The 57,671-nt window shown below is 50.9% G+C and carries 51 protein-coding genes (1 of these 51 running past the window's edge); 18 read left to right on the top strand and 33 right to left on the bottom strand.

Features of this window, described 5'->3' with window-relative positions:
• The 7 genes from BZG73_RS09850 to pspA all read right to left on the bottom strand — a co-directional run.
• A protein-coding gene (locus BZG73_RS09850) for a GNAT family N-acetyltransferase (RefSeq protein ID WP_235606050.1) crosses the window boundary here: on the bottom strand, positions 1-456 show its 5' portion. The gene continues 168 nt to the left of window position 1, outside the view; the window shows 456 of its 624 coding nt (coding positions 1-456); it begins with the start codon at positions 454-456; its stop codon lies off the left edge, out of view.
• Positions 437-1,978, bottom strand: a complete 1,542-nt coding sequence (tyrR, locus tag BZG73_RS09845) for a transcriptional regulator TyrR (RefSeq protein ID WP_077668198.1) — start codon at positions 1,976-1,978, stop codon at positions 437-439. The genes BZG73_RS09850 and tyrR overlap by 20 nt, the downstream gene beginning before the upstream one ends.
• A gap of 318 nt (positions 1,979-2,296) precedes the next feature.
• Complete coding sequence (locus BZG73_RS09840) at positions 2,297-3,319, bottom strand: YcjF family protein (RefSeq protein WP_077668197.1); 1,023 nt, start codon at positions 3,317-3,319, stop codon at positions 2,297-2,299.
• An 11-nt stretch (positions 3,320-3,330) separates the two neighbouring features.
• Positions 3,331-4,722 carry a YcjX family GTP-binding protein gene (locus tag BZG73_RS09835; protein WP_077668196.1) on the bottom strand — a complete coding sequence of 464 codons (1,392 nt, stop codon included), beginning with the start codon at positions 4,720-4,722 and terminating at the stop codon, positions 3,331-3,333.
• A 50-nt stretch (positions 4,723-4,772) separates the two neighbouring features.
• Positions 4,773-5,162 (bottom strand): envelope stress response membrane protein PspC, encoded by a 390-nt coding sequence (gene pspC / locus BZG73_RS09830; protein ID WP_077579243.1) that lies wholly within the window; start codon positions 5,160-5,162, stop codon positions 4,773-4,775.
• Positions 5,159-5,389, bottom strand: coding sequence for an envelope stress response membrane protein PspB (pspB, locus tag BZG73_RS09825; protein ID WP_046073483.1), 231 nt, complete (start codon positions 5,387-5,389; stop codon positions 5,159-5,161). Before pspB ends, pspC begins: the two co-directional genes overlap by 4 nt.
• A 20-nt stretch (positions 5,390-5,409) precedes the next feature.
• Positions 5,410-6,078, bottom strand: a complete 669-nt coding sequence (gene pspA, locus BZG73_RS09820) for a phage shock protein PspA (protein WP_077666150.1) — start codon at positions 6,076-6,078, stop codon at positions 5,410-5,412.
• A 209-nt stretch (positions 6,079-6,287) separates the two neighbouring features.
• Between pspA and pspF the strand changes: the two genes are divergently transcribed.
• From pspF to BZG73_RS09790, 6 genes are all read left to right on the top strand, one after another.
• Positions 6,288-7,283: a phage shock protein operon transcriptional activator gene (gene pspF, locus BZG73_RS09815; RefSeq protein WP_077668195.1), complete on the top strand. Its 996-nt coding sequence runs from the start codon at positions 6,288-6,290 to the stop codon at positions 7,281-7,283.
• A 130-nt stretch (positions 7,284-7,413) separates the two neighbouring features.
• A complete protein-coding gene (gene sapA, locus BZG73_RS09810) occupies positions 7,414-9,033 on the top strand; it encodes an ABC transporter substrate-binding protein SapA (protein WP_046073486.1) in 1,620 nt (539 codons plus the stop codon).
• Between the two features lie 3 nt (positions 9,034-9,036).
• The gene (locus BZG73_RS09805) at positions 9,037-9,999 is read left to right on the top strand and encodes an ABC transporter permease (protein ID WP_046073487.1); all 963 of its coding nucleotides are present in this window, start codon (positions 9,037-9,039) and stop codon (positions 9,997-9,999) included.
• Positions 9,986-10,873: a putrescine export ABC transporter permease SapC gene (gene sapC / locus BZG73_RS09800; protein ID WP_046073488.1), complete on the top strand. Its 888-nt coding sequence runs from the start codon at positions 9,986-9,988 to the stop codon at positions 10,871-10,873. Before BZG73_RS09805 ends, sapC begins: the two co-directional genes overlap by 14 nt.
• The gene (locus BZG73_RS09795; protein ID WP_046073489.1) at positions 10,873-11,880 is read left to right on the top strand and encodes a peptide ABC transporter ATP-binding protein; all 1,008 of its coding nucleotides are present in this window, start codon (positions 10,873-10,875) and stop codon (positions 11,878-11,880) included. The genes sapC and BZG73_RS09795 overlap by 1 nt, the downstream gene beginning before the upstream one ends.
• Positions 11,864-12,679, top strand: coding sequence for a peptide ABC transporter ATP-binding protein (locus BZG73_RS09790; protein ID WP_077668194.1), 816 nt, complete (start codon positions 11,864-11,866; stop codon positions 12,677-12,679). The genes BZG73_RS09795 and BZG73_RS09790 overlap by 17 nt, the downstream gene beginning before the upstream one ends.
• Positions 12,680-12,859: 180 nt before the next feature.
• Here BZG73_RS09790 and pyrF read toward each other — a convergent pair whose 3' ends face one another.
• The 9 genes from pyrF to gyrA form a co-directional block, all read right to left on the bottom strand.
• The gene (gene pyrF / locus BZG73_RS09785; RefSeq protein WP_077668193.1) at positions 12,860-13,570 is read right to left on the bottom strand and encodes an orotidine-5'-phosphate decarboxylase; all 711 of its coding nucleotides are present in this window, start codon (positions 13,568-13,570) and stop codon (positions 12,860-12,862) included.
• A gap of 87 nt (positions 13,571-13,657) precedes the next feature.
• On the bottom strand, positions 13,658-14,827 hold the full coding sequence (lapB, locus tag BZG73_RS09780) for a lipopolysaccharide assembly protein LapB (protein ID WP_046073492.1): 1,170 nt from the start codon (positions 14,825-14,827) through the stop codon (positions 13,658-13,660).
• A gap of 3 nt (positions 14,828-14,830) precedes the next feature.
• A complete protein-coding gene (locus tag BZG73_RS09775) occupies positions 14,831-15,118 on the bottom strand; it encodes a LapA family protein (protein WP_046073493.1) in 288 nt (95 codons plus the stop codon).
• Positions 15,119-15,406: 288 nt separating this feature from the next.
• Positions 15,407-15,691, bottom strand: coding sequence for an integration host factor subunit beta (gene ihfB / locus BZG73_RS09770; RefSeq protein ID WP_046073494.1), 285 nt, complete (start codon positions 15,689-15,691; stop codon positions 15,407-15,409).
• A 72-nt stretch (positions 15,692-15,763) separates the two neighbouring features.
• On the bottom strand, positions 15,764-17,434 hold the full coding sequence (gene rpsA / locus BZG73_RS09765) for a 30S ribosomal protein S1 (RefSeq protein WP_046073837.1): 1,671 nt from the start codon (positions 17,432-17,434) through the stop codon (positions 15,764-15,766).
• Positions 17,435-17,536: 102 nt separating this feature from the next.
• A complete protein-coding gene (gene cmk, locus BZG73_RS09760; RefSeq protein WP_077668192.1) occupies positions 17,537-18,220 on the bottom strand; it encodes a (d)CMP kinase in 684 nt (227 codons plus the stop codon).
• Between the two features lie 200 nt (positions 18,221-18,420).
• Positions 18,421-19,707 (bottom strand): 3-phosphoshikimate 1-carboxyvinyltransferase, encoded by a 1,287-nt coding sequence (aroA, locus tag BZG73_RS09755; RefSeq protein ID WP_077579239.1) that lies wholly within the window; start codon positions 19,705-19,707, stop codon positions 18,421-18,423.
• Between the two features lie 187 nt (positions 19,708-19,894).
• A complete protein-coding gene (serC, locus tag BZG73_RS09750; protein ID WP_046073497.1) occupies positions 19,895-20,977 on the bottom strand; it encodes a 3-phosphoserine/phosphohydroxythreonine transaminase in 1,083 nt (360 codons plus the stop codon).
• 214 nt (positions 20,978-21,191) lie between these two features.
• The gene (gene gyrA / locus BZG73_RS09745) at positions 21,192-23,867 is read right to left on the bottom strand and encodes a DNA topoisomerase (ATP-hydrolyzing) subunit A (protein WP_077668191.1); all 2,676 of its coding nucleotides are present in this window, start codon (positions 23,865-23,867) and stop codon (positions 21,192-21,194) included.
• Between the two features lie 630 nt (positions 23,868-24,497).
• On the opposite strand from gyrA, the gene ubiG reads away from it, so the two are divergent.
• The 5 genes from ubiG to yfaE all read left to right on the top strand — a co-directional run bounded on the left by ubiG (position 24,498) and on the right by yfaE (position 30,047).
• Positions 24,498-25,208 (top strand): bifunctional 2-polyprenyl-6-hydroxyphenol methylase/3-demethylubiquinol 3-O-methyltransferase UbiG, encoded by a 711-nt coding sequence (ubiG, locus tag BZG73_RS09740; RefSeq protein WP_077579236.1) that lies wholly within the window; start codon positions 24,498-24,500, stop codon positions 25,206-25,208.
• A 24-nt stretch (positions 25,209-25,232) separates the two neighbouring features.
• Positions 25,233-25,889 carry a phosphoglycolate phosphatase gene (gene gph, locus BZG73_RS09735; protein ID WP_077579235.1) on the top strand — a complete coding sequence of 219 codons (657 nt, stop codon included), beginning with the start codon at positions 25,233-25,235 and terminating at the stop codon, positions 25,887-25,889.
• A 396-nt stretch (positions 25,890-26,285) separates the two neighbouring features.
• A complete protein-coding gene (gene nrdA / locus BZG73_RS09730; protein ID WP_046073501.1) occupies positions 26,286-28,574 on the top strand; it encodes a class 1a ribonucleoside-diphosphate reductase subunit alpha in 2,289 nt (762 codons plus the stop codon).
• 52 nt (positions 28,575-28,626) lie between these two features.
• The gene (gene nrdB / locus BZG73_RS09725) at positions 28,627-29,760 is read left to right on the top strand and encodes a class Ia ribonucleoside-diphosphate reductase subunit beta (protein ID WP_077579233.1); all 1,134 of its coding nucleotides are present in this window, start codon (positions 28,627-28,629) and stop codon (positions 29,758-29,760) included.
• On the top strand, positions 29,757-30,047 hold the full coding sequence (gene yfaE / locus BZG73_RS09720) for a class I ribonucleotide reductase maintenance protein YfaE (RefSeq protein WP_046073503.1): 291 nt from the start codon (positions 29,757-29,759) through the stop codon (positions 30,045-30,047). The genes nrdB and yfaE overlap by 4 nt, the downstream gene beginning before the upstream one ends.
• Positions 30,048-30,083: 36 nt before the next feature.
• Here yfaE and BZG73_RS09715 read toward each other — a convergent pair whose 3' ends face one another.
• A complete protein-coding gene (locus BZG73_RS09715; RefSeq protein ID WP_235606049.1) occupies positions 30,084-31,337 on the bottom strand; it encodes a CinA family nicotinamide mononucleotide deamidase-related protein in 1,254 nt (417 codons plus the stop codon).
• A 226-nt stretch (positions 31,338-31,563) separates the two neighbouring features.
• Between BZG73_RS09715 and tyrP the strand changes: the two genes are divergently transcribed.
• Complete coding sequence (gene tyrP / locus BZG73_RS09710) at positions 31,564-32,736, top strand: tyrosine transporter TyrP (protein ID WP_046073504.1); 1,173 nt, start codon at positions 31,564-31,566, stop codon at positions 32,734-32,736.
• A gap of 73 nt (positions 32,737-32,809) precedes the next feature.
• Here the strand turns inward: tyrP and BZG73_RS09705 are convergent, their stop codons facing one another.
• The 3 genes from BZG73_RS09705 to cysB all read right to left on the bottom strand — a co-directional run bounded on the left by BZG73_RS09705 (position 32,810) and on the right by cysB (position 35,926).
• Positions 32,810-33,535 carry a sulfite exporter TauE/SafE family protein gene (locus BZG73_RS09705; RefSeq protein ID WP_077668190.1) on the bottom strand — a complete coding sequence of 242 codons (726 nt, stop codon included), beginning with the start codon at positions 33,533-33,535 and terminating at the stop codon, positions 32,810-32,812.
• A gap of 112 nt (positions 33,536-33,647) precedes the next feature.
• The gene (locus tag BZG73_RS09700; RefSeq protein ID WP_077668189.1) at positions 33,648-34,874 is read right to left on the bottom strand and encodes a methyltransferase; all 1,227 of its coding nucleotides are present in this window, start codon (positions 34,872-34,874) and stop codon (positions 33,648-33,650) included.
• Between the two features lie 74 nt (positions 34,875-34,948).
• Positions 34,949-35,926: an HTH-type transcriptional regulator CysB gene (cysB, locus tag BZG73_RS09695; protein ID WP_046073507.1), complete on the bottom strand. Its 978-nt coding sequence runs from the start codon at positions 35,924-35,926 to the stop codon at positions 34,949-34,951.
• A gap of 367 nt (positions 35,927-36,293) precedes the next feature.
• On the opposite strand from cysB, the gene BZG73_RS09690 reads away from it, so the two are divergent.
• Positions 36,294-37,052 (top strand): DNA repair protein, encoded by a 759-nt coding sequence (locus tag BZG73_RS09690; RefSeq protein ID WP_077579229.1) that lies wholly within the window; start codon positions 36,294-36,296, stop codon positions 37,050-37,052.
• Positions 37,053-37,149: 97 nt separating this feature from the next.
• Here BZG73_RS09690 and BZG73_RS09685 read toward each other — a convergent pair whose 3' ends face one another.
• From BZG73_RS09685 to BZG73_RS09675, 3 genes are all read right to left on the bottom strand, one after another.
• Positions 37,150-37,638 carry a low molecular weight protein-tyrosine-phosphatase gene (locus tag BZG73_RS09685; RefSeq protein ID WP_077668188.1) on the bottom strand — a complete coding sequence of 163 codons (489 nt, stop codon included), beginning with the start codon at positions 37,636-37,638 and terminating at the stop codon, positions 37,150-37,152.
• 104 nt (positions 37,639-37,742) lie between these two features.
• Positions 37,743-38,045 carry a Dabb family protein gene (locus tag BZG73_RS09680; RefSeq protein ID WP_077605942.1) on the bottom strand — a complete coding sequence of 101 codons (303 nt, stop codon included), beginning with the start codon at positions 38,043-38,045 and terminating at the stop codon, positions 37,743-37,745.
• A gap of 19 nt (positions 38,046-38,064) precedes the next feature.
• A complete protein-coding gene (locus BZG73_RS09675; RefSeq protein WP_077579227.1) occupies positions 38,065-38,811 on the bottom strand; it encodes a dienelactone hydrolase family protein in 747 nt (248 codons plus the stop codon).
• Positions 38,812-38,918: 107 nt separating this feature from the next.
• Between BZG73_RS09675 and cobO the strand changes: the two genes are divergently transcribed.
• A complete protein-coding gene (cobO, locus tag BZG73_RS09670) occupies positions 38,919-39,509 on the top strand; it encodes a cob(I)yrinic acid a,c-diamide adenosyltransferase (RefSeq protein ID WP_077668187.1) in 591 nt (196 codons plus the stop codon).
• A 39-nt stretch (positions 39,510-39,548) separates the two neighbouring features.
• On the opposite strand, the gene BZG73_RS09665 is transcribed toward cobO, so the two are convergent.
• From BZG73_RS09665 to apbC, 5 genes are all read right to left on the bottom strand, one after another.
• Positions 39,549-40,631, bottom strand: a complete 1,083-nt coding sequence (locus tag BZG73_RS09665; RefSeq protein ID WP_077579225.1) for a metal-dependent hydrolase — start codon at positions 40,629-40,631, stop codon at positions 39,549-39,551.
• 52 nt (positions 40,632-40,683) lie between these two features.
• Positions 40,684-42,822: an AsmA family protein gene (locus tag BZG73_RS09660; protein WP_077668186.1), complete on the bottom strand. Its 2,139-nt coding sequence runs from the start codon at positions 42,820-42,822 to the stop codon at positions 40,684-40,686.
• Between the two features lie 124 nt (positions 42,823-42,946).
• Positions 42,947-43,534, bottom strand: coding sequence for a dCTP deaminase (dcd, locus tag BZG73_RS09655; protein ID WP_046073840.1), 588 nt, complete (start codon positions 43,532-43,534; stop codon positions 42,947-42,949).
• A gap of 118 nt (positions 43,535-43,652) precedes the next feature.
• Positions 43,653-44,297 (bottom strand): uridine kinase, encoded by a 645-nt coding sequence (udk, locus tag BZG73_RS09650; RefSeq protein ID WP_077579223.1) that lies wholly within the window; start codon positions 44,295-44,297, stop codon positions 43,653-43,655.
• A 141-nt stretch (positions 44,298-44,438) separates the two neighbouring features.
• The gene (apbC, locus tag BZG73_RS09645; protein WP_077668185.1) at positions 44,439-45,557 is read right to left on the bottom strand and encodes an iron-sulfur cluster carrier protein ApbC; all 1,119 of its coding nucleotides are present in this window, start codon (positions 45,555-45,557) and stop codon (positions 44,439-44,441) included.
• A 157-nt stretch (positions 45,558-45,714) separates the two neighbouring features.
• On the opposite strand from apbC, the gene metG reads away from it, so the two are divergent.
• Both metG and BZG73_RS09635 read left to right on the top strand, forming a co-directional pair.
• Positions 45,715-47,751, top strand: a complete 2,037-nt coding sequence (gene metG / locus BZG73_RS09640) for a methionine--tRNA ligase (RefSeq protein ID WP_077668184.1) — start codon at positions 45,715-45,717, stop codon at positions 47,749-47,751.
• 245 nt (positions 47,752-47,996) lie between these two features.
• Positions 47,997-48,797 (top strand): hypothetical protein, encoded by an 801-nt coding sequence (locus BZG73_RS09635; protein WP_077668183.1) that lies wholly within the window; start codon positions 47,997-47,999, stop codon positions 48,795-48,797.
• A gap of 42 nt (positions 48,798-48,839) precedes the next feature.
• On the opposite strand, the gene serS is transcribed toward BZG73_RS09635, so the two are convergent.
• From serS to lrp, 5 genes are all read right to left on the bottom strand, one after another.
• Positions 48,840-50,126: a serine--tRNA ligase gene (serS, locus tag BZG73_RS09630; RefSeq protein ID WP_077668182.1), complete on the bottom strand. Its 1,287-nt coding sequence runs from the start codon at positions 50,124-50,126 to the stop codon at positions 48,840-48,842.
• Positions 50,127-50,199: 73 nt separating this feature from the next.
• A complete protein-coding gene (locus BZG73_RS09625) occupies positions 50,200-51,516 on the bottom strand; it encodes a replication-associated recombination protein A (protein WP_046073518.1) in 1,317 nt (438 codons plus the stop codon).
• A gap of 17 nt (positions 51,517-51,533) precedes the next feature.
• Positions 51,534-52,163, bottom strand: a complete 630-nt coding sequence (gene lolA, locus BZG73_RS09620; protein WP_371326843.1) for an outer membrane lipoprotein chaperone LolA — start codon at positions 52,161-52,163, stop codon at positions 51,534-51,536.
• A gap of 16 nt (positions 52,164-52,179) precedes the next feature.
• Positions 52,180-54,936: a DNA translocase FtsK gene (locus tag BZG73_RS09615; RefSeq protein ID WP_407690285.1), complete on the bottom strand. Its 2,757-nt coding sequence runs from the start codon at positions 54,934-54,936 to the stop codon at positions 52,180-52,182.
• Between the two features lie 231 nt (positions 54,937-55,167).
• Positions 55,168-55,662 carry a leucine-responsive transcriptional regulator Lrp gene (gene lrp, locus BZG73_RS09610; protein ID WP_046073519.1) on the bottom strand — a complete coding sequence of 165 codons (495 nt, stop codon included), beginning with the start codon at positions 55,660-55,662 and terminating at the stop codon, positions 55,168-55,170.
• A 166-nt stretch (positions 55,663-55,828) separates the two neighbouring features.
• Between lrp and ald the strand changes: the two genes are divergently transcribed.
• Both ald and BZG73_RS09600 read left to right on the top strand, forming a co-directional pair.
• The gene (ald, locus tag BZG73_RS09605; RefSeq protein WP_046073520.1) at positions 55,829-56,953 is read left to right on the top strand and encodes an alanine dehydrogenase; all 1,125 of its coding nucleotides are present in this window, start codon (positions 55,829-55,831) and stop codon (positions 56,951-56,953) included.
• 117 nt (positions 56,954-57,070) lie between these two features.
• Positions 57,071-57,671, top strand: a 601-nt coding sequence (locus BZG73_RS09600; RefSeq protein WP_158075294.1) for an FAD-dependent oxidoreductase, incomplete at its 3' end; no start/stop codon positions are given.

Raw genomic sequence — 57,671 nt, 5'->3', positions numbered from 1 at the left:
ACGATGGATATGGACGTTATCGAATAGCCACTGATTGGTCGCGGCGAGCGCTCGACGCATGATCCCTTGTCCTTGTGCCGCTTTATCTAACGAGTAGCCCACGGTGCACGAATAAGACGGGTATTGCATCACACTGGTATAAGAAATCACCCCTAACACGTGAGGCGAGTCTTGCTTGGCGATCAAAAAATAATAAGCCAGCTGATGCTTTTGTAACTCCATCAGCTGCAGCACGCGCCGCTTCCATCCCTGTTCAGTATAAAAGCCCGCCGTACGCTCAGGCTCCCAAGGGGCGAGAAAATCACGGTTGCGCTGAAAGTATTGCACCACCCGGGTCACGTCCTCGTGACTGATGGCATCTATGCGTAGCTCATCAACGGACAAACGCGGGAAGTGACTCACTGACGTCTGATACATACTGGCTTCCGGCATCAGCTTACTTTTTACCAATCCCATAGTCGCGCAGTTTATTGGCAATGGCAGTGTGCGAGACATCCAACCGTTTAGCCAGCTTGCGCGTTGAAGGGTAGCTTCGATACAGGTTATGCAAAATCCCCGACTCGTAACGCTTCATGATTTCATCTAACGAGCCATCCATCGATTCTTCACTCATAAACTGGGTGTTTTCAATTTCTGGCAGTTGGACGTCATCAATCGTCATCACTTCTGCGTCAATTTGGGTCATCGCATGAAGCAACACATTACGTAACTGGCGGATATTCCCGGGCCACGCATAGTGGGTAAGATAGTCCGCCAACGCCTCATCGATGCGCGGCTTGGATTGCCCTAAATCGGCAGCAAATTGTTTGACGAACAGTTCTGCAAGCGGCATCACGTCGGCCGTTCGCTCTCTAAGTGGTGGGACAGTGAGCGATAACACATTGAGACGATAGAAGAGATCTTCACGGAACTGATGGGCCGCCACCAGCTCAGGCAAGTTTTTCTGTGTTGAACAGATCACTCTTACATCCACCTGCATCTCGCGTTCTTCCCCCACGCGGCGGAAGGTACCATCTTGCATAAAGCGTAACAGCTTCACTTGCAGGTGGCGGCTCATTTCGCCCACTTCGTACAAGAATACCGTGCCGCCATCCGCTTGCTCTAAGATGCCTTTTTTGGCGCTACCGCCTTCTTCGGCGGCCGCCATACCAAACAATTCGGTTTCAGCGGCGTTATCCGGCATAGAGACGCAGTTAACGAGTAGGAAAGGTTTGTCTGCGCGCAAGGAGTGACGGTGGCAGGCACGCGCTATCATTTCTTTACCTGTGCCCGTTTCGCCTTGTACTAAGAGAGGTGCATCCAACATCGCCAGCTTTTTCGCTTGGCTAATAAGCTGCTTAAACTTGTTTGACTGACCCACAAGATGATCAAACCCATGATCGCTCGGGGTACGGAACACAGTTTGCGAAGTGTTATTCATCGCCACCTGCTTGAGCTGCACCACCGCACTCACCAATACAGGCTGCTCACTTTCGTCATTGATGTGCACTGGCATCACTTTCATGAGGAAGTCGAGCCCAGCCATTACCACCATACGACAGCTTTGGCTGGCTTCTTCTTTTTCCAGCCAATGGGCAAACTGAAAGTCAGGAAACACGCTGTTTGCATGTTCATCGATAAGCTGGTGTTCACTCGAGCCAATCAAGTCTTGCGCCGCCTTGTTGGCCATATCAATGTAGCCATCGAGGTTAATCGACACCACAGGATCGGTCAGGCTTTCAACTAACGCTCGCAACTCTTTATGTTCACGCTCAGCCGGTAAGAATTGTACTTTGCGTACGTCGGTGACCCCAGAAATGAGTCGAATTTCCGACATCAACTGGCTAAAGGCGTCGAATTCAATTTCCGGACAGTTGAGGTATATGATCCCGACCTGGTCAATTTCAATACCACGTAGGTCGATGTCGCGGCGCACCAGAATATCGAGGAGTTCGCGGGTAAGCCCGATCCTATCTTCACAACAGACTTTCAGTCTCATAATGGATTCCTGTAACTTGACAGTGATACCCAATACCGGCAGCAAGCCTTTTTGCGATGAGTACCCTAAAACTATGCCCGCTTCAACGGGTTACTGAAGCATTCATCGTCGCGGCTGCATGCGCTGCATTAGCTGTCAGGATAAGTTGACACTGAAGCGGAGTTTGAGCGGGTTGGGGGGAACAGTCAAGCCCTGATGCGATTTTTGCCTTACGCCGTCACGTTTGTAGCACAGAGAACACGCAATTAACTCACTGATTATTCAATGAATACCAATGTGGCTGGTAAGTCTACCTACCAGCCACCTTACCGGCGTGGACTATGACGCGTCTTGTTGACGCTTCCCCACCAGCCGCTTTACCAACTCACGGCGAAGTTGTGACAGGCTAGGCGCGGCTTGACCATGCCAAGGCAGTGGTCGCATGAGTGTCATGGTTTTAAGACCCAACCGCGCGGTGAGAAGGCCAATGCCGAGCCCCTGCGCCACCCGGCCTGATACTCGGCCAGCGATATTGACGGACAACACATCAAAGCCCACATCGGTCATCGCCTCACTGGCACCCGCCAGCGCCATGTTAGTGAGCACCATTTTCAGTAGGCGAAAACGTGCTTTAACGCCCAGTTGGATCCCGTAGATCTGCGCGATACGCGTCATCAAATGAAAATTACGCCAAGCAACCAACAACATGTCTGCCGCCGCCAACGGGCTCACCGCTACCATGAGTGCCGCCTCTTGCGCGTGCTTGGTTACCAGGTCACGCGCCGCTTTATCTTGCGCACTCAGTACTTGCTGCTCATAGAGGCTCAGAATTTCACTGTCGTTATGTGTGGCCGCCAGTTGCTGCTGCCAGTTGGCAAAGGCTACCGTTTGGGCCTGCCCGGTTTGCTCAGCCAATTGCTGACAAAACCGCTCTCCTTGCCCGACCGCATCACTGCTTAGCAGCTGTTCCGCTTGCTCCCGCACGGCTTCACGCTGAACCAAACGACGCATCGCCCGCCATTCTTTGCCCAGCATCACCAGTCCGGTTGTGGCAACCGCGACTAGCAGACCCTGCCAACCCAGACTCAACCAATCTCGTTCGAGCCAGCTTTGATAGACGCTGTCCGCCGATTGCCACACGGCGAGCAGCACAGTCACCAATAGCAAAAATGGCCACACGCGGCGACGTTTACGTGGCGAAGGCCTTAAGGTCGCATCAAGATCCGCATCCCACTCTTCACTCGAGACAGGGGTAAAATCGGTTTCCGATTCGAATTGGGTTCCTTGTTGTAATTGGCTTTCCGTGTCACGTTCTACGTCCACATTTTGTGCAAAGGTTTGTTTTGGCTTGTAGTGCGTCATAGCGCCCTCGCTTATCGAAATTTATCACCCAGCAAGTAATCCAGTGCCTTATCCATACGAATGTGCGGTAACGGCGCATCCAGTGGCGCTTGCTGAGGACGGAAAGAGGGAAAGTCAAATCCTTGCGCTTGCCAGAATGCTTCATCAGGTAGCTGCGCTGGCACATCGCCGGGATACAGGGTGACTGGCGAGTTGTCTGCAAGCACACCTTTTAGCGCGCTCTGGCTATCGCCTTTGACCGTGACATAGCCTGGTGTGGTGGCTTCAATCGCGGCCACACTTTGACAACGCATATCAATGCCCTCAAACGCGGCTTGCTGCCACGCCTGATGAACGATTTGTTGTAATAAGCTCACCATATTTGGGTGTTGATCGGGCGTCACATGATCGGCTTTAGTGGCCGCAAACAATACCTTGTCAATCCGTGGTGAAAACAGCCGTTTCATCAGCCCTGACTTGCCATATTTAAAACTTTGCATCAGCTGCTCAACGGCAAGACGCATATCGTGAAATGCCGCCGGCCCTGCATTCAGGGGCTGCAACGTATCCACCAGGATCACTTGCCGGTCTATTTTGGCAAAATGCTCGCGGTAGAACTTGGCGACCACGTGCTCGCAATAATAGTCGTAGCGCGCTTTTAGCACCCCGTAATTCGAGTCTTTCCCGGCTTTGGCTAGATCGTGTTCATTTTGGCTACCAACCCAAGGGAAGAATTGCACCACGGGCGCGCCCGCTAATTCACCTGGCAGCACAAATCGACCAGGCTGTACCCAGTGCAAGCCATCATGTGCTTTGCATTGGTGTAAAAACGCCGTGTAGTCTTCAGCAATTTCCGCCAGCCTTTTTTCATCAGCAGGGGCAAACGGGTCAAGAGTCGCTGCCTTAGTTGTCCAGGTGGAGGCCAGCTCGCCCCGACGGCCGGCGAGTAGCCCAGCTTGTTTGGCCGACCATTGCGAGTAGGTTTGGCTTAACAAGGGTAAATCGAGCAGCCACTCTCCGGGATAATCGACAATGTCCACGTATAGCGTGGCCATTTCGTTGATCGCTCTCAGGGCAGCCGACTGCGGTCGATAGCGCACCGCAAGGCGCACTTCACTGACATCACGTGTCGGCGACGGCCATACTGGCGGAGTTTGATGAAGCGCTTGCATAGCACTGTCGTAGTCAAAGGCTGGCAGGTGCATATGCGGGTGGGGTTCACGACGTGCGCCCAGCCCACGCCCCTGTTGCACCAGTGACATCAGCGGTAAGTTGGGCTCTGTGCCCAAATGCGTCAATTGATTGATAAGAGAGGTAATAAAGGCGGTTTTACCCGCACGAGAAAGACCGGTCACCGCGAGGCGAACATGACGGTCAGCCCCACGGCTCACCCACTGCTTCACGCGCCTTTTCACTGATGGCATAGGTTGATATGGCTCCTAGTTGGCCAAGCTGCCCAAACAGGGCAGCGAGGTTAGAGTTTTTTGAAGGCTTGGTCGACGTTAAAGGTCGATGAGGTTACATACGCCTCCATGTGCGTCACCTTGTCTTCCATGTGGCTAAACTCGCGGTCGAGATCCGCGATCAATTGGCTGGCAGACTTCCCTGATTGCCAAGGTTTTTGCTTCACTTGATGGTCTTGCTGCGCGGCACTCGGCTCTTGACTGACCTCTGACGGCTTTTTATCCAGGATCAGTACCGCCGCGATATAAGCGACCACCACAAAGAACCCAAAACCGAGTAAAAATGCCGAAACAGTCAGGATGCGCACTAACCAGGTTTCCATGCCAAAGTGATTGGCAAGCCCGGCGCACACCCCTGCGATGCGGCCATTTTCTGGATCTCTGTACAAGGTATTACTCATGCGCGTTGCCTCCAATGAGGGGCTTCTGCATCCAGTAGACGCTCTAGGTTATCCACCCGTGCCTGCAGCTTTTCGGCACGCTGAGCCAATTGTTGCAGTGTTTCGTAATCTTGCCCACTCAAGCCTTGCGCCACTTGTCGCTTACTGCGGTAATGCAGAAATAACCACAATGGGGCGACAAACAGCAAGAAAATCGCCAGTGGGAAACCAAGAAATAATGATGACATGTCCGCTCCTTGAGGTATCGTTACGATTGATTGTCTTTCATTTTAGCTTTCAAAGACGCCAGCTCTTTTTCAATCTCGTCTTGCGCTTGTAAGTCAGCGAACTCGTCTTCTAGGCCTTTTCCTTTGCCCATTTGATAACTGTCTGCTTCCGCTTCTAGTTCGTCAATACGGCGCTCATATTGTTCAAATTTCGCCATTGCCTCATCGGCACGCCCACTGCCGAGGTGACGGCGCACATCACGGCGATTGCCTGCTGTTTCACGACGAATCGTCAATGACTGCTGACGCGCGCGTGTCTCGCTTAACTTGTTTTCTAATGCCGCAATTTCGCCGGCAAGCTTCTCTACGCTTTCATTAATCAGCGTCAGCTCTTCGTCCAGCGCGACTTTAACATCATGCGCTTTTTGCTTCTCAATCAATGCGGCGCGAGCCAGGTCTTCACGATCTTTTTGCAATGCGAGTGAGGCTTTGTCCTGCCACTCTTGGATCTGACGCTCGATGTTTTCAATTTTGCGCGCCACTTCTTTTTTATCGGCTAGCGCTTTTGCCGACGAGGTACGCACCTCAACGAGGGTGTCCTCCATTTCTTGAATGATCAAACGGATCATTTTTTGTGGATCTTCTGCCTTGTCTAACAATGCGTTGACGTTAGCATTCACAATATCAGCAAAACGCGAAAAAATTCCCATCATAGACTCCTTAATACGCTTCCTCGTTGATGAGCCCTAGAGTTAAGGCCAGTGGCGCGTTAACCCGTGGTACTCGGCTCTGACACACTCAATAGAATTCAAATCCCATGCCAACTTTTAAGGTGTTTATTTTCAATAGGTTAAAACAGATTGCGTTAAATTGAGAAAAAGGCCATGATGAAGAAAACCACTATTTGGTAAAAATCGCCATGCGTGAACAAGACAATTTACTGGGTGAATCGGACCGTTTTCTCGCCGTGTTGGATCATGTCAGCCAACTGGCACCGCTTAACCGTCCTGTTCTGATTATGGGTGAGCGCGGCACGGGGAAAGAGTTGATTGCACAGCGTCTTCATTATCTCTCCGCCCGTTGGTCACAACCACTAGTGAGCTTAAACTGTGCGGCGCTCAGCGAAGGGTTGATCGACTCAGAGTTATTCGGGCATGAAGCCGGTGCCTTTACCAGCGCCAAAGGCCGGCATGCGGGGCGCTTTGAGCGAGCAGAAAGCGGTACCTTGTTTTTAGACGAGATAGCGACCGCGCCATTAGGTGTGCAGGAAAAGCTGCTACGCGTGATTGAATATGGCGAATACGAGCGTGTTGGCGGCWCATCTCCTCTGCGTGCCGATGTGCGTCTTGTCTGTGCAACGAATGAAGATTTACCCGCCCTTGCCAAACAAAACGCTTTTCGTCCCGATTTGCTTGACCGGCTGGCGTTCGATGTCGTTCACCTCCCGCCACTGCGTGAGCGTCAGCAAGATATTCTGTTGTTAGCTGAGCACTTCGCGATGAAAATGGCCGTGGAGCTTGGCTATTCGCTGTTTGCTGGCTTTTCGGCACAGGCTCAATCTCAACTTCTCGCTCACACCTGGCCAGGTAATGTGCGCGAGTTAAAAAATGCGGTTGAGCGCGCCCTCTCTCGCCACAATGATCCTAGTACACCCATCGACACGATATGTTTAGACCCTTTTTCACCACCTTGGCGCACAGCGGATGCCGAGGCACCTGTGCCCATTGAGAGAGAGGCATTGCCGTCATTGCCCCTGGACCTTCGCCAGTGGCAAACCACGCAAGAACACGATTTGGTCACAGCGGCCCTGTCACAAGCCAACTATCATCAGAGAAAGGCCGCACAGTTACTCGGCCTGAGCTACCATCAATTCAGGGGATTGCTGCGAAAACATCATGTGGGGCAAACCGACTGACGCAACGTGTACGTGCATAGGTACACTCCGCACGCACAGAAACATCAGATAGCCCCTACTTTGCTTGGTGGTAAAGCCGTTTCAGTGGTAGATTACGGGGTTTACTTTGATAGCTGATTTTACTTGGTTTATGCGCGTTTTTTTCCAGTATTTGATCCTGGGTGTGAGTGGTCTGCTCCTTGCAGGTTGTGACGCTGCCAGCGATCAACGTGCGGCCGACAATCGTGGCTTTGTGTTTTGCGGCCCTGGCCAGCCTAACACCTTCAACCCTCAGTTGACCGATGGCGGCCTCACGGCTGATACCTTGTCGAGTCAGCTTTATGACCGTCTGCTGCGACTCAACCCCGAGACGTACCAACCCGAAGCGATGCTGGCGAAAAGCTGGCAGGTGAGTGATGACGGTAAAACCTACACCTTCTCTCTGCGCCGGGGCGTGGCATTTCATCGCAGTGTCAAATTCACCCCCTCACGCTACCTCAACGCAGACGATGTCGTGTTTTCCTTTCGTCGCCTTATTAATCCACGCCATCCTTTTCATCGCATTTCCGGTGGTCAGTACCCGTGGTTTGATAGCATGAACTTTGGCGGCTTGGTGACCCAAGTTAAAGCGCTCGATACCTACCGCGTCCAATTTACACTCTCTCGGCCCGATGTCTCTTTTCTCTCCACGTTGGCCACCAATTTTTCGGTGATCCTTTCAAAAGAGTATGCTAACCAATTACTGGAAGCGGGTACGCCAGAGAAGCTCGATACCTATCCGGTTGGTACCGGCCCGTTCGCGCTAGCTGAGTATCAACCGCGAGAGTTTATTCGACTACGCCGCCATTGGCAGTATTGGCAAGGCCCTGCGCCGATGGAGCAGGTGGTGTTTGATGTTTCCACGCGCGGCACAGGGACGCTTGCGAAAATGCTGACTGGCGAGTGCGATGTGCTCGCCTCTCCGGTTGCGAGTCAGCTTCCCGTGGTTGTCGGTGATGAACGCTTCAGTTTGTCGTCGCAAACGGGCATGAATGTGGCTTTTATCGCCCTCAACACCCGTCATCCTGCGCTTTCGGAAGTGGAAGTGCGTCAAGCGATTAATCTTGCGATTGACCGGGGAGCCCTGCTCAGTTCGGTCTATTATGGCACGGGCGCGCCCGCCACCAGCTTGCTTCCGCCTATGTCATGGGCTTACGATCCAAACCGAAAAACTCAGCACGATCCCAAACTGGCCGCAGCACTCCTTGCCAAAGCAGGCTATCGCCATGGCTTTAGTGTCGATTTAACCGTGCCGCTAAAACCGACCGCGTTTAATCCCAGCCCACGTAAAACCGCAGAACTAATCCAAGCGGACTTGGGTGAAATTGGCATCGACGTCAATATTATTCCGGAAAAAACGGTTAATCGCACGTCCATTCGCCAAGGTGATGACAGTCACGATATGGTATTAACCGGATGGGTAGCCGACAACGGCGATCCCGATACGTTTTTACGTCCCTTGCTCACCTGCAACGCGAAGTTTACCGGTTGGAACATTTCTAATTGGTGTAACCGCTTTTTTGACCAAACACTGAATCAGGCGATCGCCACGGACAAGATAGCCAAGCGCAAGGCGTTGTATCAGGCCGCTCAGACGATTCTCGACCGTCGCATGCCCGTTATTCCGCTCGCCCACGGTATTCAACATCAAGTGCGTGATGCTAGCCTGACGGGGCTCACGATGACGCCCTTTGGCGCGGATAGTTTCGCCGATGTGTCGCGGGAGCACTAACTCATGCTGATTTATACGTTACGACGCTTCAACCTGTTCTTAATCACGCTAGTGATCCTCACCTTGGTCGCCTACAACATTATGTTGCTGGCGCCCGATTCACAGTGGCACCAATTTGATTACTGGATAGGCTGGATTTACTACATTCGACAGTTGCTCGATGGAAACCTTGGCTTGGCCGCCAGTGGGTCGCCGGTTGTTGACACCCTGGCACACGTCGCGCCGGCTACCTTAGAACTATGCTTTGCCGCGCTCTTTATCAGCTTGATTGTGGGCGTGCCCTTGGGCACGCTGGCTGGCATTCGTAGCCAAGGGCCAGCAGATAAAGTGATTTCKTCATTTGCCCTGGTGGTGTTCTCCATCCCTACATTTTGGTTAGCTATCCTYTTTATCATGGTTTTCTCACTCGACTTGCAGTGGTTTCCGGTATCAGGGCGCTATAACCTTTTGTATGAGATCCCGCATATTTCCGGTTTCGCGCTGGTGGATTTATGGCTGTCAGACTTACCGCTACAAGGCAAGGTCGCCTCTGATATTGTCCGTCACCTCGCACTTCCCACCTTGACCCTTGCGGTGGTCCCTACCACAGAGATCATCAAGATGGTGCGCGACTCCATGGCTTATGTGATGCGCCAGAACTACATCAAAGCGGCAGCGACCAAGGGACTATCAAAAACGGAAATCGTGCTTCGCCATGGGATGAAAAACGCCATTCCACCGATCATCCCTAATTTTGGCCTACTGGTTTCCACCATGGTGACCTTTGTCATCATCGTTGAGTCAGTATTCAACTGGCCTGGAATTGGGCGCTGGCTGCTCGATACGCTCATCGCTAAAGATTATGTGTCAGTACAAGGCGGCGTCTTGGTCATTGGTGGGTTTGTGTTACTGATTAATATCATCTCGGATGTATTAGGGGCTTTTATGAACCCGCTGGTAAGGAAAAAATGGTATGCCCTCAAATAGTGTTTACGTTGAACAGCATATCCCTACCCAATTTGAGCGCACCTGGAATGCATTTCGTCGCAACAAGCTTGCGGTGATTGGCTTTTGGTGCCTGGTTGGGCTCATCCTTGTCACCCTATTTGCCCCTCTACTCGCCCCGTGGAGCCCGCAGCATCAAACCGGTCATTTACTGATGGCGCCCTCTTGGGTGCAGTCTGGGCAAATTGAGTACTTTTTAGGGACCGATGATCTTAGCCGCGATATGCTCTCGCGCCTAATTGCCGGCTCTCGGCTCACCTTTGGTTATGCACTGATGACCGCATTGGCCGCGTCACTTATCGGGGTCGCGATTGGTGTACTCGCCGGGATGACCAAGGGGCTCAAATCGAGTGTGTTGAATCATATCCTAGATAGTATTCTCTCTATTCCTTCGTTACTGTTGGCCATTATCGTGGTCGCCTTTTTAGGGGTGGGCGAAACCCAAGTATTGCTCGCTATCTGGCTGTCACTCATTCCACGGATTATCCGCGCGGTGTATACGGCCGTACACGATGAGATAGGGAAAGACTATATCATTGCCGCGCGCTTGGACGGTGCCAATGATTTTTATCTGCTTTACCATTCGATTCTGCCCAATATCGTCACAGTACTGAGTACCGAAATTACCCGCGCTATTTCGGTGGCGATTCTTGATGTGGCCGCACTCGGCTTTCTGGGCCTTGGAGCACAGCCGCCGGCGCCAGAATGGGGCGCCATGTTAGGGGATTCTGTCGAGCTGATTTTCACGGCGCCTTGGACTGTCACTCTGCCTGGAATGGCGATTGCGTTCAGTGTGTTGGTTGTTAACCTAGTTGGTGAGGGGATCAGCCAAGCCATCAATGCAGGAACTGAATAATGCCGTTACTTGATATTCGACACCTGACCATAGAGATAGAAACCCCACAAGGTATGGTGAAAGCCGTCGACCGTATGAGTTTGACCATCAATGACGGTGAGATTCGTGGTTTGGTGGGGGAGTCCGGCTCAGGCAAAAGCTTGGTGGCCAAAGCTATTTGCGGTGTCACGAAGGATCAATGGCATGTGACCGCCGACCGATTACGTTTGGGTAATATCGACCTATTAGAACTGCCCGCGCGCGAACGTCGCCATGTGGTCGGCAAAGACATTGCGATGATCTTCCAAGAGCCTTCCACGTGTCTTGACCCATCCGAGGTAGTGGGTCATCAGCTTGAAGAGGCCATTCCACCCGCGTCATTTTCCGGTAGTTGGTGGCAACGCTTAAATTGGCGTAAGCAGCATTCTATCGCCTTGCTGCATAAAGTGGGCATCAAGGATCACAAGCGGGTGATGGAAAGCTATCCGTATGAGCTTACCGATGGCGAGTGTCAAAAGGTGATGATTGCAATGGCGATTGCTAACCGCCCTCGCCTTTTGATTGCAGATGAGCCGACCAACGATTTGGATCCCATTACTCAGGCGCAGATATTCCGTTTACTGAGTCGCACCAATCAGTTATCTAACACGACAATCTTGCTGATTAGTCATGATCTCACCTTGGTGACGCGTTGGGCTGATAGGATCACCGTGATGTATTGTGGCCAGTCGGTAGAGTCCGGTAACCGCGAGCAAATTTTAACCACGCCGCACCATCCTTACACGGATGCTTTATTACGGACAATGCCTGATTTTAGCCGCGACATTCCCCACAAGAGCAAGCTCGAAACCTTGCCTGGCTCAATACCACCACTGCAGCATCTGCCCATCGGTTGTCGACTGGGGCCGCGTTGCCCATACGCACAGCGTAAATGTGTCGAAACGCCCCATACGCAAAAAGTGAAAAACCATAAATTTGCCTGTCATTTCCCGCTCAACATGGAGAACAAGCATGGCCGCTCTTCTTGAAATTGATGGGCTCACCAAAGATTATCACCACCGCACAGGGTGGTTGAGAAAGCGTGTCACCCACGCGGTGAAGCCGGTCTCTTTTTCTTTGGATGTCGGGGAAACCATTGCCTTTGTGGGCGAGAATGGCTCAGGAAAATCAACCCTAGCACGCATGATTGCTGGCGTTATCGAGCCAACGGCAGGCGAAATCCGGGTCAATGGTGAGACGCTGCGTTACAAAGATTACCAAACCCGCTGCAAATTGATTCGGATGATCTTCCAAGACCCGAACACCTCGCTCAACCCACGCAACCAAATCGGCCAAATCTTAGAAGGCCCCTTGCGGCGAAACACCAATATGACCCCGCAAGAGCGAGGTAAACGCATTAAGAACACCCTCTTGCGGGTCGGCTTGCTGCCGGAGCATGCTTATTTTTATCCGCAGATGCTGGCAACCGGCCAAAAACAGCGGGTATCACTCGCCAGGGCCTTAATTTTGCAACCGAGTGTCATTGTCGCCGACGAGGCGTTAAATGGTCTCGACATGTCCATGCGCTCGCAAATCATTAACTTACTGCTTGAGCTTCAAGATGAGATGGGCTTGTCTTACGTGTATGTGTCGCAGCATATGGGGGTGATCAAACATGTCACCGACAAGCTGATGGTGATGCAAAAGGGCGACGTGGTGGAATCGGGTAATACCGCTGACATTTTTGCCAACCCGCAACACAGCTTGACACAAAGGCTGATTGACAGTCATTTTACCGCACCGGTAATGGATAGGCGGTCGCGCAAATCAGTCAGCGCCCGCCCATAGTGGCGAACACGAGCGGCGCGATCCATAGCCGCTCTGTTAACGCGTCCCCTGCCGCTCTCTACCTCGTCAAGCGCTTAGCTTGAAACATTGGCGAGCTCAGTCATTAGCAACGGCGGTTATTGACAACCGCGATTGCTAGTAAACGCTAGTGTTAGGCGCTTAAGTTACTCGCAACGCCAGTCACTCGGCACTTTGGTCATTCAACGATTGGTTAATTGACGCAAGCACAGCAGCGGGGTCCGCCGCTTTCGTGACAGGACGACCTATGACGAGATAATCAGAGCCGGCTTGTACCGCTTGCTCGGGCGTCATCACTCGGCGTTGGTCACCCTTGTCGCTCCCAGCTGGGCGTATACCTGGCGTGACTAATTTAAAGGCGTCCCCACACTGTGCCTTGAGCAGGCTCGCTTCCTGCGCGGAGCAAACAACACCATCAAGGCCTGCCTGCTGCGTCAGACCCGCAAGGCGCTGCACTTGCGCCTGTGGCGATATCTGAATACCACTGTCTGCCAAATCCACCGCCGTCATGCTGGTTAACACGGTCACACCAATCAGCCAAGGGCGGTTGCCCCCATAAGGCACTAAGGCTTCACGTGCAGCAACCATCATGCGTTCCCCGCCAGCGGCGTGGACGTTAACCATCCAAACACCCAGCTCTGCCGCTGCCGCGACCGCTCGTGCACACGTGTTCGGGATATCGTGAAATTTAAGGTCGAGAAAAACCTCGTGCCCACCCGCATGCAGCTGCTTAATCAATGCCGGCCCAAATAAGGTGAACATTTCCTTGCCCACTTTTAAGCGACATGAACCTGGTTCTATCTTCTCGGCAAAGGCCAAGGCGTGGTTCATATTCGCATAATCAAGTGCCACAATGACTTTTGGGTCGTGCATGTTGTCTCCTAGTTCCTTGTTTACGATTCATCTCAGCAGGTATACCGCCACGATAGATAAAAAAACGGCGATGCTTGCGCATCGCCATTATTCACCATCAAGCCCTCGAATTGGCTTGATTGCCCCCCAGCTTTTGCAAGAAGGACATTGCCAGTAGAGCGAGTGGGTCGAGAAACCACATTTTCGACAACGATAATGCGGCTTCACTTTCATCTGTTCCGCCACCAAGTCTTTTAGCGTGTTCAGACTGGTTTTTGCGCGTCCCTCTTCCGCTTGCTCAACATGGTATTCCATTAACTTGTGAAAGCCGCGCATGGTCGGATTGCGAGTAAGCTGGCGGGTGAGAAAGCTTTGCGCCATCGCGATATTTTCGTTGTTACCGATCACTTCTGATAGCATCAACTCCGCGCTCACCCCAGCATTCTTTTCAATGCATTCTTTTAAAAACCGAACCAGATGCATTTCACGCCCTAGCGCGCGATAGCTCTCCGCCAACAGTGGTAACGCCTCACTGACAAAGTCCGCATCCTGCTCAAGGATGTTCTCTAGCTGCTTGATGGCGCCTTTATAATCTTGGTGCTCAATATCAAGCTTGGCCAGCTTCAAGCTGGCGCGCACGCAACTTTTATCATACGACAAGGCGCGACGTAGCCATTGTCGTGCTTTATGTTCGTCGCCATCGGCGAGCTGTTGCATCGCCAGTTCGCAGTGAAAATGAGCGATGTCTTTACGTAATTTTTGTTTGCCCATCTTGACCAGTTTGCTCGCGGTATCAATCGCGTTTTCCCACTCTCGGGTTTGCTGAAAGATGGCTAACAACTGCTGAAGGGCAAACTCTTGATAATCTGGCTCATCCACCAGCTCAGAAAATATCTTCTCTGCGCGATCAAAAAAACCGGCGACCATGTAATCTTTGGCCAGTTGTTGCATGGCAAGGTTACGTTGATCAAGCGTCAGATTAGGGCGAGCAATCAGGTTTTGGTGAATGCGAATGGCGCGATCGACTTCGCCCCGAGAACGAAACAGGTTGCCTAGGGCAAGGTGGGTGTCAATGGTCTCATTGTCGACCTGTAAAAGCTCAATAAACAGATCAACCGCTTTATCAGACTGTTCAGACAGCAGCAGATTCAGCCCCGCCACATACTGGCGAGACAAGTGATGTGACTGTTCTTGCCGTCGATGACGAGCATTCCTGTTACCCATGTACCAGCCATAACCGGCGGCAATAGGGAGCAACAGAAACAACAGCTCTAGCATGAATTATTGTTCCTTTAGCGGGTCCGTACGCAATTTATCAAGTTCTTTGCGTTGCTTTTCCACCTGTTTACGCAGCCCTCGAGCGGTCACTCTCGCTTTTAGGTATAACGCACCGCAGACTAACCAGCCGATGCCAAAGCCAATGACAAAGACAATACCCAAGATAACAGAGAGACGAAACTCACCTTGGGCGATTAAGTAGTTAAAGTTGACCACATCTTGGTTTTGCGCTCCCAGCGCCAAGGTGATCAGAAAACATAACACCAGAAACAGAATGCCGAGTATTTTCACAAGTATTCCCTCATTGCGAAAGGCCTAGTGCCTCTTCAATTATGGCAGAACGACAAGATGCGAGGCACTTGTCACTGTGAACGTTTGCTTGATACAACAAAACGTTACTAATGCACCCTTGGCCCGTGCTATCCACTCGCATGATGGCAAGCGACAAGGTTTTAGTTGTGGGTACAAGATCTTACACAGAAGGTATGATTATGCAGGAAATTCGCCACGCAAGCTATGATCGATAGACATAAAAAAACGGCATACCTACAGCATGCCGTTTTTTTCAGCGTCTATCGCTTAACCATAGATGTTAACGCGATCACGAAGTTCCTTACCAGGTTTGAAGTGAGGGACGTATTTACCGTCAAGCTCAACTTTTTCCCCTGTTTTCGGGTTACGCCCCACGCGAGGCGCGCGATAATGTAGTGAGAAACTACCAAAACCACGGATTTCGATCCGATCACCGCTTTCAAGTGTGGTCGCCATATGCTCAAGGATTTCCTTGATAGCATCCTCTACCTGCTTAGCAGACAGATGGGCTTGCTGACTACAGAGCCTTTCAATTAACTCAGATTTGGTCATAGACACCCCGCTTTAGTATGTTTCTCAACAGTATAAATGCAGAGGGGGAAAATTTCCCCCTCAACTTATACATTATTCGCTCTTCGCTGCTTTAAACGCGTCAGCCATAGCATTACCGATAGCGCCTTCATCAGATTTGTTCAGGCTAGCCATCGCTTCTTGCTCATCAGCTTCGTCTTTCAGACGAACAGACAGGTTTAGCACGCGGTTCTTACGGTCAACACCGGTGAACTTCGCTTCAACACTGTCGCCAACTGAAAGCACTTGAGTCGCGTCTTCAACACGGTCACGCGCAGCTTCAGAAGCACGCAGATAACCTTCAACACCGTCGGCTAGCTCAACCGTTGCGCCTTTCGCGTCAACAGCCGTTACCGTACCGTTAACGATAGCACCTTTCTTGTTAGCTGCCAGGTAGTTGTTGAATGGGTCTTCTTCCATCTGCTTGATGCCAAGTGAGATGCGCTCACGCTCTGCGTCAACCTGAAGAACCACTGCTGAGATCTCGTCGCCTTTCTTGTATTCGCGAACGGCTTCTTCGCCAGCCACGTTCCAAGAAATGTCAGACAAGTGAACCAGACCGTCGATGCCGCCGTCTAGACCGATAAAGATACCGAAGTCAGTGATTGACTTGATCTTACCAGTAACACGGTCGCCTTTGTTCTGAGTTTCAGCGAATTGCTGCCATGGGTTGGCTTTACACTGTTTCAGACCAAGGCTGATGCGACGACGCTCTTCGTCGATGTCCAGAACCATGACTTCAACTTCGTCACCCACATTAACCACTTTAGATGGGTGGATGTTCTTGTTGGTCCAGTCCATTTCAGACACGTGTACCAGACCTTCAACGCCTTCTTCGATTTCAACGAAGCAGCCGTAGTCAGTTAGGTTGGTTACGCGACCAGTCAGCTTGTGACCTTCTGGGTAACGGTTAGCAATAGCTACCCATGGATCTTCACCCAGTTGTTTCAGGCCGAGTGATACGCGAGTACGCTCACGGTCAAACTTCAGAACCTTAACGTTGATTTCGTCACCAACATTAACGATTTCTGATGGGTGCTTAACGCGCTTCCACGCCATGTCAGTGATGTGAAGCAGGCCGTCAACGCCGCCAAGATCAACGAACGCACCGTAGTCAGTCAGGTTCTTAACGATACCTTTAACTTCCATGCCTTCTTGCAGAGAAGCTAGCAGCTCGTCACGCTCAACGCTGTTTTCTGACTCGATAACCGCACGACGAGAAACCACAACGTTGTTGCGCTTCTGATCAAGCTTGATTACTTTGAACTCGAGCTCTTTGCCTTCCAGGTGAGAAGTATCACGTACTGGACGAACGTCAACCAGTGAACCCGGTAGGAACGCACGGATGCCGTTCAGTTCTACGGTGAAACCACCTTTCACTTTACCGTTAATAACACCGTTAACGGTTTCAGCTTCTTCGTACGCTTTCTCTAGCTGGATCCAAGCTTCGTGACGCTTCGCTTTCTCACGAGAAAGCTGAGTTTCACCGAAACCATCTTCCACTGCGTCCAGGGCTACATCGACTTCACCGCCGATTTCAATTTCAAGTTCGCCAGCAGCGTTCTTGAATTGGTCAGCTGGAATAGACGATTCAGATTTCAGGCCTGCGTCAACCAGAACAAAACCGTTCTCGATAGCAACAACAGTACCCTTAACAATAGAACCTGGGCGAGTTTCGATTTCTTTTAGAGACTCTTCAAAGAGTTGAGCAAAAGATTCAGTCATTATATTTAAATCTTCAATTTGATAAACGTCCACGGGTATCCTACCGCATGGGGTTGTTAAATATGTTAGCTATCATCCTTGCAGCTAACGGTTATAGACTGCTTATGCAGCCGATAATTTGCTTTCAATAAACGCCAGTGCTTGTGCAATCACATCGTCGATTGATAACGACGTTGAGTCTAGCACTAATGCATCTGACGCGGGGCGCAATGGTGCTACCGCTCGATTGCGGTCACGATCATCACGCTCTTGAATTTCGCTTAAAAGGCGGTCAAAGGTAACATTAACCCCCTTGCCTTGCAACTGATGCTGGCGCCGGCGTGCGCGTTCTTCTGCGCTAGCATCAAGGAAGATTTTCGCCTCCGCTTGCGGGAACACCACGGTACCCATATCACGGCCATCAGCAATCAAACCTGGCTCGCCGACAAACGCACGTTGACGACGCAACAATGCCTCGCGAACACGCGGGAGTGCAGCGACTTTCGACGCTTGATTACCCACCTGCTCTGTGCGTAAGGTACCCGATACGTCTTCCCCTTCGAGAATCACCTTCACCAGATCACCTTCGGCGATAAATTGAACGTCTAGGTTCGCAGCCAGCGGTACCAACGCGTCTTCCGATGAGGTATCCACGTCATGATGAATCGCCGCTAATGCCAAAACACGGTAGATGGCACCAGAGTCTAGCAAATGCCAGCCTAGTGTCTCCGCCAACCGCATACATAAGGTTCCTTTTCCTGCACCACTCGGTCCATCTACTGTAATCACAGGCGCCTGTGTCGGCATAAATCTCTCCACGTTCGTCAACTTTACTCGATTCGCTTCGCTTGAGGCGTTAAATGGGTTTGACGCCTGCCATACCGTGACGCGACAAACACACCGTTTGCCCAACAAGCACATCGATAAATCGGCGCATAGTATAGAAGAAATCCGGCTGGAAATCATTGCTGCTGCGTGGATATCAGCAGCAATGTGTTGCAGCATGGTTATTTCGTGGTGCTGATTGCCGCGAGCTTCTCGAAATAATCAGGGAAGGTTTTTGACGTACAGCCCGGGTCATTAATAGTGACGGGCGTATCACTCAATGCGACCAACGAGAAGCACATCGCTATCCGATGATCGTCATAGGTATCGATGGCCGCGTGGTGTAACTGCTTTGGTGGCTCGACGTATAGATAGTCTTCGCCCTCTTCAACCACAGCGCCCACTTTTTTCAGCTCGGTAGCCATGGCATATAAGCGATCGGTTTCTTTAACACGCCAATTGTACACGTTGCGAATCCATGTCGGCCCTTCTGCAAACAAGGCCGCGACGCCAATGGTCATCGCTGCATCAGGAATATGATTAAAGTCCATGTCGACGCCTTTAAGCGTCTTTCCACGGGCGAGAACATAATCCTCTCCCCACTCAATCTCGGCGCCCATCGCCGCGAGTGCGTCGGCAAACTGGATATCACCTTGCACACTATGACGCCCGATGCCCGTTACTTTGACTTCACCGCCCTTAATCGCGGCCGCCGCGAGGAAGTAAGAAGCGGATGAGGCATCACCTTCCACCATAAAGTGACCTGGTGATTGATAACGCTGTCCAGCTGGGATCACAAACGCTTGGTAGTTATCATTTTGTACCTCAACACCAAACTGCGCCATGATTGCCAAGGTAATATCAATATAAGGCTTAGAGACAAGCTCCCCTTTAATGGTGATCCGGGTCTCTTGCTCAGCAAACGGCGCGGCCATCAGTAGTGCGGTGAGAAACTGACTCGAGATGCTACCATCGATACTCACATCGCCACCTGCCAGGCCAGTGCCTTGGATACGTAGTGGCGGATAGCCCTCAGTTTCAAGATACTGGATATCAGCACCAATCGCATTCAGGGCGTCAACAAGGTGGCCAATAGGACGCTCTTTCATCCGTGGCTCACCCGTCAGGGTGACGTCACCCTCTCCCAAGCATAGTGCCGCCGTCAAAGGGCGCATCGCCGTTCCCGCATTACCGAGAAACAGCGTGGTTGGCTCGGCGAGATGAAACGGCTGTCCCAGCCCTTGTACCACACATTCGGTGCGATCGCTGGACAATTGATACTCTACTCCCAACGCGGTAAACGCATTGAGCATATGACGTACATCGTCACTATCCAGTAAGTTGGTTAGTCGGGTGGTGCCTGAGGCTAGAGCGGCAAGGAGTAATGCGCGATTCGACACGCTTTTTGAGCCGGGAAGGTTAATCTGGCCGTTGACATAAGAAATCGGGGAAAGTGTCAGTTGCTCCATTCTGGTTTATATCCGTGATGCTTAGTGCCCCCAGAGTAACCAAAATACCGGCAGTCTCACAATTATTATTTTTATCACCTTCAGTGAAGAGAAAGCAAAAGCCACCTCCAACAAGGAAGCGGCTCGTTTTTCACACTGTTTTCTACTTAACACCGTTAAAAGACGCAGCCATCGCTAACGTCTGTCATTAGCCATATTTTTTCTCGAACTTGGCCATAAAGTCGACCAACGCTTGCACCCCTTCAAGGGGCATGGCGTTATAGATAGAGGCTCGCATGCCACCCACATCTCGGTGGCCTTTCAGCGCATGTAAGCCTTGTTCCGTTGCTTCAGCGAGGAAAGTCTCATCCAGGTCGCTGTTCGCCAACTGAAACGGCACATTCATCAAGGAACGATTGTCTTGGTGAATGTCATTACGATATAAGCTCGATTGATCGATAGCTTGGTAAAGCAGGGCTGCTTTTTGTTGATTGCGTGCATAAACGGCTTCAATCCCGCCTTGTTTTTTCAGCCATTTAAAGACTTCGGCGGCCAGATACCAGGCAAAGGTCGGCGGCGTGTTGAACATCGAGTCTTTCTCTACCAAGACCTTGTAATTAAGCACACTAGGAAGCACATCTCGCGCCAGTCCCAATAAGTCGTCACGTACAATCACCAGGGTCAGCCCTGCAGGGCCAATGTTCTTTTGCGCACCGGCGTAGATCACCCCATATTTAGATACGTCAATCGGACGTGACAAGATGGTCGATGACATATCGGCAACAATGGGTTTATTGGTCTCAGGCAAATCATTAATTTCAATGCCATCAATGGTTTCGTTAGGGCAGAAATGGACATAGGCTGCATCATCACTTAGTAGCCAGTCTTTCGCCGGCGAGATTGCACGTTTCCCCTCTCGCTCGCGGCGAACATTGATAACGTTGGGCGTACAATAGCGCTTGGCCTCTTTGACCGCACTTTCTGCCCAGTAACCGCCATCGACATAGTCTGCGATGGTGTGGTTCCCCATGAGATTCATGGGCACCGCGGCAAACTGTGCACGCGCGCCCCCTTGGCAAAATAGAATATGGTAGTTGTCAGGAATCACTAGGAGTTCGCGCAAATCTTGCTCTGACTGACGAGCAACGTTTAAGAATGCTTTGCTGCGATGCGACACTTCCATGACCGAGGTACCAAGGTCTTGCCAATTCATCAATTCTTTTTGTGCTTTTAGCATCACTTCACGCGGCAACATCGCGGGGCCTGCGGAGAAATTATATACCTTATCCATGTTGGGGAGGGGCTCCTGCTTATTCATCACTTGTGGCCAGGAGGCCTACAAGGATTGACTCTGTTTTAAATGGTGTGTGATTGATTTAACACGTTTCGCGCGCAATTTGAAAGCGCCAACGCAGATTCGATCACAATTTCCATGCTCTCCTGTCAATAGGCAATAAAAAAGGGTGCAGTTCACTGCACCCTTAAGACATTATCTAAGCGACGACTTACGCGTTTTGATCATCATCAGACGCGGGCGACTGATCGTTATCATCGCGTTGATCATCATCGGTAGGCGCTGATGCCTCGCTGCCGTCCGACTGAGTGGTTGTCCCGGCTTCATTGGCCAAGGCTTCCATCTCATCTTCGTCTGGCTCTTCGATGCGCTGTAGGCCCACCACTTTCTCGTCATCACTGACGCGAATCAAGCGTACACCTTGGGTGTTACGCCCCACTTGACTCACCTCTTCTGCGCGAGTACGGACTAAGGTCCCCGCATTGGTGATCATCATCAGCTCATCGCCTTCACAGACTTGGATGGCACTGACAACGTCGCCATTACGCTCAGAGACTTTGATCGAAACCACCCCTTTGGTCGCACGACTCTTGGTTGGGTATTCTGCCAACGCTGTACGCTTACCAAAACCGTTCTCGGTCACGGTCAAGATTTCCGCATTCTCTTGCGGCACAATCAAAGAGACGACCTGATCGTTTTCAGCCAATTGAATGCCTCGTACCCCCGCGGCGGTACGACCCATCGCGCGAACGGTGTCATTCGATGCGAGGAAGCGCACTACTTTACCGAATTGCGAGAACAGCATGACTTCACTGCTATCATCAGTGAGCTGGGCCCCAATCAGGCTATCGCCCTCACGCAAGTTCACTGCAATGATCCCGGCGCTACGTGGACGGCTAAAGTCAGTCAGTGGGGTTTTCTTCACGGTACCGTGAGCCGTGGCCATAAAGACGTATTTGTCTTCTTCATACTCACGCACTGGCAGGATCGCGGTAATACGCTCATCTTCTTCCAGCGGGAGTAGATTCACAATTGGCTTACCGCGCGCATTACGCGATGCATGCGGCAGCTGATAGACTTTTAGCCAGTACATACGCCCGCGCGTCGAGAAGCACAGTATTGTGTCATGGGTATTAGCAACCAGCAGTCGCTCAATGAAGTCTTCATCCTTCATTCGCGTCGCTGATTTCCCCTTACCGCCACGGCGCTGCGCTTCATAATCGCTCAGAACCTGATACTTAACGTAACCATCGTGTGACCAGGTCACTACCACGTCTTCTTCATTGATAAGATCTTCAATATCAATGTCTGCACTCGCGGCAGTAATTTCGGTGAGGCGTTTATCGCCAAAACCATCACGGACGGCTTCGAGCTCTTCGCGGATCACTTCCATCAAGCGCTCGGTACTGGCCAAGATATGCAGCAGCTCCGCAATTTGCTCGAGCAGGCCTTTATACTCGTCCAGGATTTTTTCGTGCTCAAGCCCGGTGAGCTTGTGCAAACGTAAATCCAGAATCGCCTGTGCTTGTTGTTCAGTGAGGTAGTAAGAGCCATCATCACGGGCACCAAATTCTGGCGCCAACCATTCAGGACGCGCGTTTTCGCCACCCACAGCTTCCAACATGGCAGACACGCCACCGAGTCCCCAACCTTGATCTTGTAGCTCTTGTTTGGCTACCGCAGGCGTAGGGGCTTGACGAATAAGCTCAATGACTTCGTCGATGTTCGCCAGTGCGACCGCCAAGCCTTCCAAGATATGGGCACGGTCACGGGCTTTGCGTAATTCATAGACCGTGCGACGTGTGACCACTTCACGGCGGTGGTTAACAAAGCACTCAAGCATCCCTTTTAGGTTAAAGAGCTTCGGCTGGTTATTATCCAGCGCCACCATATTAATGCCGAATGACGTCTGTAATTGGGTTTGCGCGTAGAGGTTGTTCAGTACGACCTCAGCCACCGCATCACGTCGACACTCAATAACAATCCGCATGCCGTCTTTATCAGACTCATCGCGTAGCGCGGAAATGCCATCAATTTTCTTGTCTTTAACCAGCTCGGCAATCTTTTCAATCAAACGCGCTTTGTTGACTTGATAGGGGATTTCATTGACAACAATGGTCTCTTTACCATTTTTGTCGGTTTCGATATCCGCCTTGGCACGCAAGTAGATTTTTCCACGCCCTGTTTTATACGCGTCTTCAATCCCTTTGCGACCATTAATCATTGCCGCTGTCGGGAAGTCTGGGCCTGGAATGTGATCCATCAGCTCATCAATAGTGATATCTTCATTATCGATATACGCCAGACATCCGTTAACAACTTCAGTAAGGTTGTGAGGTGGGATGTTGGTTGCCATCCCGACCGCAATCCCGGAGCCGCCGTTAACCAGCAGGTTGGGGACACGCGTTGGCAATACGTCCGGGATTTGCTCAGTACCATCATAGTTCGGCACATAATCCACGGTTTCTTTATCGAGATCGGCAAGCAGCTCATGGGCAATTTTCGCCATGCGCACTTCGGTATAACGCATTGCGGCTGCTGAATCACCGTCGATGGAGCCGAAGTTACCTTGGCCATCTACCAACATGTAGCGCAGTGAGAACGGTTGCGCCATGCGCACAATCGTATCGTATACCGCACTATCACCATGCGGGTGATATTTACCGATTACATCGCCGACCACACGGGCCGATTTCTTATATGGCTTGTTCCAGTCGTTACCAAGTACGTTCATCGCGAATAATACGCGGCGGTGTACTGGCTTTAGGCCATCACGCACGTCAGGAAGAGCTCGGCCAACAATGACGGACATTGCATAGTCGAGATACGAGCTTTTTAGCTCCTCTTCGATATTGACTGGCGTGATCTCTTTAGCAAGATCGCTCATGGAGCCAACATCCCTCAAATAATGTTTGCGTATTCAAATACGTGACCACGGAGAATAACACAAACCCTCTTTGGAGACACGCGAATATGGCTAAGATGTATCACGGATCTCGTTCGCAGACGCTCTGAACGCGTCTACACGGACAAAAAGCCACCACTTGCGTAGCTAACTATGGTTTTTTTACCAGGAAAGCCCACAAGGTGTCTGAGCGCGAAAAAGGAATAATTAGCTTAACTTGAGCACAAGATCACTTTTTTAGCAGGCGCCGAAATATCAACCATACTTAGAAGTGACGTGCCTGACCGACCTAACGTTGGTCAACTTGATACTAAAGAGGAGGCATGATGCTCACTCGTATCGTTAACGCGATTGGTGCCTGCCTAATAGCAGGCAAATACCTTTTGGCTGGAATAATAGCGACCAGCGCCATTTTAACCGCGGCGTAACGCCGCTCCCTTCTGCACGGCGGTGGCTGGCCGTCGTGCTATTTCTTTACCTCTACATGTTACCTCCCACTCAGCGTCGCCGATCCCTATTCACGACACCCACCGGTCCCGCGAGAAGCACGGCTTCTTTTTATCGCGTTGGATTTCGTTATAATGCAGCAAAACCGATAAGGAAGCTGCAGTTATGAGCCAAGTACCCAATGTCGATCCGGCAGAAATTCAAAAATTCGAGGATATGGCCTCGCGTTGGTGGGATTTAGAGGGTGAATTTAAACCTTTGCATCAAATCAACCCATTACGCCTCGATTATGTCTTGGATAAAGCGGGCGGATTATTCGGCAAAAAAGTACTTGATGTCGGATGCGGCGGCGGCATCTTAGCCGAAAGCATGGCTCAGGAAGGAGCGGAAGTGACAGGACTGGATATGGGAAAAGAGCCTCTCACCGTCGCGCGGCTGCATGCCCTCGAAGCCGGAGTCGATGTGCACTACATACAATCAACCGCGGAAGAACATGCCAGCAGCTATGCGCAGCAATACGACGTTGTCACTTGTATGGAAATGCTCGAACACGTGCCTGAACCCGCCTCCGTGATTCAAGCCTGTGCACAGATGGTAAAACCCGGTGGTCATGTCTTTTTCTCGACACTGAATCGCAATGCCAAATCTTGGCTGTTCGCGATCGTCGGCGCGGAGCATGTGCTTAAATTGGTTCCCAAAGGCACCCATGAGCACCATAAGTTTATTCGCCCCTCAGAGCTGATGAACATGATTGATAACACCCCGCTAACGGCCAAAGACATGACAGGGCTGCATTACAACCCGGTGTTTGATACCTACAAACTTTCCAACGCCAATGTCGATGTGAATTATCTCGTTCACACCGTCGCGCCCTAGCCGACTGATAAGGAGCTCGCCAGCATGATCCCATCGACCATTCTCTTTGATTTAGATGGCACCTTGCTTGACACCGCCCCCGACATGGGTGAGGCCGCTAACCGCGTCCTCGCCGAGTTTGACTTGCCTCCTTTAACACGCGAGCAAATTTATACCCATACAAGTTTCGGTGCGCGCGGCCTGTTAAGTGCTGGGTTTGGCGAACAAGCACAATATCAAGACCCTGTTGCCCTCCGTGCGCGTTTTCTTCATCACTATGGGGACGCGATATGTCATGGCACCCAGCTTTACGCTGGCATAGACACCCTGCTCGATAAGCTGGATCAGTTACGTATCCCTTGGGGCATTGTGACGAATAAGCCCGAAGGGCTCACGCATCAGTTACTCGCCTTCTTCCCACGCCTGCAAAAGGCCAAAGTCATCGTTGGCGCCGATACCTATGCTCATGCCAAACCGCACCCTATGCCTTTGCTTGAAGCAGCCAAAAGCCTCAATTGTGTGCCACAACAAGGGCTGTATGTCGGAGACATTGAAAACGATATATTAGCGGCGCGCGCGGCGAATATGGGCGCAGCCGTCGCAGGATGGGGTTACACCGGTGATCAAGCCTTAGTTCATAATTGGAAAGCAGATCATATTTTCGCCAAGCCTGATCAACTTAGCGCCATTCTTGGATCCTAGTCACACCCCACATTTTGTGGGGTTTGCTGTCTTTTCAATCAGTTAAAAACGATCACTGATCATCGCTAAGATCAACCAAAATAAATTTTTTTTATTACCAATTTTTGCCTTTCAGTGATTGAAATTCTCACTAATCTTGTCGGCCTTGCGTCACTAGGTTGGTGATTACTAACTTTAGATATAACATCCCCAAGATATCCACACCCACCCTAACAAAGACTGGCTTGCAAAAAGCAGGTTATATCACTATCTTGTAACCGACTCGGACATCGCCCCCTATATATAGTGTATGAGCGACGAGATGTCCGCATAGAGGCCGACCAAAAAATCATCAGCATTTTATAAAAACTTGCGAAAAAGAGCAGTTTGGCAAGGGAATATTGGGAAAGCATACAAATGAACCAAGAAATTACCGTATTAAAGCGTGATGGACGCAAAGAAAACTTAAACCTCGATAAAATCCATCGCGTAGTGACTTGGGCTGCCGAAGGCCTCTCAAACGTTTCTGTTTCTCTGGTTGAGATGCGCTCTCACATCCAGTTTTACGATGGCATGCGCACGGAAGATATTCACGAGACAATCATCAAAGCCGCTGCCGATCTAATCTCCGAAGAAAGCCCAGATTATCAATATCTTGCGGCGCGTTTGGCCGTCTTCCACTTACGTAAAAAAGCCTATGGCCAGTTCGAGCCACCTAAGCTGGTTGATCATGTCAAAAACATGGTCGAGAAAGGCAAGTATGATAAGCATATCTTGGAAGATTACAGCGAAGAGGAGCTCGATACCCTAGACAGTTACCTCGATCACTGGCGCGATATGAACTTCTCATACGCCGCGGTGAAGCAGCTGGAAGGTAAATACCTGGTGCAAAACCGTGTCACCGGTGAGATTTACGAAAGCGCACAGTTTTTGTACATGATGGTCGCTGCCTGCCTGTTTGCGTCATACCCTAAAGAAACGCGTTTGGACTACATTCGTCGTTTTTATGATGCTGCCTCGCAGTTTAAGATCTCACTGCCAACGCCTATCATGTCCGGCGTACGTACGCCTACACGTCAATTTAGCTCTTGCGTATTGATTGAGTGTGACGATAGCTTGGACTCTATTAATGCCACATCCAGCGCGATTGTTCGCTATGTATCACAACGCGCAGGTATAGGTATTAACGCGGGCCGTATTCGCGCGTTGGGTAGCCCTATCCGAGGTGGCGAAGCCTTCCACACTGGCTGTATCCCGTTTTATAAATATTTCCAAACGGCGGTGAAATGCTGCTCGCAAGGCGGCGTTCGTGGTGGCGCAGCAACCTTATTCTATCCAATTTGGCACCGTGAAGTGGAATCGCTGCTGGTATTGAAAAACAACCGCGGTGTAGAAGAAAACCGTGTACGCCATATGGATTATGGTGTGCAAATCAATAAGTTGATGTATACCCGCCTACTTAAAGGTGGCAACATTTCCTTGTTCTCTCCGTCAGATGTGCCTGGCTTATACGACGCCTTTTTCGAAGACCAAGACGAGTTCGAGCGTCTATATACCCAATATGAAGCGGATGCCTCTATCCAGCGCGAAACAGTCAAAGCGGTTGATCTGTTCTCACTGATGATGCAAGAGCGCGCCTCAACAGGCCGTATCTACGTTCAAAACGTTGACCATTGTAATACCCATAGCCCGTTTGATGCATCGGTGGCACCTATTCGTCAGTCGAACCTGTGTTTAGAAATCGCGCTGCCGACCAAGCCACTGAACAATGTTGAAGATGAGAACGGTGAGATTGCACTGTGTACGCTATCCGCCTTTAACCTGGGTGCGCTTGAATCACTCGACGAGCTGGGTGAACTGGCCGACTTGACCATTCGTGCGCTTGATGCGTTATTGGACTATCAAGATTATCCGTTACCTGCCGCGCGCAAAGCGACCATGAACCGCCGTACACTCGGTGTGGGTGTGATTAACTTTGCCTATCACCTCGCCAAGCACGGTGTACGTTATTCGGATGGCAGTGCGAATGGCCTTACGCACCGTACCTTTGAAGCGATTCAATATCACTTATTGCGTGCATCCGTGGAGCTGGCGAAAGAAAAAGGCGCGTGTCCTGCGTTTAACGAAACCACTTATTCGCAAGGTATCCTTCCTATCGATACCTACAAGAAAGACTTGGATGCGATTTGTGATGAGCCGTTACACTTGGATTGGGAAACCTTGCGCAAGGATATCCAAACCCATGGTTTGCGTAACTCAACACTGACCGCTTTGATGCCATCAGAAACGTCGTCACAAATTTCAAATGCCACCAATGGCATTGAACCACCACGTGGTTTTGTCTCGGTGAAAGCCTCAAAAGATGGCATTCTCAAACAAGTGGTACCTGAGTATCACAAGTATAAAGATAATTACGAACTGCTCTGGAACATTGGCAGCAATGAAGGCTACTTACAGCTAGTCGGTATCATGCAAAAATTCGTCGACCAAGCGATTTCTGCCAACACCAATTATGATCCGAGCCGACATGCAAGCGGTAAAGTTCCTATGAACCAGCTGCTTAAAGATTTGCTCACCGCGTACAAACTGGGGGTTAAAACCCTGTACTACCACAACACCCGTGATGGCGCGAGCGATGGTCAGTCGGAATCAACCGCGGCGCAAGCTGCTGAAGACGATTGTGCCGGCGGTGCATGTAAGATCTAACACACGACATGCAAAGGGCCTCTGGGCCCTTTTCTAGAGGTTTATAAGATTCATGGCTTACAGTACGTTTTCTAAAATAAACAATGACCCGCTCAAAGAACCCATGTTCTTGGGTCAGTCCGTTAATGTTGCCCGCTACGATCAGCAAAAATATGAAATTTTTGAAAAACTGATCGAAAAGCAGTTGTCGTTCTTTTGGCGCCCAGAAGAAGTGGACGTATCGAGCGATCGTATTGATTACAACAAGCTACCTGAACATGAAAAGCATATTTTCATCAGTAACTTGAAGTATCAAACGTTGCTGGACTCTATCCAAGGCCGCAGCCCTAACGTCGCGCTACTCCCATTGGTCTCTATTCCAGAACTCGAAACCTGGATTGAAACCTGGAGCTTCTCTGAAACCATTCATTCTCGCTCTTATACCCACATTATTCGTAATATTGTGGCTGATCCGGCGATTGTGTTTGATGACATCGTGATGAATGAGCACATTCAAAAGCGCGCAGAAGACATTGCCCAGTATTATGATGACCTTATTCAGCTGAGTAACTATTATCACCAACTTGGCGAAGGGACGCATTCGATCAATGGCCAGACAGTCACCGTCAGCCTGCGCGCGCTGAAGCGCCAGCTGTATTTGTGCCTGATGTCGGTCAATGCGCTTGAAGCGATTCGCTTCTATGTCAGTTTTGCATGCTCCTTTGCCTTTGCCGAGCGTGAACTGATGGAAGGTAATGCTAAGATCATCAAGTTTATTGCCCGTGACGAAGCCTTGCATCTGACCGGCACGCAGCACATGCTCAACATTCTACGTAGCGGTCAAGACGACCCTGAGATGGCCGACATTGCCAAAGAATGCGAGCAAGAGTGTTTTGATCTGTTCAAGAAAGCGGCTGAGCAAGAAAAAGACTGGGCTGAGTATTTGTTCCGTGACGGCTCGATGATCGGCCTGAACAAAGATATCTTGTGTCAGTATGTCGAGTACATTACCAATCTGCGTATGTCTGCCGTGGGTTTAGCGCCTGCCTATGACAATGCGACACAAAACCCCATTCCTTGGATTAACGCTTGGCTGTCCTCGGATAATGTTCAGGTGGCCCCACAGGAAGCAGAAATTAGCTCGTATCTGGTCGGTCAGATCGATAACGAAGTCAGCGTCGAAGACTTTGGTGACTTCGAACTATGACCCGTATCACCATCGAAGTGAACGGCATAACGGTGGGTGGCAACACCCACCAAAACTTGCTAGAGCAGTTAGAAGACGCCGGTATTCAGCCTGAATATCAATGCCGAAATGGCATGTGTGGCGCATGCCGCTGTAAGCTTAATCAAGGGTCTGTCACGCAGGGAGAAAGCATGGCCTTTGTGATGCCAGGCGAAATCCTCGCTTGTCAAAGTGCGCCGCAGACTGATGTGTCCATTGCGTTCGACTACCAACCCGCTGACATCAAAAAACAAGTTAACGAGGCGTAATACAATCGCCTCGCCTTCCCTTCTCTTACCGACCTTCTATTCTATGCTGTCTGCATCAATATAAATATCGTCATGTCGCGTCAGTGAGGCATAATCGGCAATCACCGTATATCCATTTAAGTAGCGCCTTAACATATCTAATAACACCGTAGAGATGTAACAGCGCGCATCGTCGTGAGACAGTTGCCGTTTAAAGCTTAATCGCTGTCCCCACTCGCCCTCGGGTGTGGAGATAGCCACACAAATTTGTCCGTGAAGTTCCGGACCACAGGCAAGGCCAATTTGCTTTTGCTCGGGGCTGATCGTCGCACTGGCCATCGCCAGTGAGGCTGCTAACGGATTGGCCAACGCTTGCTCTGGCACATGGGCGTTCGACATCACCCAGCCTTGTTCAACCAAATAAGCCGCTTGCCCATTGAGTAAGCTTGATAGCCAGCCACCGGTGAACTGCTCAGCCACTTTCAACGCAATACCGTGACGATTAACATCAAACGCTAATGCTGAAGCCATTGGCTCATTATATGACACCACATAATCAGCGAGCCGATGTTGCAGCGCCTCAAGTATGGTGTCTTTTTCATCATGCTCTGCATCAATAAACAGCTTCACCTCAATAAAAGGCAAACTCGAGCGATATCCCAGTGACACATCGTCAGGAAGCACTAATGATGCCATCACGTCACTGATCCCGGACTCTGACAAGCCAAATGTAAACAAACGGTAACACGATCGCGCTTTTGCCGCGTAAACATGTAACAACTCAGGAAGGATTTGGCGCTCAACCATGTCGAAAAACTCAGAGGGCACACCAGGTGTAAAATAAAAATGACACCCATTGAGTTCACAGTGAAAACCACACGCCGTCCCTTTCGGGTTCTCAATTAAGCGCGCACCGTCAGGTAACATCGCTTGCTTAAGGTTGCTTTGTGCCATCGGCCGGCCGTGTCGCTCAAAGCGCTGTTTCAGCTCATCAAGCCACGCTTCGTTCAGTGTTAGCTCAACCCCCATCGCCGATGCCATTGCTGCCGTAGTGAGATCGTCTGTGGTCGGTCCCAGCCCTCCGTTCACAATGACCACTTGCTCTGTCTGTGATAATCGAACCAGCTCGATCGCCATATCATCAAGGTCATCTCCAATGGTCACGCGACGAGACATTGTTAGCCCGTTCTCAAATAACGTCCTTGATAGCCATGCTGCATTGGTATCCGTGATATCTCCCAGCAACACTTCCTCTCCGGTAGAAAGCATCGCGATTTGTGGCATTGGTGCTTGATGTTGTTGGTTTTCCACCCTGCCGCTCCTTATTGGTCACCGTGATTCGTCTTTGATTATGACATTAGACCGCTCGATTCACTACCCCAGCCTAACCGTACACTTTACTTTACTTATTCGTACCTTTAGCATTACACGCATCCGTTTTTTTATCTGCATAGACAGTGCACAATGCGCATAAATTCACGTTATCTTTTGTGCGAACACAATAATTAACTTTTTATTAACACTGGTTAAACATAATATGAATAAAGTACTAGGAAGTTCGCTGATTATCGCAGGGACAACCATTGGCGCAGGCATGCTAGCTTTACCACTTGCCTCCGCTGGTATTGGATTTGGGGCATCGATGGCATTAATGGGGGCGATGTGGGCTCTGATGACCTACACAGCGCTATTAATGCTAGAGGTCCATCAGTACGCTGACGCGGATGCCACATTACACAGTCTGGCCAAACAGTTTTTAGGGGATAAGGGCAAGTGGCTTGCCTCATTCGCCATGTTGTTCTTATTTTACTCTCTGTGCGCCGCTTATATTGCGGGCGGTGGGAGCCAGCTCAATGAGAAGCTGGCACAATGGTCAACCATCGAGCTACCGCCAGCAGCCGGTGCGGTGTTGTTCACCCTCGTATTTGGCTTAGTGGTGACCCTGGGTACGAGTAAAGTGGATTTAATCAACCGTGGTTTATTTACTGTTAAAGTCTTATTCCTGATTTTAGCGTTAACCTTACTCACCCCACACGTCTCCAGTATTAACCTCGTAGAGATGCCAGTCGAAAAAGGGCTCTTGGTCGCTGCACTGCCCGTTATTTTCACCTCTTTTGGCTTCCACGGCAGTATCCCCTCGATTGTACGTTATGTCGGGATAGATCTGCCTTCACTACGTAAAGTGATGATCGTCGGCTCGACTCTTCCACTTGCACTGTACATTTTTTGGCAAGTCGCGAGTTTAGGAACAGTGGCACAAGCTACCTTGGTGCAAAACGGTGAACTGTCTCAGTTCGTTGCCATCATCCAATCGGTGGTGCAACAAGATTATATCGCCTCCAGCATTTCGCTTTTTGCTGATTTAGCCTTAGCCACGTCATTTCTCGGCGTTAGCTTAGGATTATTTGACTTTATTTCCGATAGCTTTAATCGCCAAGACAGTGTGCGTGGCCGCTTGCAAACCGCCGCTATTACTTACTTACCGCCTTTGGTGTTCGCACTTTTCTACCCTCAAGGGTTTATCACTGCGTTAGGTTACGCGGCAATTGCTCTGGTGATTCTTGCGGTGGTGCTACCTGTGCTGATGGTGCGTAAAGCACGTCAAACCGTCTCGACGGATGAGCATTATCAGGTGATTGGCGGGAACCTTGGCCTTAGCTTGGCAATGGTGGGAGGAATAAGCGTTGTGGTGGCACAATTTATTGGCTGATTATCACTCACTAACCATCCAATGATTCAATGACGCCCCACTGACTCTGGGGCGTCATTGCGTTTTACACGTTTCATCCACCCATCAAGCCGCGTACCAGCGTGCTGACCCCAGCTAAGGTACAAAGTAGCAACATTGCCCGACGGACGAGCTGCGGTTTCACCTTTGGTGCGACCCGATAAGCAAGCCATGTCGCCACCAGTACGGCAGGCACCGCAAAAGCCGCTTGCTTTAAGTGCCACCATGTCAGAAAGTCCGTGGCGCTTAAGGCGATCAAAGACAAGATGCAGCTGATCGCAAAGTACCCCGCCAGGCATGCGCGCATCTTATTGACATCAGAGTGTTGCAGTACAAGGGCCATTGGCGGGCCACCAATACTCGTCGTCGTGCCCATCACCCCAGAGGTAAAACCGGCGACAAAAAAGTTTCGTCGATTAGGGGTAATGTCAAAGCGCATGACACTGGCCAATACTGCGATTAAGACGGCTGCCCCGATGATAATTTCCAGCATTTGTGTTGTGACGACTAACATCACGCCCCCAGCCACGGCAGTCCCCGGCACACGGCCTAAATAAGCCCAACTAAGATCACTAAATGAGAGTTGATGCCGATATTGCCAAGCATTAATGCTCGCCAATGTCAGCCCCACCATAGAAATGGTGGTTGGGACGAGTTTGGGATCAATCATCAGCAATAGTGGTGCCGCCACAATCGCCATACCAAAGCCTACCAAGCTTTGCACAAAACAGCCGAGACCCAAGATCATGGCCACCGCTATGGAAACGCCGATATCAGGCATAAAAAGTAACTTCAGGTAAAGATAGGTAACCAGAGTGTAACGATTTACTCAGTCTTGAGCGAGCTTTTACGGCTGATCATCTTATCGACACTTGTTCACCGCGCGTAACACGTCAAGGATGGGCTGGTGTGCTGGGCGCATTAATCATTTCAGCATGAATCAATAGATTGCGAGGCGTCAATTCACGCTCACAAAACTGCATCAGACTCACCGAGTATCCGTGTTGCTCAAGAYATAACACCCTGTCCAACACCAGCCATATTTCCATTGCTCGGCGAAAAGCGCTCTTAACGACGTTGATTTGTTCGAGAATGGAAAAACGCACCTCCCCGCGGCGAAAGTAGCCATCCACATCGAAATCATCGGGTAACGAGAGCCCTTTTTGTGCCGCACCCCAACGACAGAATTCCGCAAACCCTTGGCTAAGTTGTGATTTTTTCAGTGCAGGTAATGGCAAGTAATGATCCTGGTTTTGCCAGTCTCGCTGCCATTCATCAAAGCCTAAGCGATAAATAACTTCCTGTTCCCGTTGGCGACGCACTCGCTGTCCGCCAGTCACCGATTCTTGGACGGCAAGTTTAAGGTCAGCTTTTGTCAGCCGCATTCCCGTATTCTGGGCGACATCCGAGAGTGGCTGATAAATCTCCCCCCGAATCAGCTGATAGCAACATGGAGAGACGGATAGACGCGGCATACCACACGTCACTGCTTTTTGCAGGAGCGTTACATGCAAGTCGCCGCAGGCATGTAACGCTAATCCGTGGTCACAACCGGCCATCACAGCGGCAGCCTCCGTGCCCATGGCATCTAAGGGATAAAATCGCATCGCGAGGGCGTTGCGCTGTGCAAACGCTTGTCCTTGATCACAAAGTGCTTTTTGCCATTCGATACTCTCAACCGGCTTACCGGTCACCGATGAGATGGCACGCCCGAGATACCCTTTTCCGGCACACCATTCGAGATAGCGTACCGTCTCCCCGTGAGTGGGAACCGCACCGATGTATGCCTCGATTTGCGCCCACTTTCTTCCCGGAACCCCTACCGCCAACCGCGGATCCACACCCACCTTGGTCGTACTCGCCTGCGGTACAGCAGTCAGTTCGGTCAATGACGCCAACGCAGGCCACCAGCTCGACAACTGGGTAATCACAGCTTCAGGTGCTGCCTTGAGTGCTGTTATCTGGGAATAATCCAAGCTGGCTAGCCAAGCGCACAATGCGTCTTCTTCCTGCCACGGTAAACATCTATGTGCCATTGGCATCGGTTGCCATAACCATTGAAACTGGGTAAGAAGTTGGGTTAATTGAGTGAACTGCTGCTGAAAAGAGACGGAAGACATGGCTGCTATCAGGACTTGAATAAAAGCGTGATCAAAAAAGGCTGCTTGACGCAGCCTTGTCGTACACGGGCAGTTTAGCGAATTGGCAGCGGAATGTCCTTAAACATGGCATCAATTTCTTCGTTTGAACGCAGAGCCACCGCTTTATCTATCATATTGCGCGTCAAGTGTGGGGCGAAGCGTTCAATAAAGTCATACATGTAGCTGCGAAGGAAGGTGCCTTTACGAAATCCAATTTTGGTCGTGCTAGCACCAAAAATATGGCTAGCGTCAATGGCGACCAGATCCGAGTCAGCTTGGCTATCCATCGCCATACTGGCGATAACGCCAACCCCTAACCCTAACTTCACATAGGTTTTGATTACGTCCGCGTCTGTGGCGGTAAATACAATCTTGGGAGTGAGGTTGGCGCGATGGAACGCCTCATCCAACTCTGAACGCCCGGTAAAACCGAAGACATAGGTCACAAGAGAATAGGCCGCTAAATCCTCAATGGTGATATTGTTTTTTTTCTGTGCCAGTGGGTGATCAGGCGTCACAATAATCGAACGATTCCAGTGGTAACACGGCAGCATCACTAAGTCTTCATAGAGGTGGAAAGCTTCGGTCGCGATAGCAAAATCTGAGGTGCCTTTGGCGACCGAGCTGGAGATCTGCGTCGGCGTTCCCTGATGCATATGCAAAGAGACTTTAGGGTAGCGGGCAGTAAATGCTTTGATCACATCGGGCAGTGCATATCGTGCCTGTGTGTGGGTGGTGGAAATATTGAGATTTCCCATTTCTGGATGAGTATGTTCACTCGCCACCGCTTTAATGCTTTCAACCCGAGACAAAATACTTTGAGATATTTCCACAATGGCCTCACCAGCAGGAGTGACTTGGGTAAGGTGTTTGCCACTGCGCTCAAATATTTGCACGCCTAGTTCGTCTTCTAGTAATCGAACTTGTTTACTGATCCCAGGCTGAGAGGTATACAAACTCTCTGCGGTCGCAGACACATTTAGGTTGTGGTTGACGACCTCAACGATATATCTAAGCTGTTGTAATTTCATAGTGCAGACGCGCGAGCCTCATGGGTTAAGTGACAGCATTGGGTTGTGATAGATTATTTATATACCCAAATTAGACTATTTAATAGGCTTTGGTTATATAAACGTTAGCGATTGCACATTCACTAAGCAATTTGGTGAACAAATAGGGTATTGCCCAATCGCTAAAATCCGATTATTTCAACCAGTTTATCGCCAAGTGCACGATTATGGGCCACACTATTACCAGCGCATGCGAATCGGATGTAATGTGCAGAGTTAGAGGCGGATCACTCATGCTGCCTCCATCCTTGATTGATGCTATCTCTGTCGGTTGAGATCGTGTATCTTAACCAGTTGAGTTTATTACAAGGAACATCGACGCTGAATTATGAATATTGCCTTGATAGCTGGCCTTTGTGTCATATTGCTCGGCCTGATTGTCGGCTACAACATATTGGCTCAACAACGTAAGCAAATTGAATCTCACAAGCGCCAAGAGATGGCTAAGCACATTGCAGTGATTGACGCCACTGAAGAGCTGATTGGTAATGCACATAATCTGCCATATAGCGGGACGCTGTTGGTTTGCTTGAATAAGAAGATCCTAGATTCTTTGAAAGCCATGTACGAGATTGATGATTCCGATAAATCCATCAAGCAACGTATTAGTGCGACGCAAGCGCAGATCGATGAAATCAAACAAAGCTACTCAAACCGCGAGTCGACTTCCTTTAAAGTGCCAGATAACGATCGACAAGCGATTTCGATGCTCAAGCTAGTAAAACGTCTGCGCTCCGTGGTGAAAGCGGAGCACTCTAAGGGACGACTAGCGACGCAAGCGTTTGTGGCTGAGAACGCACGCTTGGAAAAGATGCAACTTAAAATCAATATTGAGAATGTGATTAAGCGTGCCAATGACGCCAAGCAAAAAGGGCAAATGGGCACCGCTCAGCAGTTATTGAAAAAAGCCATTGATGTGGTCTCGCCCAAAACCGATGATTACTCGCAAGAGATGAAAAAGCATTTAGAGCAAATGCATAGCGATATTACCCATACACTGAATACGGGCCATGAAAAACTCCAGTCGGAGCAAGAAGAAGAAAGAAGCGATCTAGACGAGTTGTTTGCACCGAAAAAGAAATGGTAAGTCAGCTCACGTAGGCTTAAAACAAAGGCGCGTTCATCACGCGCCTTTTGCTTATTCTTCCCACCCATGCGTTCATCCTAGACGCGCACTCTCTCAACTATCGAGGCAAAAGATGCGCTTCAATATGATTCAGCACCCCATCTGCCGCTTGTTCAAGCAAGTCTAACACGCGCTCAAAGCCGTCAGGGCCACCATAATAAGGGTCGGGGATCGGCCCCTCGGTATGCTCTCCCCAGTGGAGGAATAAAGACAGCTTGCCTTGGTGCTCGGGTGGGCATTGCGCTTGCAAGTCAGCCAGGTTGCTCTCATCGGCTGCCAGAATCATGTCATGACACACAAAGTCTGCGGGGCCGACCTGGCGCGCTCGAATACCTTCAAACGAGTAGCCTCTCGCCTGCCCCGCCGCTTGGCTACGTTTATCAGGCGGATTACCCTGGTGATAACCTGCCGTGCCCGCCGAATCAATATCGACTGCCAAGCCTCGCGCCTGTGCGCGAGCACGTAATACGGCTTCTGCGGTGGGCGAACGACAGATGTTACCCAAGCACACCACCAAAACACTGGGCCTTTGATTATCAGTTGTCATCAGCGTCAAACCTCCTTATTGATAAGCCCTCAGATTACCAATAAGGCTAAGCACTGCCTATAGTGAGGCAGGTAATACTCGGTGATAGGGCAGTTTGTCAGCACCTATGCAGGCACGGAATAATCCACAACAATAATGTCTTCCAGGATAGGACGAAATATCGCTTTTAGCGCCTCATGTTCAGGATGCGGTAAATAGCGCTCCCGCGCAGCACTATCACGAAACGTCATCACAATCACATGCGTGTAGCCTTGGTCTTTACCTTCTGGGCTGTTGTTTTCTCCCCATTCGACCGGCCCAACGCCATCAATGACGCTAGGCATTGATTCAAATTTATCTTTCAATGCTTGGATCTGATCATCGCGCGCGTTAGCGGTAAAACGAACAAGCAATACATGACGAATCATTTCTTTTCTCCTCGTGTCACTATTCCATCCGATCCGTCAAAAACGTTTTAAACGCCTGCCAAGACTTTTTATCAGCTTTTTCACGGTACCTCTCCGAGCCAAATACGGTAAACGCATGCGGCGCCCCACCATACACTTGCGACCAGTAATCGACACCCGCCTGCTCTAGCGTTTGTATAAAGGTCGCAAAATCTGCCATGGGCACCGCTTTATCCGCCCCACCATGAGCAATAAACAGTGGCGCAATGTCCTCTGAATAGCCTTGACCATCTGGCGTGCCCAAACCGCCATGAAAACTCGCGTAGCCACTGACAGGCATATTGCCTGGATTGCGTGCAAGCTCTAACGTCACCGTGCCACCGAAACAATAGCCAGCCACTACTGGCTGCGTCACACCTTGCGATTGCGCGGCACTCATCCCTGCTTCAATCAGTTCGCGCATCCGCACTCTGTCTTCATACAGTGAACGAGTCGCCGCTTTCTTCGCCTCTAGGCTGGTCGGTCGATTCCCGGCGCCAAACATGTCTAATGCAAACGTACGATAGCCCAAGTTTGCCAGCATATCCGCACGTTGACGTTCGTAGTCCGTTAGCCCATCCCAGTCATGAATAATCACCACACTGCCTTTCTCAAAAGAGGCAGGGATAGCTAGGTAGCCGGAAAATGCCTCCCCGTCTAACTGATAATCTATCTGTTTACCCGCCACAGCAGGCAGCGAGCATAGAGCCAACAAAGCAATAAGAGCGTGCGTTCCTTTTCTCATCATAGCGTCCTTTGGCTGGGGCCGTCGGTTTGCGGCCAGAATGTCATGGGTGGCATCCACCCTATCGTCCCTTTACTATAGACCTAAGTTAACCAAAGGTTGGAAATCACATGTCAGAACACAGTCATCAACAGCGCCAGCAAAAACTGAAAGAAAAAGTCGATGCTCGGATTGACGCCGCACAACAAGAAAAAGGGCTATTTCTTATTATTACAGGCAACGGCAAAGGCAAATCGACATCCGCTTTTGGCACCGTCGCACGCGCCGCAGGCCATGGTTTCAAATGCGGGGTGGCGCAGTATATCAAGGGAGCGTGGGCATGTGGTGAGCGAGACTTACTCAGTCAGCATGGCGTGGACTTTCATGTGATGAGTACAGGGTTTACCTGGGATACCCAAGATAAAACGGCCGACACGCAAGCCGCACAAAAAATCTGGTCAGCATGCAAAACCATGCTCAGCGATCCTAGTTATGATTTGGTCGTCCTGGACGAAATCACCTATATGATCACCTATGGCTACATTGACCTGGACGATGTCATCGATGCAATTAGCCAACGCCCAAGTGAGCAATCTGTGCTGATCACGGGTCGAGGCGCTCACCGTCGTTTAATCGAAATCGCCGATACTGTCTCTGAAGTTCGCAATGTCAAACATGCGTTTGATGCCGGCATTAAAGCGCGCCAAGGCATTGATTGGTAACCTTTAACAACGTAGACAATACGTGTGCACGGCGTGCGCTCATTGTTTTTCAGAGGCCGTCGCCGGTAAGGCGGCAGATGAGATGGGCTCGGCCCAACGCGGGTCAGTTTGCTGACACGACTGCCGGCAGAGTTTCGCGTCAATCGATTGATCGCCCAACAAACGTTGCCACAACGCGGGTAGCGCGGTCTCGGGCAACGGGCCAGGCTCAAGTTGTTTGGGCGACACAGGGTACCAGTCCCCGTCTGTATTTTGTTCTGCAAGCAAAAACTGGAACGGCTGATAGGCGGCCACACCAAAGCGCAAGTCGGTGACTACCTGCTGCCCGTTTCGGTTTTCAAAGCGAATAAAATTACGTGAAAACGTCCGCAGAGCGCTGAGGGTATCAGAGTTGGCCAGTGGCCACTCTCCTAGAGGCTGCGCCACCCAATCAATTGACGGGTTGGCATCAAGTCGTGAGGCTAACCCCTCCCAGTATTGCTCTTCGCCACTGACGACCACACGCCACAGTAAGGTATTAAACGGCGTTGGCATAATGATTAACGGCTGGCCTTCCAGCAAGGTTCCTTGTGTTTGTTCAGCAACACGGGTTTTTATTTGTTGGAGCTGGTACACAGAGCTGGCCAAGTAAAGGCTCGAGACCATCAACCCAACACCACATGCCTTGGCTCCCAGATGGCGCCATACCAATGCGCTGATGAGCGCAACCAGTAGAGGCACCGTATACAGGGGATCGATAATAAACAGACTCGCCACCGCTACCGATGGCACCTCAAGCGGCCAGAATAGCTTGGTTCCATATACCGTCATTGCATCGAGCAATGGATGAGTGACAAGCACCGCGATGACTAGCGTCATCACTTGCCAAAGTGGCCACTGACGCTGCCAGCGCCACCAGCACCATGCAATGAGTGCGCCGACCCAAGGCAACACAAACAACGAGTGGCTGAAGCCACGATGATTCACGGTATTCGCCACCGGGTCGCCGTAATCAATCAATACATCCAGATCCGGTAAGGTTCCGAGGGCTGCGCCCGCCAGTAACACTTTCGGAGAGCAACGTTTACCGGCAACCAGACCCGCGACAGTGGCGCCCAACGCTGCTTGCGTGACAGAATCCATAAAACGTCCTTTAATGGCTTTGCATTAGATAGCCCGATAGCTTGTCAGCCGATCACTGAAATAAATTAAGGAGTTTATCTGCCGTCTCTTTGACCTTATCGTCATCCGCTTTATCACCCAGTAGCTTTTTCAACCCTCGTTGCGCCTCTTTGCGGGCTTTTTCTTCCAACGCGTTATTACTGCTGAGTAGCTGCTTAATGTCTAGTTTATAGCTCGGCGATTGCCAGGTACCGGCCACCGTCACTGGGATGGTGACATCACGCAGTTCATCAATATCTTTACCGCCTTGGCCTTTACTGGTCTCGACCACCGAGGTATAGACATTAAAATCGAGTGTCTCTTGTAACAGATCGGTTTGTCCGTCACTACGTACCCGAAGCGCGGGCGCTTCCAACAGTAAGTCGGTGGTGCGTGCCATGCCGTTGCCTAAGGTAAAGCTCGCAGTGAGTGCGCTAAAGTCTGTTTTACGTACTTCATTGGCGGCCGCTGCCGACTCACCTTTCAGCGTCGCTTTCGCCTCTCTGAGCATCTGCGCCAAGTTTATCCCATTAATCGCGCCATCTTCGAAGAAAATAGCGACACTGCCTTGAATCGCTTGACGCAATGCATACGGCGACAAACCTTTGCCCTGTACATTGATATCGACGTTACCCTTACCCTCTAAAAGATCAACCTGGGCAGCATCTTCCAGCAGCGGAAGCACTTGGATCCCACGTGCTTTTTTACTCACCTGATAGCGAGCGGGAGTTTGCGTAGCATCTAACATCCCTTGCACAACCACGCTGCCTTCATAGGCTTGCGTCGTCAGCTCTGACACGTCGACCTTGCCACGGTCGATGGCCACCGTCGCGCGTATTTGCCCTAAGGTAACGTTACTCACAGTAAGCCCTTTCATTGCCAGTGAGCCGGCAATATCTAGCGTCTTCAACACACTCAAATCAGGCTCTTCTTTGCTCAGTGGCGCCGCTTGCGTACTCGGGCTGGATTTATCATTAGAGCCAGATTCACTATCGTTTGCAGATTGATTAGGCGCTGCATTGTCTGTCGGTATCAGCGTATCGAGGTCAATRTGGTTGGTATTCAGCGCAAAGCGGACTTGGGGGATCTCMGTCAATTTAACTGCCACTTTGCCATCCACCACAACATCATCGTCGTTTAATCGGCTGATCAATTCACTGACCGTCAACGTTTGCTGGTTGATGTCAAACACAATATCAGCGGCTAGCGCTTGGCTAAGCGACTGGTTGGGGATAGGCTCGCCAGACACCGTCGTGAGCATGTCTAACCCCTGAACCGTGATCTTATCTTGCGTCGTTGCGATAGTGACCTGGGCTTGCCCCGAGCTTTCAACGTCGATGTCTGCGGTTTGCGCGTTGATATTAAAGCCCAACTGCGCCGCCTCACCCAGCGCCAAACGATCGAGGGTAAGGTTCGCTTGTTCTAGGGTCAGTGCACCTTGCTCGGCGGAGAGCGTCAACGCCAGTTTGCGCATCTGGCTTTGTATCAGGTCACTGGCCAATTTCAACTCACCTTGACCTTCCAGCTCAACGCGAGCGTCATTTTGCTCGCCGCGCAACGACACTGACAGTGGCGTCCACACATCCGTCGCCAGATTGCCCACCTCAAGATCCACATCGCGCAACGCTGTCATGGTGCCCGCTTGGTCATCTTTGACGACCACACTCGCGTTGGCCACACTGAGCCCTTGTAGCGATACGTTCCACGCCTTTGCCTCGGTGCTCGTGCTATCAGCGGATGTGCCTGATTGTGGCGCTGGCTCAGCTTGAGGCTCAGCCGTCGGCGATGCCGCGATGAGGTTGCTCTCCCCATTACTCAGGGTTTGAATAAACACATGTGGGTCTTGCAATGTAATTTCGCCGATCTGCAAGGTTTGCGACATCAAAGGCAACACATCGACAGAGAGGCGTGCTTGAGATAAGCGCATCAAATCGGGTTCATCAAAGCCGGGGCGATTTTTTATCGCGACATCCTCGATTGAAAAACCCAAACTTGGCCAAAACTGCCAAGCAATGTCGCCACCGATCACCATGTCATAGCCTGTCTGTTTTTTAACTTGCTCGACCAACAATGGCTTAAACTGGTTAGGATTAATGGTGGCGAGCAAAGCGGCGATGCCACCCATGACGACCACCACCAAAACAGCGAGAGTAAGGGCGATTTTTTTTATCATTGCAAGATGCTCCTTGTGCGTAACAGGCGATACCACTTACGAGAGATACCCGCATTATCGACCATGATTTCGCGATCGGGTTCCACGTTAACAAAAAAATGCGCCCGTAGGCGCATTGCAATCGTTAAACCTTGTCTTGGCTAATGCGAGAGGCAACTGCCCCTTGCTGATTTTTATACTTTGCGTTGTCGCGTTTGTTATACGGCTTATCAGCCGCGCCCGACATAGGCTCAAAACTTAACGCACCAATCGGCATACCGGGTCGTAGCGCCAAGGGCAAACGACCATTGTTATAGAACTCCAGCACAATACGGCCCGACCAGCCCGGGTCAATCCGGTGCGCAGTCACATGCACCATCAGCCCCAAACGTGCCAACGACGAGCGGCCATCAAGCCAGCCGACGATATCGTCTGGCAGGGTCACCGCTTCATGCGTGACAGCAAGCGCGAGCTGGCCTGGATGAAGATAAAAAGCCTCACCATCAGCAATCTCAATTTCATCACTCATCACACGTTCAAGCTGGGCATTGACCTCTTCTTTCGGGCCAGACAGATCGATAAATGCTGCGCCGTGGTCATTAAACACCCGGAATTGATTGCCCAAAGTCACATCCGCCGTCACACCAGAAATCGACGCCTCTGCCGGACGTGGCTCAATTTTGATGCGGCCATCATCAAGGTGTTCTTTGATATGCCTGTCGCATAGTCGCATCGGATAGTCCTCACGGTTAATAGATGGGGCGATACATTCACGCACCGCATTCATTTAGCTTGTTGTCCACTGCATAAAAAGCAGCGAGATTGAGGTCAGTGAAACCATCATACCCAAATCAGGCTTTCAGTAATCGCGCGATATGCGCTTTTAACACATCAATCGCAATGCGGTTTTTACCCCCGCGTGGCACGATAATATCGGCATATTGCTTTGACGGCTCAATAAACTGCATAAACATAGGGCGGACCGTCTTCTGATATTGTTCCATCACGGAGTCCATCGTGCGACCACGTTCAGCCACATCACGTTTCATGCGGCGCAACAAACAAATATCAAGGGGAGTATCCATAAAGACGCTGGCATGGATAAGATTGCGCAGGCGTGGATCGGTTAGCAACAGGATCCCTTCCAAAATGATCACCTTTTTGGGTGTCATGGTGGTGGTGTCATCCATGCGGGTATGCTCTGAGTAGCTGTACACAGGCACATCGACAGACTGACCTGCCGCGAGGCTTTCTAGGTGCTCGCAAAGCAAGTCATGGTCTAGCGCTTGTGGATGGTCATAGTTGGTTTGTACGCGCTCTTCCATGCTGAGATGGCTTTGATCTCGGTAATATCTATCTTCCGTGATCACGCCGATTTGATGATCGCCGACTTTTTCCTTTAATTCCTTATAAATGGTGCTAGCGATCAGGCTTTTACCGGAAGCAGAGGCACCTGCTATGCCGATAATAACGCATTGGTGGTTGTTGTCACTCATAATATGAATACCCAGAGGAAGCTTGGCGGAATCTACATAAACCGCCTGATTATAGGGAGTTGAAGCCGCTGGCGCCAGAGAAAATCACGCTTCCCTGACTGACCCGCTGCTTTAAGCCTGCGATAGCTGCACGTTGCTCAATCAGGGCGACACCGTTTGTACGCTTATTTGTTCAGGGCGCGTTTCCCCTTGCCAATAAAGCTGACTGGCGACGGTGGCGGCCATTTGACGATAGACAGCAGCATGCTCGCTGTCAGGGCGCGCCACCATACTCGGTGTGCCGGCGTCTATGTCCTCACGAATCGCGACATGAAGCGGCACTTGAGCTAACACTGGCACGCCTTGCTCACGAGCCATTTTCGCTGCACCACCAGTACCAAAAATCGCTTCATGATGACCGCATTGCGAACAAATGTGGTAGCTCATGTTTTCTATTACCCCGAGAACCGGCACCTGTACTTTCTCAAACATCGCCACGCCTTTAATTGCATCAGCCAGTGCGAGATCCTGTGGCGTGGTGACCACCATCGCTCCCGTCACCGGGAACTGCTGCGCCAAGCTAAGCTGAATGTCACCGGTGCCTGGTGGCATATCCACAACTAAATAATCAAGTTCGGGCCAGCGCGTTTCGTTGATCAATTGGGCAAAGGCTTTCGAGGCCATTGGCCCACGCCACACAGTGGCATTATCAGCGGGCACTAGGTAACCAATTGAATTAGAGGCAATACCATGACGCATCACAGGCTCCATCAGTTTGCCATCATGGGTTTGCGGCTCGCTGTCTTTAGCGCCGAGCATAATCGGCAGCGATGGGCCATACACATCGGCATCGACAATGCCCACTGACGCCCCTTCCGCCTGCAGTGCCAGTGCCAAATTAACCGCCGTCGTCGATTTACCCACGCCGCCTTTGGCCGAGCTCACCACTAACAGGTTTTTCACCCCTTTGACGGGCGCCTTATCACCACTTTTTAGCGGCGCCACTCTCTGTGTCAGTTGAAACTGCTGCGCCAATGACGTCGACTGGGCACTCAGCCACTCATCAAGCGCTTGCCTCACTGACGCCGCTGCAAATGGAAACGTCACCTTAAAACCATCTTCACTCGCGCTCACCCAATGTGGTTGGCTTGCCCACTGCTCCACCAGACGTGGATGTGAAAACTGATTCAATAGACTTACTGCATCGTCCACATTGGTCAGCGGGGCGGCCGTGTCTTCTTTTTGTTTTTGTGCTTTTTTCTTTTTAGAACCAAACAACATGCATCACCATCCCATTGATTAAAATATAGTAGGCCAGATTGGCGACGTTTAACGGATAAACAGCCTCACTCACGGCCTGCACTAGGCAAGGCATATCGTATCAGGTAAGATTTCCGCAATCATTCCATTCATATCATAAGAGCGAACAAACAAGATTATGGCTGCAAACCCACGGAAAATTCTGGTGACCTGTGCGCTACCTTATGCGAACGGCTCGATTCATTTGGGCCACATGCTCGAGCATATTCAGGCAGACGTATGGGTTCGCTATCAGCGCCTGCGTGGCAACACCACTCACTTTATTTGTGCCGATGATGCCCACGGCACCCCCATTATGTTAAAAGCGCAGCAAATGGGTGTGGAGCCAGAAGCCATGATCGCTGGCGTGCAAAAAGAGCACAAAACCGATTTTGATGGCTTTGATATCAGTTTCGATAACTATCACAGCACACACAGTGATGAAAACCGCGAGCTCGCCTCGTTTATTTATACTCAGCTCCGCGATAAAGGTTACATCACTAGCCGTACAATCTCTCAACTGTTTGATCCGGAAAAAGAAATGTTCCTGCCGGATCGTTTTGTCAAAGGTGAGTGTCCAAAATGTCACGCCGACGATCAGTACGGTGATAACTGCGATAACTGTGGGGAAACCTATACCCCAGCCGAACTGATTAACCCACGTTCAGCGGTGAGCGGTGCCACGCCCGTGATGCGTGACTCTGAACACTTCTTCTTCGATTTGCCACAATTTGAGCAAATGCTGAATGAGTGGACAAAATCCGGCTCACTGCAAAGTGAAATTGCCAACAAAATGAATGAGTGGTTCGAAACCGGTCTTCAGCAGTGGGACATTTCCCGCGATGCACCCTATTTTGGTTTCGAAATTCCCGATCAGCCCGGCAAGTTTTTCTACGTTTGGCTGGATGCGCCTATTGGTTACATGGGGTCATTTAAAAACTACTGTGACAAGCGCGGCGACATCGACTTTAACGAATACTGGAAAGCCAATAGCGACACCGAGCTATATCACTTTATCGGCAAAGACATTGTTTATTTCCATAGTCTGTTCTGGCCMGCCATGCTCGACGGTGCCGGTTTCCGCAAGCCAAATAACGTCTTCGTGCACGGTTATGTCACCGTCAATGGCGCGAAAATGTCCAAGTCGAAAGGGACATTCATTAAAGCGAGCACTTACTTAAAACACCTTGATCCCGAATGCTTACGCTATTACTACGCCGCCAAGCTCAACAGCCGTATTGATGATCTCGATTTAAGCTTGGATGACTTTATCCAGCGTGTGAATACCGACATTGTCAACAAAGTGGTCAACTTGGCCTCTCGCAACGCGGGTTTTATCAGCAAACGCTTTGACGGCCAGCTGTCGCCCGTTTGCTCTGAGCCTGAGCTTTATCAAACCTTTATCGATAAAGCCGAGCACATAGGGGAACTCTACGAGGCACGCGAGTTTAACCGAGCGATCCGTGAGATCATTGCGCTTGCCGATAAAGCGAACCAATACGTCGACGAGAAAGCCCCTTGGGTCATCGCCAAAGAAGACGGTAAAGACGCCGAACTGCAAGCGATTTGCTCGGTGGGTATTAACTTGTTCCGAGTGCTGATGACCTACCTAAAACCTGTGATGCCAAAACTGGCCGAGCGTGCGGAAGGCTTTTTAAACGACACCTTAACGTGGGAGAGCATTGCGACCCCGCTGACTGGCCATCAAATCACCAAATTCAAGGCGCTATTTAACCGAATTGATCCAAAAGCGGTCGATGCCATGATTGCTGACAGCAAAGAAGATGTCGCGACTGAAGAAGCAGCGAAAGCAAGCGCGCAAGGGCCACTTGCCGATGAACCACTCGCGGATGAAATCGAATTTGTTGATTTTGCTAAAGTCGATCTTCGTGTCGCTAAAATCCTTGAGTGTGAAGCCGTGCCAAAAGCGGATAAACTGCTCAAATTCAAGCTCGATATTGGCGGTGAAACACGTCAGGTTTTCTCTGGGATCAAATCGGCCTACAAGCCGGAAGATCTGGTGGGCAAGCACACCGTGATGGTCGCCAATTTAAAACCAAGAAAGATGAAGTTTGGCATGTCAGAAGGCATGATTTTAGCGGCCGGCCCTGGCGGGAAAGAGATTTGGATCTTAGAGCCTCATGAGGGCGCCCAGCCAGGTATGCGGGTCATGTAACCTTGCTGCCTCGTCAATTTGCACAAGCAGAGAATAAAGAGCCCAGTCGGGCTCTTTTTTTGTCCAATGGGTGCCATCCATCGATTCTCCCCTGCACTACGAGTGAGCAATCACGCCCAAGTAAGGTGCGTAGTAAGAGCACATCCACGCGCCAGTCATTGCGCTACAAGGCGTGATTAACCTCTCAATTTTGGCATGCTTCATGCTCCGCTCTGTATACGCGGAAGCCATAGCAAGGAGAGCATATGGGATGGTTAGTGATGATAGGAATACTGGCGCTCACGATTGCTAGCGTGGTGGCGGTCATCGTGTATCGTCAACGACCGGATTGGCGATTGCATCAACTGCATGAGTTACGGGCTTTGCTCCAGCACGCAGGTTACCTCGCCACCCAACCGCGCGTCGATCCGTATGACTATCAACGATTGCTGGATCAAACGCGTCAATTACACCACTTGGCACCCCATGCGCAAAAGCCAATGTATCGGCTTTTTTTCCATCACCTTCACGCCTTGCCACAATATGATGATGTGACCCAGGCCAAGATGAAAAACCGCGCCTTGCAGCACCTAGCGTACTTAGTGGATGAAGCTATCCCGCCGGTGTTAATTGCCTGTGGTGATGACCACACGCTCTCGTCTTACCAACAAATTTGGTATGCCGTGTTAGAGCTCCTTCAAGCTCGCCAACGCTTTTCCTACGCGTCAATACAACTGGAGAACGCAACGCCCAATGCGCACCAGTCCCTAAGCCTACAACAACAAATACTCATCAAGCGCTTAGCACAACTGCGCGACCTTGAGTTGGGCGATGCATTCACCGATAAGATAGATCAGGTTATCTCACAGCTTGATGATGTACACACCTTGTCACTCAATCGCCGCCTGGCGCTGGCACAGCAAGTTAACGCCGTGATGCTGGATGCACTCGATACCTTTCTGGCTGCCCTGCTCGCCCGCTTTCCTACACCAGAAGATGATATCTTCAATACGCTGTCACCCATCAATGATCCACACCATCAAAGATTCAACCATACACAGCAATAAAAAAGCCGGCGCAAGGCCGGCTTAATAGCAACACGATGACACTTACCCAATATGAGTCTGTCCACCCATGTATGGACGCAATACCTCAGGGATTTCAATACGGCCATCTGCTTGTTGGTAGTTTTCCAAAATAGCTACCAAGGTACGGCCCACCGCCAAGCCTGAACCATTCAAGGTATGCAACAGCTCAGGCTTTTTCTCACCTTTACGGCGGAAACGCGCCTGCATACGGCGAGCTTGGAAATCCATGGTGTTTGAGCACGATGAAATCTCACGATAGGTGTTTTGTGCTGGCAACCAGACTTCTAGGTCATAGGTTTTCGCCGCACCAAAACCCATGTCGCCTGTGCAGAGCAACACTTTGCGGTATGGCAAATTGAGCAGTTGTAATACCTTTTCTGCATCGGCAGTCAAAGATTCAAGCGCCTCCATCGACTCTTCTGGCTTAACCACCTTCACCAACTCAACTTTGTCGAATTGGTGCATACGGATAAGACCGCGCGTATCGCGACCATACGAGCCAGCTTCTGAACGGAAACACGGTGTGTGTGCCGTCATGCACAGCGGCAAATCGGCTTCATCGACGATCTCATCACGTACCATATTCGTCAGCGGCACTTCCGCCGTTGGGATCAACGACATGCCCACCCCTTCTTCCGTCGCAGGCTGGGTGTGGAACAAGTCTTCACCAAATTTCGGCAGCTGACCGGTGCCATACAAGCTGTCCGCATTGACCAAGTAAGGCACATACATCTCAATATAACCGTGCTCATTGGTGTGCAAGTCGAGCATAAATTGCGTGAGCGCACGGTGCATACGCGCCATTTGCCCTTTCATCACGATAAAACGAGAGCCAGACAGCTTCACTGCACTGGCAAAATCAAGGCCACCGGTGAGTTCACCGAGGTCGACGTGATCTTTAATCTCGAACTCAAATTGACGCGGCTCGCCCCAGCGTGAGATTTCCTGGTTCTCAGATTCATCTTTACCGCTTGGTACGTCGGCCGCAGGTAGATTGGGCACGCTCATGACCACGTCATTCACTTTTTGCTGGAGTGCCGCGAGCTCCGTTTTCGCCGCATCCAATTCATCACCAAGGTTTGATACTTCTTCTAGCAATGGTGCAATGTCTTCACCCTTTGCTTTAGCCTGGCCAATGGACTTCGATCGGGAATTACGCTCAGCTTGCAGTTGTTCGGTGCGAATTTGCAGCGCCTTACGTTGTTCCTCGAGTTCACGCATAGCGTCAACATCAAGCGTAAAGCCACGACGAGCGAGTTGTTGAGCGGTTTCTTCCAGCTCAGTTCGAAGTAATTTGGAATCCAGCATGCTAATCCTGTGCTTTCGGGTTATTGACTGTAAATTGACGAAGTTAAACCTTACCCAAAAAGGGTAAATTTGCCTAGCGCTTTTGCGGGCTTTTTGCATCTTGCTCAGCGAGAAAGGCGAGCTTTTCGGCGATTTTAATTTCTAGCCCACGATTGACGGGCTGATAGTAACGCGCCTCGCCAAGCTCTGGGGGCAGATAGCGCTCGCCCGCCGCATACGCATTGGGTTCATCATGGGCATAGCGATAGCCATCACCATGTCCCATTTGCTCCATCAATGCTGTTGGTGCATTACGAAGGTGCATGGGAACGGGCGCGTTGGCGGTGTCTTTCGCGTCACGCAAGGCTTGTTTCCATGCGGTATACACCGCGTTGCTTTTCGGGGCGCTGGCCAAATACACCGCGGCTTGTGCAATGGCGCGCTCACCCTCCGAAGGCCCGACGCGGGTAAAGCAATCCCATGCGTTCAGTGCCACCTGCATCGCGCGCGGATCGGCATTACCGACATCTTCAGAGGCAATCGCTAACAAACGTCTTGCCACGTAAAGCGGATCACCTCCCGCGCTCACAATGCGTGCATACCAATACAGCGCGGCATCGGGACATGAACCACGCACTGATTTGTGAAATGCAGAGATCAAGTCATACCACGCATCCCCCTGCTTATCGAACTGTGCCACTTTTTCACCGGCCACGTCTTTAAGCATCGGCATCGTGATTTGGCCATCGGCCATGTCTGCCAACATTTCCAGTAGGTTTAACGCCATACGTGCATCACCACTGCACGCTGCCGTTAACGCCCTTTTAACGCCATCATCAAAGACCAGAGACTGCTCACCGAGCCCACGTTGTGAGTCGGCAAGTGCTTGATCAATCACCGCTTCCAAATCGCTCTCGTCAAGGCTGGTTAAACGGTACACACGGGCACGCGATAGCAACGCGTTATTAAGCTCAAACGAGGGATTTTCCGTGGTGGCACCAATAAACGTGACCGTTCCCGCTTCCACATGGGGCAAAAACGCATCCTGCTGGCTTTTATTAAAGCGGTGCACTTCGTCCACAAACAGAACGGTACGAATACCAGCTTGCTTGTTTTGCTCTGCGCGTCCAATCGCCTCTCGGATCTCCTTGACGCCAGAGGTCACAGCCGAGATTTGTTCCAGCTCTGCGTTGGCTTGGCGCGCGGCAATATCGGCGAGTGTGGTTTTACCGGTCCCCGGAGGCCCCCAGAAAATCATCGAATGGAGGGAGCCAGACTCAATCGCCCGGCGAAGCGGTTTACCCTCGGCGAGAAGATGACGCTGACCGATGTACTGGTCAAGCGTGAGTGGCCGCATACGCGCGGCCAGTGGGCGAAAATCGTCTGCAAAATCAAGCGGTAAGGTCGACACAGTCACCTCCGAGGCAATTATCTTGGTTGGCGCTGATCGTCGAGCATCACTGAGTCGGGTGGCGTAAACGAAAACACGTCCGACGCCGGTGCTTGTCGGCTAAATTGGCTCAGCGTGAACTGGCTTTGTTGCCCATCTTGCTCAACCACAGTAAAGCCGGTCAAGGTACCATCCGGCTTCACGGTGACTTCAAATTCGCCAATCGTGCCTGTGGTTTTCGGCGTTAGGGTAAAGGTGTCAGCCTCTTGGGTGATTTGATAAGCCTGCCAGTCACTTGGCTGATTGCGTGTCAGTAGGACAAACGGCGTTTGTGCCGTAGCATCCTCCAACCACATCGCCGTCACTTGCTCAACAAATGGGCTGTAGTACCAGAGCGTCTCGCCATCGGAAATCATGATGGTTTCATCGGGTGAGGTCGTGGTCCAGTTGAACAAGTTTGGCCGCTGAATCGCCAATCGCCCTTTTGCTTGATGAATCACCTCTCCTTCTGGGCTTTGCACTGTTTGGGAAAATTGCGCACTAAAGGCGTCAACCTGACTCAAGCGATCCATCAGGTGTTGTTGTGCCTGCGTTTTCGCCTGCACCGACAATGCAAAAAGTAGAGACAGCACCACCATTAGGTGGCGGATAGCAGAGAATCGAGTCATGAAACCTTCCATTCGATCAATCTTTGGGTGGCGGTGGCGCGATGACTTCGCGATTACCATTATGGCCTGGTGAGCTTACGACACCATGTGCTTCCAGTTGTTCCACAATACGCGCCGCACGGTTGTAGCCAATTTTAAACCGGCGCTGCACACCAGAGACAGAGCCTCGGCGGCTCTCGGTGACAAATTCAACCACTTGGTCGAAAAGCTGGTCCAACTCTTCCCCATCTCCGCCTGAGGGTGCTTCACCGGGCAACAAGCTATCAGAGCCTTGATCCCCTTTGGTTATTTCGTCTAGATACTGTGGCTTACCACGTGCTTTCCAGTTATTCACCACACGGTGAACCTCTTCATCACTGACAAAAGCGCCATGTACGCGGATGGGGTGGTTGGAGCCATTGGGCATAAAGAGCATATCACCCATCCCCAGTAACGACTCTGCGCCGCCTTGGTCGAGGATAGTGCGTGAATCTGTCTTAGTAGACACCGTAAACGCCATCCGCGTTGGAATGTTGGCTTTGATTAAGCCTGTAATCACATCAACGGACGGACGCTGAGTGGCAAGCACAAGGTGAATCCCCGCTGCCCGCGCTTTTTGTGCTAGTCGCGCAATCAGTTCTTCCACTTTTTTGCCCACGACCATCATCAAATCGGAAAACTCATCCACGACCACCACGATATACGGTAATTTCTCGAGTTTAGGCGCCGATTCGTCCATCGAATCACCCGGTTTCCAGAGCGGATCGGGGATAGGGTTATTGGCGGCTTCAGCCGCCTTCACTTTTTCGTTAAAGCCTTTTAGATTTCGCACCCCAAGCGCCGACATCAGCTTGTAACGACGCTCCATCTCACCCACACACCAACGCAGGGCATTGCCAGCGTCTTTCATGTCGGTCACGACCTCTGTCAACAGGTGTGGGATCCCCTCGTATACCGATAGCTCGAGCATTTTAGGGTCAATCATGATAAAGCGTACGTCTTCGGGTGAGGCTTTATACAACATGCTCACCAGCATGACGTTCACGCCCACCGACTTACCCGAGCCTGTGGTACCGGCCACCAGCATATGTGGTGCCTTCCCCAAATCAGTGATAATCGCTTCACCCGCGATATCATTCCCCAGCACCACCGAAATAGGCGAGTGGCTATTCTTAAAACGTTCGCTTCCAATCACTTCGGACATAAACACCGTCTCCCGGTGCTCATTGGGAAGCTCAAGGCCAATGTAGGGCTTCCCTGGGATCACTTCGACCACACGCACTGCCGTGGTCGACAAAGCACGTGCCAAGTCTTTGGATAGGCCAGAAATGCGCGAGACTTTCACCCCAGGGGCCAAGTCAAGCTCAAAACGGGTGATCACTGGGCCTGGGTACACGCCAACCACTCGCGCCTGGACTTTAAAATCTTCTAACCGTGCTTCAACCAAGCGGGCAATCTTCTCAAGCTCTTCACGCGTCGCCTGCTCTGCAGTATGGCGAGCGGGATCGAGTAGATCGAGGGTCGGGAAAGGCTCTGTCGGCGTGGGTAAATCCGGCTCATCTTTTACCAGGAAAGGATGGTCGAGCCCCGCCGCCTGCTGTTGAGCCTTTTGCGCTTGGCGAATGGTTTCTTGGAAGGGATCGTCATCCTCATCCGCGCCACTACTCGCTTGTTCTGCACGCTCAAGCTCGGACAGTCCATCTTGATTGCCATAGGTTGTGTCGGCGTGGCGAGACGATGAGGCTGAAGGCGCTTCATCCGCTTGCGAGTGGTCACTCATTTGCTCCGCTGATGCGCTGATCGCCTCTGTTTCCTCTACCTCAACATCCGATGACGAGAAAGATGGCACTTCGTGCTCGATCGCGATATCCCACTGCCCTAGCGTCGGTTCACTAGGTTGATCGCTCTCATGGGCCACGGATGCCGCATCGCCTGCGGATGAATAATCGGTCGCTGGTACATCGGTTTCCGAACGCGCTTGTCCACCAAAAATAATAGGCGACGCAGCCTGGTTCTGTGTGTGCTCATCATTGGTGGTACGCTCCGCCTTATCCGGCGCTGACGGCGTCAGGCGACGTAAATCACTGAGCTCCATGGGTTCAGATGCATTGGCTGCGGTACTCTGTGTCTCGGTGTCTGGCACGCCTAACTCGGTCGGCGCGTCACCACGAATCCGATTCACCGCCCACGTCACACCGTTGAGCGTCATCGCGCCAAGATGGTCAACAATGGTTAACCAAGAAATACCGGTAAAAAGGGTAAAGCCGGCCGCCCAACCAAACAGCATCACCAAGGTCGTGCCTAGTACGTTAAATAGCGGCAGCGCCAAACTGTTGGTGACATCCCCCATCACGCCACCAGAGGAAAAATGCCAAAAGTCGTCAAAATTCAAATCGGCCAACGAGCAGCTGGTTAAAAACAGGATGAACAGTCCTAATATGCGCGCACCGATAATAGTGTAATTAATCGGTTCATCGTCGCTGCGGCGACGCAAGAACACCCACCCCCCGAGGATCGCCGCTGGTGGCAGCGGATACGCTAAGATGCCAAACGAAAAGAAGAGACTGTCGGCGAGCCATGCGCCCATGGCACCCGCCGCATTGTGCACATCACCATGCCAAGCAGTTTGCGACCAGGATGGGTCGGCCGGATTAAAAGACAATAGGGCCACCATGGTGAACACGGCTGCCGCGAGTACCAGAATAAACCCACACTCTTTTAATCGCTGAACGCCATCTAAACGCGCTTTAGCACGAGCCGCTTTGGGCTCCCGACGTAAAGAAAACTCCATCATCACCTGTTTAATACCGTTCTTGAACCGCATTCCTCATCCTACTTTGAGGCTTGCTCATGTTGCCCTGACTTTATCACATTCATGCCGTGAGGGCAGGCATGATGCATGTTTACGCCAAATCTTTACCGAGATATCACACAATCTTATGCTATCCGCACAAAAAATAAGCCGAGCATGACGCTCGGCTTCAGTCTCGATAGGTGGTGCATCGCACCCCTTTTCATCACCTGGCTAACGGGTATGGATAACCAGATGATTGCTCTGTTTAACCTCTTCCATCACCACATAGGTACGGGTGTCATTCACGCCGGGCAAACGCAGCAAAGTTTCACCCAATAACTTGCGATAAGCCGACATATCCGCTACTCGTGTTTTAAGCAGGTAGTCAAAATCCCCTGACACCAACGAGCACTCTTGAATGTCCTCAAGCGTTTGCACCGCTTTGTTAAATTGCTCGAACACATCAGGCGCGCCGCGGTTGAGTGTGATTTCGACAAACACCAACAGTGATGCATCCAAATACTGGGGGTTAAGCAGTGCCGTATAGCCAAGGATATAACCTTGACGCTCAAGACGTCGTACACGTTCTAGACAGGGGGTAGGAGAAAGACCAACACGTTTTGATAACTCAACGTTAGAGACTCGCCCATCCTTTTGGAGCTCGTTCAGGATGTTGCGGTCAATGCGGTCCAATTCCTTGGAGGGCTTTTTTTTGGTATCTACCATTTTTTATTCCACCTTGTTACTTCCTTGCAAAAAGATATACCAAATTAAATAACATCTAAATAATCTTTAGCATCAAATGCTGGTTTGTTGCCTTTATACTAGCCTGAAAATTGACAATATCAATAACAAGCCAGCCGATAACACTGAATAAACAAGAGGTGACAGCATGATCATTGGCGTTCCAAAAGAAATCAAAAACCATGAGTACCGTGTTGGTATGGTGCCAGCGAGTGTTCGCGAGCTTATTTCTCACGGCCACTCTGTCTACATTGAGACCAACGCAGGTAACGGTATTGGTTTCTCTGACGACGACTATAAAGCCGCCGGCGCGTCTATCCTTCCTACTGCTGCTGACGTCTTTGCCAAAGCAGAGATGATCGTCAAAGTGAAAGAGCCACAAGCCGTTGAGCGTGCGATGCTCCGCGAAGGACAGATTTTGTTCACCTATTTGCATCTTGCACCAGATTTTCCGCAAACAGAAGACTTAATTAAAAGTAAAGCCATCTGTATTGCCTACGAAACGGTAACAGATTCTAAAGGTCGATTGCCACTCCTTGCGCCCATGTCTGAGGTCGCCGGCCGCATGTCTATTCAAGCAGGTGCACAAGCGCTAGAAAAATCACACGGCGGTTCGGGCATGCTGCTCAGCGGTGTACCTGGCGTTGAGCCGGCGAAAATCGTGGTACTAGGCGGTGGTGTTGTCGGCTCGAACGCTGCTCGTATGGCCGTTGGTCTGCGTGCTGACGTCACGATTCTCGACAAAAATGTCGATACCTTACGTCGCCTCGATGAAGAGTTCCAAGGGCGTGCCAAAGTGGTCTACTCCACAGAAGAAACCCTTGAACAACACGTATTGAACGCCGATCTGGTTGTCGGTGCCGTGCTGATCCCAGGTGCTGCTGCACCCAAGCTGGTTAACGAAGATCACATTAAGCGTATGAAGCCAGGCGCCGCCGTGGTGGACGTCGCTATCGACCAAGGTGGCTGTTTCGCAACATCACATGCAACAACCCATGCAGATCCCACCTATATCGTGGATGATGTCGTTCACTACTGTGTTGCCAATATGCCTGGCGCGGTAGCACGTACTTCTACTGTCGCTCTGAACAACGCCACACTGCCTTATATCGTCAAGCTGGCGAATAAAGGCTATCGTGATGCCTTGGTCGAAGATGCGCATCTACGTAATGGTCTGAATGTCATTGGCGGTCAAGTAACCATCAAAGAAGTCGCAGAAGGTTTTGATTTACCTTATGTTGACGCAATGGACGCACTGAAGTCGGCACATTAATCGGCCACGCCAATCATAGAAATCGAGGGCACCATCACGGTGCCCTTTCTTTACCTTTCTAATTTACCTACAATCAGTCCATTCAAAAACGAACCTCTTTCCTGCTCGGAGACGTGAATGAGTAACATTAAGCATGCGAACCTATTGATCCTGGGTTCAGGCCCGGCTGGCTATACGGCCGCTGTTTACGCCGCGCGCGCTAACTTAAACCCTGTGATGGTGACCGGAATGCAACAAGGTGGCCAGCTGACCACCACCACCGACGTTGAAAACTGGCCTGGCGATCCTGAGGGACTGACAGGACCGGCATTGATGGAACGCATGAAAGCCCATGCGGAAAAATTCGAGACTGAGATTATCTTTGATCACATCAATGACGTGGACTTATCCTCACGCCCGTTCCGCTTAAAAGGTGATAACGGTGAGTTCACCTGTGATGCGTTGGTTATTTCTACCGGTGCCTCTGCGCAATATCTTGGCCTTCCATCTGAAGAGGCATTTAAAGGGCGGGGCGTCTCAGCCTGTGCGACCTGTGATGGCTTTTTCTATCGCAACCAGAAAGTCGCGGTGATCGGTGGTGGTAACACGGCGGTCGAAGAGGCCTTGTACTTGTCGAATATTGCCTCAGAAGTGCATGTTGTTCACCGTCGCGAGACCTTCCGAGCCGAGAAAATCCTCGTTGACCGCATGATGGATAAAGTCAACAACGGCAATATTG

It is taken from the genome of Salinivibrio siamensis, assembly GCF_001996005.1.
GTDB classification, from domain to species: Bacteria; Pseudomonadota; Gammaproteobacteria; order Enterobacterales; family Vibrionaceae; genus Salinivibrio; species Salinivibrio siamensis.
This window is presented reverse-complemented; position numbering and strand designations above follow the sequence as displayed.

Coding starts and splice junctions, on each gene's coding strand:
- BZG73_RS09665 (WP_077579225.1), bottom strand. CDS start 40,631: ATGGATTCTGTCACGCAAGCAGCGTTGGGCGCCACTGTCGCGGGTCTG.
- BZG73_RS09835 (WP_077668196.1), bottom strand. CDS start 4,722: ATGCCATCAGTGAAAAGGCGCGTGAAGCAGTGGGTGAGCCGTGGGGCT.
- apbC (WP_077668185.1), bottom strand. CDS start 45,557: ATGTTGTTTGGTTCTAAAAAGAAAAAAGCACAAAAACAAAAAGAAGAC.
- lapB (WP_046073492.1), bottom strand. CDS start 14,827: ATGCTAGAGCTGTTGTTTCTGTTGCTCCCTATTGCCGCCGGTTATGGC.
- sapC (WP_046073488.1), top strand. CDS start 9,986: ATGCCCTCAAATAGTGTTTACGTTGAACAGCATATCCCTACCCAATTT.
- tyrR (WP_077668198.1), bottom strand. CDS start 1,978: ATGAGACTGAAAGTCTGTTGTGAAGATAGGATCGGGCTTACCCGCGAA.
- cobO (WP_077668187.1), top strand. CDS start 38,919: ATGTCAGAACACAGTCATCAACAGCGCCAGCAAAAACTGAAAGAAAAA.
- cysB (WP_046073507.1), bottom strand. CDS start 35,926: ATGAAATTACAACAGCTTAGATATATCGTTGAGGTCGTCAACCACAAC.
- BZG73_RS09840 (WP_077668197.1), bottom strand. CDS start 3,319: ATGACGCACTACAAGCCAAAACAAACCTTTGCACAAAATGTGGACGTA.
- BZG73_RS09685 (WP_077668188.1), bottom strand. CDS start 37,638: ATGACAACTGATAATCAAAGGCCCAGTGTTTTGGTGGTGTGCTTGGGT.
- gyrA (WP_077668191.1), bottom strand. CDS start 23,867: ATGAGCGATCTTGCTAAAGAGATCACGCCAGTCAATATCGAAGAGGAG.
- BZG73_RS09795 (WP_046073489.1), top strand. CDS start 10,873: ATGCCGTTACTTGATATTCGACACCTGACCATAGAGATAGAAACCCCA.
- yfaE (WP_046073503.1), top strand. CDS start 29,757: ATGACCCGTATCACCATCGAAGTGAACGGCATAACGGTGGGTGGCAAC.
- ald (WP_046073520.1), top strand. CDS start 55,829: ATGATCATTGGCGTTCCAAAAGAAATCAAAAACCATGAGTACCGTGTT.
- nrdA (WP_046073501.1), top strand. CDS start 26,286: ATGAACCAAGAAATTACCGTATTAAAGCGTGATGGACGCAAAGAAAAC.
- nrdB (WP_077579233.1), top strand. CDS start 28,627: ATGGCTTACAGTACGTTTTCTAAAATAAACAATGACCCGCTCAAAGAA.
- BZG73_RS09615 (WP_407690285.1), bottom strand. CDS start 54,936: ATGATGGAGTTTTCTTTACGTCGGGAGCCCAAAGCGGCTCGTGCTAAA.
- pspA (WP_077666150.1), bottom strand. CDS start 6,078: ATGGGAATTTTTTCGCGTTTTGCTGATATTGTGAATGCTAACGTCAAC.
- lrp (WP_046073519.1), bottom strand. CDS start 55,662: ATGGTAGATACCAAAAAAAAGCCCTCCAAGGAATTGGACCGCATTGAC.
- BZG73_RS09790 (WP_077668194.1), top strand. CDS start 11,864: ATGGCCGCTCTTCTTGAAATTGATGGGCTCACCAAAGATTATCACCAC.
- ubiG (WP_077579236.1), top strand. CDS start 24,498: ATGAGCCAAGTACCCAATGTCGATCCGGCAGAAATTCAAAAATTCGAG.
- tyrP (WP_046073504.1), top strand. CDS start 31,564: ATGAATAAAGTACTAGGAAGTTCGCTGATTATCGCAGGGACAACCATT.
- ihfB (WP_046073494.1), bottom strand. CDS start 15,691: ATGACCAAATCTGAGTTAATTGAAAGGCTCTGTAGTCAGCAAGCCCAT.
- lolA (WP_371326843.1), bottom strand. CDS start 52,163: ATGACTCGATTCTCTGCTATCCGCCACCTAATGGTGGTGCTGTCTCTA.
- cmk (WP_077668192.1), bottom strand. CDS start 18,220: ATGCCGACACAGGCGCCTGTGATTACAGTAGATGGACCGAGTGGTGCA.
- BZG73_RS09705 (WP_077668190.1), bottom strand. CDS start 33,535: ATGCCTGATATCGGCGTTTCCATAGCGGTGGCCATGATCTTGGGTCTC.
- aroA (WP_077579239.1), bottom strand. CDS start 19,707: ATGGAGCAACTGACACTTTCCCCGATTTCTTATGTCAACGGCCAGATT.
- rpsA (WP_046073837.1), bottom strand. CDS start 17,434: ATGACTGAATCTTTTGCTCAACTCTTTGAAGAGTCTCTAAAAGAAATC.
- pspB (WP_046073483.1), bottom strand. CDS start 5,389: ATGTCATCATTATTTCTTGGTTTCCCACTGGCGATTTTCTTGCTGTTT.
- gph (WP_077579235.1), top strand. CDS start 25,233: ATGATCCCATCGACCATTCTCTTTGATTTAGATGGCACCTTGCTTGAC.
- pyrF (WP_077668193.1), bottom strand. CDS start 13,570: ATGCACGACCCAAAAGTCATTGTGGCACTTGATTATGCGAATATGAAC.
- sapA (WP_046073486.1), top strand. CDS start 7,414: ATGCGCGTTTTTTTCCAGTATTTGATCCTGGGTGTGAGTGGTCTGCTC.
- BZG73_RS09635 (WP_077668183.1), top strand. CDS start 47,997: ATGGGATGGTTAGTGATGATAGGAATACTGGCGCTCACGATTGCTAGC.
- BZG73_RS09675 (WP_077579227.1), bottom strand. CDS start 38,811: ATGATGAGAAAAGGAACGCACGCTCTTATTGCTTTGTTGGCTCTATGC.
- BZG73_RS09680 (WP_077605942.1), bottom strand. CDS start 38,045: ATGATTCGTCATGTATTGCTTGTTCGTTTTACCGCTAACGCGCGCGAT.
- serC (WP_046073497.1), bottom strand. CDS start 20,977: ATGGATAAGGTATATAATTTCTCCGCAGGCCCCGCGATGTTGCCGCGT.
- serS (WP_077668182.1), bottom strand. CDS start 50,126: ATGCTGGATTCCAAATTACTTCGAACTGAGCTGGAAGAAACCGCTCAA.
- BZG73_RS09690 (WP_077579229.1), top strand. CDS start 36,294: ATGAATATTGCCTTGATAGCTGGCCTTTGTGTCATATTGCTCGGCCTG.
- pspC (WP_077579243.1), bottom strand. CDS start 5,162: ATGAGTAATACCTTGTACAGAGATCCAGAAAATGGCCGCATCGCAGGG.
- dcd (WP_046073840.1), bottom strand. CDS start 43,534: ATGCGACTATGCGACAGGCATATCAAAGAACACCTTGATGATGGCCGC.
- udk (WP_077579223.1), bottom strand. CDS start 44,297: ATGAGTGACAACAACCACCAATGCGTTATTATCGGCATAGCAGGTGCC.